50 protein-coding genes and 1 tRNA gene (2 of these 51 cut by a window edge) are annotated in these 57,671 nt (G+C 59.1%); 29 read left to right on the forward strand and 22 right to left on the reverse strand.

What is annotated here, in order from left to right; genetic code table 11:
• From WFP06_RS02505 to WFP06_RS02605, 21 genes are all read left to right on the forward strand, one after another.
• Positions 1–1,993 carry the 3' portion of a TonB-dependent receptor plug domain-containing protein gene (locus WFP06_RS02505; RefSeq protein ID WP_336985674.1) on the forward strand. Its footprint begins 29 nt before the window's first position, so only the last 1,993 of its 2,022 coding nucleotides appear in the window; its start codon lies off the left edge, out of view; the stop codon is at positions 1,991–1,993.
• Positions 1,994–2,024: 31 nt separating this feature from the next.
• Positions 2,025–2,855, forward strand: coding sequence for a DUF1499 domain-containing protein (locus WFP06_RS02510; protein ID WP_336985675.1), 831 nt, complete (start codon positions 2,025–2,027; stop codon positions 2,853–2,855).
• Between the two features lie 504 nt (positions 2,856–3,359).
• Positions 3,360–3,533: a Flp family type IVb pilin gene (locus WFP06_RS02515; protein WP_336985676.1), complete on the forward strand. Its 174-nt coding sequence runs from the start codon at positions 3,360–3,362 to the stop codon at positions 3,531–3,533.
• Positions 3,534–3,625: 92 nt separating this feature from the next.
• Positions 3,626–4,555: a Flp pilus assembly protein CpaB gene (cpaB, locus tag WFP06_RS02520; RefSeq protein ID WP_336985677.1), complete on the forward strand. Its 930-nt coding sequence runs from the start codon at positions 3,626–3,628 to the stop codon at positions 4,553–4,555.
• Positions 4,542–5,981, forward strand: coding sequence for a type II and III secretion system protein family protein (locus WFP06_RS02525; protein ID WP_336985678.1), 1,440 nt, complete (start codon positions 4,542–4,544; stop codon positions 5,979–5,981). The genes cpaB and WFP06_RS02525 overlap by 14 nt, the downstream gene beginning before the upstream one ends.
• Entirely contained in the window at positions 5,971–6,261 is a 291-nt protein-coding gene (locus tag WFP06_RS02530) for a hypothetical protein (RefSeq protein ID WP_336985679.1), read from the forward strand. The genes WFP06_RS02525 and WFP06_RS02530 overlap by 11 nt, the downstream gene beginning before the upstream one ends.
• Positions 6,262–6,281: 20 nt before the next feature.
• On the forward strand, positions 6,282–7,883 hold the full coding sequence (locus WFP06_RS02535; protein WP_336985680.1) for a pilus assembly protein TadG-related protein: 1,602 nt from the start codon (positions 6,282–6,284) through the stop codon (positions 7,881–7,883).
• Entirely contained in the window at positions 7,880–8,395 is a 516-nt protein-coding gene (locus WFP06_RS02540) for a TadE/TadG family type IV pilus assembly protein (protein WP_336985681.1), read from the forward strand. The genes WFP06_RS02535 and WFP06_RS02540 overlap by 4 nt, the downstream gene beginning before the upstream one ends.
• Positions 8,392–9,009: a TadE/TadG family type IV pilus assembly protein gene (locus WFP06_RS02545; protein WP_336985682.1), complete on the forward strand. Its 618-nt coding sequence runs from the start codon at positions 8,392–8,394 to the stop codon at positions 9,007–9,009. The genes WFP06_RS02540 and WFP06_RS02545 overlap by 4 nt, the downstream gene beginning before the upstream one ends.
• The gene (locus WFP06_RS02550) at positions 9,009–10,214 is read left to right on the forward strand and encodes a CpaE/TadZ family protein (protein WP_336985683.1); all 1,206 of its coding nucleotides are present in this window, start codon (positions 9,009–9,011) and stop codon (positions 10,212–10,214) included. Before WFP06_RS02545 ends, WFP06_RS02550 begins: the two co-directional genes overlap by 1 nt.
• An 86-nt stretch (positions 10,215–10,300) precedes the next feature.
• Complete coding sequence (locus WFP06_RS02555; protein ID WP_419716236.1) at positions 10,301–11,584, forward strand: TadA family conjugal transfer-associated ATPase; 1,284 nt, start codon at positions 10,301–10,303, stop codon at positions 11,582–11,584.
• Entirely contained in the window at positions 11,581–12,582 is a 1,002-nt protein-coding gene (locus WFP06_RS02560; RefSeq protein WP_336985684.1) for a type II secretion system F family protein, read from the forward strand. Before WFP06_RS02555 ends, WFP06_RS02560 begins: the two co-directional genes overlap by 4 nt.
• 1 nt (position 12,583) lies before the next feature.
• Entirely contained in the window at positions 12,584–13,552 is a 969-nt protein-coding gene (locus tag WFP06_RS02565; RefSeq protein WP_336985685.1) for a type II secretion system F family protein, read from the forward strand.
• Positions 13,553–13,556: 4 nt separating this feature from the next.
• Positions 13,557–14,285 (forward strand): tetratricopeptide repeat protein, encoded by a 729-nt coding sequence (locus WFP06_RS02570; protein ID WP_336985686.1) that lies wholly within the window; start codon positions 13,557–13,559, stop codon positions 14,283–14,285.
• Positions 14,285–14,743 carry an A24 family peptidase gene (locus WFP06_RS02575; protein ID WP_336985687.1) on the forward strand — a complete coding sequence of 153 codons (459 nt, stop codon included), beginning with the start codon at positions 14,285–14,287 and terminating at the stop codon, positions 14,741–14,743. Before WFP06_RS02570 ends, WFP06_RS02575 begins: the two co-directional genes overlap by 1 nt.
• A 475-nt stretch (positions 14,744–15,218) precedes the next feature.
• Positions 15,219–22,223: a beta strand repeat-containing protein gene (locus WFP06_RS02580; protein WP_336985688.1), complete on the forward strand. Its 7,005-nt coding sequence runs from the start codon at positions 15,219–15,221 to the stop codon at positions 22,221–22,223.
• Positions 22,224–22,261: 38 nt separating this feature from the next.
• Complete coding sequence (locus WFP06_RS02585) at positions 22,262–22,978, forward strand: OmpA family protein (RefSeq protein WP_336985689.1); 717 nt, start codon at positions 22,262–22,264, stop codon at positions 22,976–22,978.
• 16 nt (positions 22,979–22,994) lie between these two features.
• Complete coding sequence (locus WFP06_RS02590; RefSeq protein ID WP_336985690.1) at positions 22,995–24,395, forward strand: TolC family protein; 1,401 nt, start codon at positions 22,995–22,997, stop codon at positions 24,393–24,395.
• Between the two features lie 60 nt (positions 24,396–24,455).
• Positions 24,456–26,597, forward strand: a complete 2,142-nt coding sequence (locus WFP06_RS02595) for a type I secretion system permease/ATPase (RefSeq protein WP_336985691.1) — start codon at positions 24,456–24,458, stop codon at positions 26,595–26,597.
• Entirely contained in the window at positions 26,594–27,661 is a 1,068-nt protein-coding gene (locus WFP06_RS02600) for a cell wall hydrolase (protein ID WP_336985692.1), read from the forward strand. The genes WFP06_RS02595 and WFP06_RS02600 overlap by 4 nt, the downstream gene beginning before the upstream one ends.
• Positions 27,658–28,929: an HlyD family type I secretion periplasmic adaptor subunit gene (locus WFP06_RS02605; protein WP_336985693.1), complete on the forward strand. Its 1,272-nt coding sequence runs from the start codon at positions 27,658–27,660 to the stop codon at positions 28,927–28,929. The genes WFP06_RS02600 and WFP06_RS02605 overlap by 4 nt, the downstream gene beginning before the upstream one ends.
• On the opposite strand, the gene WFP06_RS02610 is transcribed toward WFP06_RS02605, so the two are convergent.
• From WFP06_RS02610 to WFP06_RS02675, 14 genes are all read right to left on the reverse strand, one after another.
• Complete coding sequence (locus tag WFP06_RS02610) at positions 28,875–29,798, reverse strand: transglutaminase-like cysteine peptidase (protein WP_336985694.1); 924 nt, start codon at positions 29,796–29,798, stop codon at positions 28,875–28,877. The genes WFP06_RS02605 and WFP06_RS02610 overlap by 55 nt on opposite strands.
• A 372-nt stretch (positions 29,799–30,170) precedes the next feature.
• A complete protein-coding gene (locus tag WFP06_RS02615) occupies positions 30,171–31,613 on the reverse strand; it encodes a hypothetical protein (RefSeq protein ID WP_336985695.1) in 1,443 nt (480 codons plus the stop codon).
• Between the two features lie 76 nt (positions 31,614–31,689).
• Positions 31,690–32,145: a hypothetical protein gene (locus tag WFP06_RS02620; protein ID WP_336985696.1), complete on the reverse strand. Its 456-nt coding sequence runs from the start codon at positions 32,143–32,145 to the stop codon at positions 31,690–31,692.
• A 44-nt stretch (positions 32,146–32,189) separates the two neighbouring features.
• Positions 32,190–32,912, reverse strand: coding sequence for a C39 family peptidase (locus WFP06_RS02625; protein ID WP_336985697.1), 723 nt, complete (start codon positions 32,910–32,912; stop codon positions 32,190–32,192).
• On the reverse strand, positions 32,909–33,970 hold the full coding sequence (locus WFP06_RS02630; RefSeq protein ID WP_336985698.1) for a hypothetical protein: 1,062 nt from the start codon (positions 33,968–33,970) through the stop codon (positions 32,909–32,911). The genes WFP06_RS02625 and WFP06_RS02630 overlap by 4 nt, the downstream gene beginning before the upstream one ends.
• A 71-nt stretch (positions 33,971–34,041) precedes the next feature.
• Positions 34,042–34,926: a hypothetical protein gene (locus WFP06_RS02635; RefSeq protein ID WP_336985699.1), complete on the reverse strand. Its 885-nt coding sequence runs from the start codon at positions 34,924–34,926 to the stop codon at positions 34,042–34,044.
• A gap of 34 nt (positions 34,927–34,960) precedes the next feature.
• Positions 34,961–35,836, reverse strand: a complete 876-nt coding sequence (locus WFP06_RS02640) for a hypothetical protein (RefSeq protein WP_336985700.1) — start codon at positions 35,834–35,836, stop codon at positions 34,961–34,963.
• A gap of 154 nt (positions 35,837–35,990) precedes the next feature.
• Positions 35,991–36,704 (reverse strand): Crp/Fnr family transcriptional regulator, encoded by a 714-nt coding sequence (locus WFP06_RS02645; RefSeq protein ID WP_336985701.1) that lies wholly within the window; start codon positions 36,702–36,704, stop codon positions 35,991–35,993.
• 612 nt (positions 36,705–37,316) lie between these two features.
• A complete protein-coding gene (locus WFP06_RS02650; RefSeq protein ID WP_336985702.1) occupies positions 37,317–37,940 on the reverse strand; it encodes a 3,4-dihydroxy-2-butanone-4-phosphate synthase in 624 nt (207 codons plus the stop codon).
• Positions 37,937–38,512: an NADPH-dependent FMN reductase gene (locus WFP06_RS02655; RefSeq protein WP_336985703.1), complete on the reverse strand. Its 576-nt coding sequence runs from the start codon at positions 38,510–38,512 to the stop codon at positions 37,937–37,939. The genes WFP06_RS02650 and WFP06_RS02655 overlap by 4 nt, the downstream gene beginning before the upstream one ends.
• Positions 38,513–38,806: 294 nt before the next feature.
• Positions 38,807–39,892, reverse strand: coding sequence for an LLM class flavin-dependent oxidoreductase (locus WFP06_RS02660; RefSeq protein WP_336985704.1), 1,086 nt, complete (start codon positions 39,890–39,892; stop codon positions 38,807–38,809).
• Positions 39,889–40,803 (reverse strand): aldo/keto reductase, encoded by a 915-nt coding sequence (locus WFP06_RS02665; RefSeq protein WP_336985705.1) that lies wholly within the window; start codon positions 40,801–40,803, stop codon positions 39,889–39,891. Before WFP06_RS02665 ends, WFP06_RS02660 begins: the two co-directional genes overlap by 4 nt.
• Positions 40,800–41,810, reverse strand: coding sequence for a LacI family DNA-binding transcriptional regulator (locus tag WFP06_RS02670; protein ID WP_336985706.1), 1,011 nt, complete (start codon positions 41,808–41,810; stop codon positions 40,800–40,802). Before WFP06_RS02670 ends, WFP06_RS02665 begins: the two co-directional genes overlap by 4 nt.
• Positions 41,810–43,816 (reverse strand): alpha-glucosidase, encoded by a 2,007-nt coding sequence (locus WFP06_RS02675; protein ID WP_336985707.1) that lies wholly within the window; start codon positions 43,814–43,816, stop codon positions 41,810–41,812. Before WFP06_RS02675 ends, WFP06_RS02670 begins: the two co-directional genes overlap by 1 nt.
• A 173-nt stretch (positions 43,817–43,989) precedes the next feature.
• Between WFP06_RS02675 and WFP06_RS02680 the strand changes: the two genes are divergently transcribed.
• Both WFP06_RS02680 and WFP06_RS02685 read left to right on the forward strand, forming a co-directional pair.
• Positions 43,990–46,317: a TonB-dependent receptor gene (locus WFP06_RS02680; RefSeq protein WP_336985708.1), complete on the forward strand. Its 2,328-nt coding sequence runs from the start codon at positions 43,990–43,992 to the stop codon at positions 46,315–46,317.
• A 104-nt stretch (positions 46,318–46,421) separates the two neighbouring features.
• Positions 46,422–47,672: an MFS transporter gene (locus tag WFP06_RS02685; RefSeq protein ID WP_336985709.1), complete on the forward strand. Its 1,251-nt coding sequence runs from the start codon at positions 46,422–46,424 to the stop codon at positions 47,670–47,672.
• 217 nt (positions 47,673–47,889) lie between these two features.
• Here WFP06_RS02685 and WFP06_RS02690 read toward each other — a convergent pair.
• A tRNA-Ser gene (locus tag WFP06_RS02690) sits at positions 47,890–47,980 on the reverse strand.
• 259 nt (positions 47,981–48,239) lie between these two features.
• Here WFP06_RS02690 and WFP06_RS02695 point away from each other — a divergent pair.
• A complete protein-coding gene (locus WFP06_RS02695) occupies positions 48,240–49,067 on the forward strand; it encodes a DUF1134 domain-containing protein (protein WP_336985710.1) in 828 nt (275 codons plus the stop codon).
• Positions 49,068–49,158: 91 nt separating this feature from the next.
• A complete protein-coding gene (locus tag WFP06_RS02700) occupies positions 49,159–50,340 on the forward strand; it encodes an amino acid aminotransferase (protein ID WP_336985711.1) in 1,182 nt (393 codons plus the stop codon).
• Here WFP06_RS02700 and WFP06_RS02705 read toward each other — a convergent pair.
• The 7 genes from WFP06_RS02705 to WFP06_RS02735 are packed head-to-tail and all read right to left on the reverse strand — an operon-like array spanning position 50,337 to position 54,774.
• Positions 50,337–50,960 carry a riboflavin synthase gene (locus WFP06_RS02705; RefSeq protein WP_336985712.1) on the reverse strand — a complete coding sequence of 208 codons (624 nt, stop codon included), beginning with the start codon at positions 50,958–50,960 and terminating at the stop codon, positions 50,337–50,339. The genes WFP06_RS02700 and WFP06_RS02705 overlap by 4 nt on opposite strands.
• A complete protein-coding gene (gene ribD, locus WFP06_RS02710; protein ID WP_336985713.1) occupies positions 50,960–51,931 on the reverse strand; it encodes a bifunctional diaminohydroxyphosphoribosylaminopyrimidine deaminase/5-amino-6-(5-phosphoribosylamino)uracil reductase RibD in 972 nt (323 codons plus the stop codon). The genes WFP06_RS02705 and ribD overlap by 1 nt, the downstream gene beginning before the upstream one ends.
• The gene (locus WFP06_RS02715) at positions 51,915–52,349 is read right to left on the reverse strand and encodes a hypothetical protein (protein ID WP_336985714.1); all 435 of its coding nucleotides are present in this window, start codon (positions 52,347–52,349) and stop codon (positions 51,915–51,917) included. The genes ribD and WFP06_RS02715 overlap by 17 nt, the downstream gene beginning before the upstream one ends.
• Positions 52,350–52,407: 58 nt before the next feature.
• Positions 52,408–52,965: a DUF4402 domain-containing protein gene (locus tag WFP06_RS02720; protein ID WP_336985715.1), complete on the reverse strand. Its 558-nt coding sequence runs from the start codon at positions 52,963–52,965 to the stop codon at positions 52,408–52,410.
• A gap of 53 nt (positions 52,966–53,018) precedes the next feature.
• Positions 53,019–53,741 carry a M48 family metallopeptidase gene (locus tag WFP06_RS02725; RefSeq protein WP_336985716.1) on the reverse strand — a complete coding sequence of 241 codons (723 nt, stop codon included), beginning with the start codon at positions 53,739–53,741 and terminating at the stop codon, positions 53,019–53,021.
• Positions 53,738–54,196, reverse strand: a complete 459-nt coding sequence (locus tag WFP06_RS02730; RefSeq protein WP_336985717.1) for a YcgN family cysteine cluster protein — start codon at positions 54,194–54,196, stop codon at positions 53,738–53,740. Before WFP06_RS02730 ends, WFP06_RS02725 begins: the two co-directional genes overlap by 4 nt.
• Positions 54,184–54,774, reverse strand: a complete 591-nt coding sequence (locus WFP06_RS02735) for an SCO family protein (RefSeq protein WP_336985718.1) — start codon at positions 54,772–54,774, stop codon at positions 54,184–54,186. The genes WFP06_RS02730 and WFP06_RS02735 overlap by 13 nt, the downstream gene beginning before the upstream one ends.
• 80 nt (positions 54,775–54,854) lie before the next feature.
• On the opposite strand from WFP06_RS02735, the gene WFP06_RS02740 reads away from it, so the two are divergent.
• The 4 genes in view from WFP06_RS02740 to feoB are tightly spaced (at most 56 nt apart) and all read left to right on the forward strand, a layout consistent with a single transcriptional unit that may run on beyond the window.
• Complete coding sequence (locus WFP06_RS02740) at positions 54,855–55,478, forward strand: ankyrin repeat domain-containing protein (protein WP_336985719.1); 624 nt, start codon at positions 54,855–54,857, stop codon at positions 55,476–55,478.
• Positions 55,462–56,139: a COQ9 family protein gene (locus tag WFP06_RS02745; protein WP_336985720.1), complete on the forward strand. Its 678-nt coding sequence runs from the start codon at positions 55,462–55,464 to the stop codon at positions 56,137–56,139. The genes WFP06_RS02740 and WFP06_RS02745 overlap by 17 nt, the downstream gene beginning before the upstream one ends.
• 56 nt (positions 56,140–56,195) lie before the next feature.
• On the forward strand, positions 56,196–56,435 hold the full coding sequence (locus WFP06_RS02750; RefSeq protein ID WP_336985721.1) for a FeoA family protein: 240 nt from the start codon (positions 56,196–56,198) through the stop codon (positions 56,433–56,435).
• Positions 56,432–57,671: the 5' portion of a ferrous iron transporter B gene (gene feoB / locus WFP06_RS02755; RefSeq protein WP_336985722.1), read on the forward strand. The gene runs 611 nt beyond the window's last position; 1,240 of the gene's 1,851 nt are visible here — the first part of the coding sequence; the start codon lies at positions 56,432–56,434; its stop codon lies off the right edge, out of view. Before WFP06_RS02750 ends, feoB begins: the two co-directional genes overlap by 4 nt.

Raw genomic sequence — 57,671 nt, forward strand, 5'->3', positions numbered from 1 at the left:
CCTCACATCTTTTCTGCTCTGCGCGCCGGTTGCCGCACAGGATACCGGGGCGGAGCGTGACGATCCGGTCATAATCGTGACGGGGGAAGGGCTGGCGCCAACTCCCGCCGCGCCGGCCTATGCGTCAACCCAAATCGACCGCGAGCAAATCCTCTCGTCAGCGTCGGGCCGGGTGGAAGATGTGCTGTCCTCTGTTGCCGGGTTCCAGCAATTCCGCCGTTCGGACAGCAGATCGTCCAATCCGTCGGCACAGGGAGCAACATTGCGCGCATTGGGCGGCAATGCGTCAAGCCGGGCCCTGATACTGCTCGACGGAGTGCCGATGTCCGATCCGTTTTTCGGCTATATCCCGTTTTCCGCCATAGCGCCCGAGCGGCTGGGCAATATCCGCGTGACGCGGGGCGGCGGTTCGGGGCCGTTTGGCGCAGGCGCGCTGGCTGGCACGATCGAACTGGAGAGCGCCAATGCGCTGACACAGCCGCGGCTATCGACCGGGCTGCTGATCAACAACCGCGCCGAAACCGAAGCGAGCGCCGCAATAACCCAGCGGCTTGGCAGCGGCGTGATTTCGGCAAGCGGCCGGTGGGACCGCGGCAAAGGTTTCTTCACCACGCCGCAAGACCAACGGGTGCCGGCATCCGCGCGCGCCGGATTTGAAAGCCGTTCGGGCCAATTGCGCGCAGTGGTGCCGGTATCGGCGAATACCGAATTGCAATTCCGCACGCTGATCTTCGATGACAACCGCACATTGCGGTTTGACGGGGCGGACAGCAGCAGCAGCGGGCAGGACGCCAGCTTGCGCATCGTGAGCCGCGGCGACTGGCAAATGGATGCGCTGGCTTACGTGCAGGCGCGCAATTTTTCGAACGAAGTCATCAGTTCAACACGGTTTGTCCGCGTGCTCGATCAGCGCAATACCCCCTCCACCGGGATTGGCGGCAAGCTGGAACTGCGCCCGCCCGCCGGGCCAGACCATACTTTGAAACTCGGCGTGGATTTTCGCCGGTCGAGCGGAGAATTGCAGGAAGAAGCCTACAGCGCGTTCAGCGGGAATCTGACTGCGCGGCGGCGGGCCGGCGGCGCCAACAGCGACCTGGGCATTTTTGCCGAAGATGACTGGTCGCTTGGCCGGTTGATACTGACCGGCGGATTGCGCGCGGACCGCACTGCTATCAGCGACGGGTTTTACCTCGAACGCAGGCCGGATGGCAGCATTGCGCGCAACGATATCTATCAGGACAGGCAGGACTGGACCGTCACCTACCGCGCGGGGGCGCTATACCGCGCAAGTGACAAGTTGGCTTTCCGCGCAGCGACTTATAGCGGGCTTCGCCTGCCCACGCTGAACGAGCTTTACCGGCCCTTTGTCGTGTTTCCGGTCGTGACGCAGGCCAACGCCGCGCTGAAGGTCGAAAAGCTGACCGGAATGGAGGCGGGGTTTGACCTGACCCCGCGCGAGGGTGTGTCATTTTCGCTGACGGCATTCGAAAACCGGCTGGAGGATGCGATCGCCAATGTCACGCTTGCGGCAAACCTGCGGCAACGCGAAAACCTTGATGCGATCACCGCGCGCGGGATCGAAGCGGGTGCGAATTTCGCAGCCGGGCGTTTCCGGCTGAACGGTTCGCTGGCTTATACCGATGCGGCGGTCGAAGGCACCGGATTTGCCGCTGCGCTTGATGGCAAACGTCCGCCGCAGACGCCAGAGTGGGCAGGATCGGCCACGTTCAGCTGGCTGCCCGCCGATGGCTGGCAAATGTCGGGCACGGTGCGTCATACCGGTGCGCAATTCGAAAGCGATCTGGAAACGGACAAGCTGCCCGCTGTAACAACCGTCGATGCGTTTCTGCAGGCCCCGCTCGGGCACCGTCTTGCGCTGGTGTTGCGGGCAGAGAACCTGACTGACCGGCAGATCGTTACCCGCAACTCCGGCGGCGAAATCGATCTTGGCGCACCGCGCACCTTCTGGGCGGGAATCCGTATCGGCTATTGAACAGCATCGCTGCGCGGTGCATCACGCGTGTATGAAAAAAGCACCCTGGTACGCCCGTCTCGCGTTGATTCTCGCCTTGTTACTGCCGGTTTATTTCATGGCGGCGGCGCTGGGCACCAAATTCGGCCTGTGGGACTGGAAGACCGGTCTGATCACGCTCACGGTTACTGCCGGGCCGATTATCATCGGCGGCGTGGCGCTTGTCGCGCTGATTTCGCTGATCGTCTGTCTGGTGAAAAAACCCAGAACCGGCTGGCTGCTTGCGTTGATCGCACTGCTTATACCCGCGGGAATGATGGCCATGGCCGCTTCGGTGCGCGCGGGTGCGGGCGATATTCCGCCGATCCATGATATTGCCACCGATGTCGCCAACCCGCCGCAGTTTCCCGCAGCGACGGTTGCAGCGCGCGAGGCGTCCGGCGCAAATCCGCTGCGCGCGTTTGATGTGCCGCTGGGGCAATACGATGTCTGGAAGGACGCGGACAGTATCAAGGACAAGACCAACGCCGAAGTGATTGCAGAAAACTATCCGCAGCTTGGGCCGGTTACCTTGCAGGCCGATCGGGACGCGGCGACCAAGCAGGTTGCCGATGCGATGAGAGGCATGGGGTTTGCCGATGTTGCGGCGGATGTTGCGGCGGATGGGTCCAGCGCCGCGGTATCGGGCGTGGCGGAGACTTTCTGGTTTGGTTTCAAAGACGATGTGACCGCGCGCGTAACCCCCGGGCCGGAGGGGACGAGAGTCGATTTCCGCTCCACTTCGCGTGTGGGGCTGAGTGACCTGGGGGCCAATGCCGAACGTATTGCGGCGCTTTCCGCGAAATTGAAGAAAGGCAGGCCGCAGCGCGGGACCGGGCGCTGACCTTGCGTTACGGGATGCGCGCAGCAGGCAGCGCGCAGCGGCGCATGATAAAATAATGGCTGTTTGAACCTTTTGCGTCCGGCATGCGACATTCTGTTACGGCGTAATTTTATAGTGTGTTTTTAGTCCGTAATTTTCGAAACGAACGACTCGGCATCGGGAATTGTTTCGCCAGTTCTTGGATTGTCACGATTTTCAGGCCTCCATTGGGCAACAGGCGCTGGCCGTTAAGGAATAATCCTAACAAACTTTCATGCCAAGTCGCGGTTTTATTGTCTTAATTTTTTATTAACTGATACTTCTTGACTGAAACGCCTTAAGATTAAATAATCCACGGCATTCCACAGGGGGACAGTGTTTCCTGTATTTGGCAAATACCTAACATCTTTCGATAGTTGGGTTTGACAGTTCAGGCGGCACCTTGTGGGACGGGCAAACGGAAATAGATGCCGTTGCTCATTTTTATCGCGGTGTATTGTAACCGCATTTTTGGGGTAATTTGAAATGACCAACTTTCTTAAAACTTTTGCAGCAGACGAATCCGGTGCTTCGGCAGCTGAATACGCTCTGATCCTCGTAGTTGTCGGCGTTGCCATTATTGCAGCAGCCACAACACTTTCGGGCTCGATCTCGAACGCTATGAGTGATACTGCTGATATTATTGATACCCGCCCATAATTCGGGTAAATCGAATACTGTAACGCGGCCCGTTTTCATTGAGGGCGGGCTGCGATACTTTCCTGATTAACCGCAAGCTGGGGGGCTAAAGCGTGGAGCGCCGTAATCTAATCATCATCGGTGCAGCAATCATTCTGGGATTGTTTGCAGTCTATGTGGCCAACGCCTGGTTCAGCGGTGTCGAACAGCGGCAGGAACGCATTGCCGAGCAACAGCAGATGGCGCGCATTGCGGTGGCGAGGCAGGACCTCCCGTTTGGCGCGCCGCTGACGGCAGACAATGTCCGGCTGGTCAACTGGCCGGCACAATCGGTTCCGGCGGGTGCTTACCGCGATGTCGCGCGCTTGCTGGCGGGCAATAATGTGGCAATCCGCCCGATTGCCAATGGCGAACCCATCCTGAGGTCGCGCATTTCCGAACGCGCCGTTCTATCTGAAAATATTCCCGACGATCTGCGCGCCATTACGGTGCCGATCAATGAAGTTTCCGGCGTGGCCGGTTTCGTGACGCCCGGCGATGTGGTCGATGTTTTGCTGACACGGCAAATTCCCGGCGATGGGGCAACGGGCGATGACAAGATGACTTCGGTCGTGCTCGAAAATGTCCAGGTGCTGGCGGTCGATCGCCGCAGCAACGAAGGCAACACCGAAGTCGTCGTCAGCAAAACCGCAACCTTGCAGGTTGATCAGCGCGGCGCGCAGAAACTGGCGCTGGCGGTCGATGTGGGCAGGTTGAGCCTTGCGCTGCGTAATGTCGAAAACCAGACTGTTGGCACTTATGCAACCGTGACAACGCGCGATCTTGGCGGATCGGGTATTTTCATGGCGGGTCAGCGCGAACCTGCGCCCGTTCAGGCGTCCGCCCCGGTCTATGTCTATCCGCCGCAAGGGGCAGGCCCGCCATCATCGGCGCCGCGCGCTTCGACAGCGACTGTCAGGCAGCGGCCCAGCGGCCCGACCATGACTGTCACCCGCGGAACAGAAACCACCAATACGGAGGTGCAGCGTTATGGCCGGTACTGATATCATGCGCGCTGCACTGCGTGCGGGAATGCGTGCGGGAATGGGTGCGGCACTGGCGGCAACATTGCTTGCTGCAACGCCAGCCGCCGCGCAATATACCGACAGCGGTATCCACGGCGGCACGCTGACTGTGCCGATGAACAAAAGCCAGGTCGTATCCACCGACCGGGTGATCAAACGCGCGATGGTGGGCAATCCCGACATTGCGGATATCGTGCCGATTACCGACCGGTCGATTTACGTGCTTGGCAAGGCGATGGGTACAACCAGCCTGACATTGTATGATGGCGGCGGCCGCGTGATCGTGATCATGGATATTGCGGTTGGCCCCGATGTGCTGGCATTTCGCGACCAGGCCGACAGGCTGATACCCGGCAACCAGATCGAAGCGCATATTTCGGGCGAATCGATGGTGCTGACCGGATTGGCCAGCGATGCGGGCGCAATCGACCGCGCTGTGCAGCTTGCCCGCACTTATGCCGGTGACAATGTTGTGAACATGGTCGGCCTAAGCGCCAGCCAGCAGGTAATGCTGGAAGTGAAATTTGCCGAAGTGCGCCGCGAAATTGGCGAAGATATTGGTGTGCGCGGCTTTGTGAATTCCGACGGTGGATCGTTTGGCGGCGTGTCGGGACCGGGTTCCACGCTTACCCCCGGGATTGACGGGACCGCGCTGCTGCGCGCGGGCAGTGTGGCAAACAGTTTCGGCATAATCGGCGGAACCTTCCGCGCGCTGGGGCTGAATTTCGAATCCTATCTCAATGCACTTGAAAGCAAAGGCTTTGCCAAGACGCTGGCAGAACCGACACTGGTGGCGCTGTCGGGCGAAACCGCATCGTTCCTTGCCGGCGGCGAATTTCCGATCCCGGTTGTCCAGTCAGGTTCCACGGGTGGCGACGATAATGGCGGCCGCGTAAGCGTCGAGTTCAAACCGTTTGGTGTTAGCCTTGGCTTTACGCCCACGGTGCTGGGTGACAAGACGATCAATCTGAAGGTCGAACCCGAAGTCAGTTCGATCGATCCGGCCGCTTCGGTGCAGATCAACGGCCTCAGCATTCCCGGCCTGCAGACGCGGCGGGCCAGCACCACGCTGGAACTGCGCGACGGTGAAAGTTTCGCGATTGCGGGTTTGATCCAGCAGGATTTCCAGACCACGATCAACCAGGTTCCGCTGCTGGGTTCGATTCCGATCCTTGGTTCGCTGTTCCGGTCAACCGAATTCCAGCAAGGCGAAACCGAATTGCTGATCATCGTGACACCGCGCCTCGTGGCGCCCATCCGGCCCGACCAGGTCAGATTGCCGACCGACCGTGTGCGGGACCCCACGATACTTGGCGCAGTTCTGACCGGCGAGAGTTATGACCCTGTTCCGGCTGGCGAAACAGCAACGGCTCCGGCTGAAGGAGGTGGCGATTATGAATATTGAGACGCTTAAGCGCGGCGCTTGTCTGGCATTGGTTGCCGCCGGTCTTTCTGCCTGTGCGACCCAGTCGATTTATGATGCGCCGGGCGATGTCAAATTTGGCGAATATAACCGCCAGACAATGATGGCGCAGGTCATCGACCCCAATCCGGTGTATGACGAACCTGCCGTTTCCAGCGGCGACCATGCGTCGAATGCGATCGAGCGTTACCGGACGGACAATGTCAAGCAACCCGAAGGCATTTCGACAACCGATTCAGTAACCGGCAGCAGCCCTAATTAACCGAGTGATGGAGACGTACGATGCAGCGGCCGTTCAAGGCAGGGTTCTGGGGTAACGAGAAAGGCGCGACAGCCGCGCTATACGCTCTTGCACTCCCGGTTCTGGTCGCGGTCGCCGGTATCGGTTTTGACTATGCGCAGATTGCTGCGATGGACACCGAATTGCAAAACGCCGCCGACCAGGCTGCGCTGGCGGGCGCCACCCAGCTGGACCAGACCGCCGGTTCGATGGCGCGCGCAACCGGTGCAGCGCGCGGCGGACTGGTCACAAACTCGACCTATTTCGCAAATGACGGCGGCGACGCTGCGGTTGATATACCCGAAGGATCGGTGTTCTTTTACGCAACGCGGGCCAATGCCGAAGCCGGGACCAACGCGCTCGACGCGAGCAATCCCGCAAATGATGCGAATGCACGGTTTATTCGTGTAGCCGTTGAAACGCGCACCGCCAATTACACGCTCACGCCGGTGGTTGGCGCATTCAGCGGAGATATCGATGCAGAAGCGGTGGCCGGTATCGGTGCCGCGCTATGCCGCACACCGCCATTGATGATCTGCAATCCCAACGAGCCGCTGAATAATAATGACAGCGATTTTCCGTTTGATCCGGATGCCTTTCAGGGCAAGGGGCTGCTGCTGAAAGGTGGCGGCGGTAATTCATGGGCGCCGGGTAATTTCGGGTTTCTTGATACCATCCCCGGAAATGGCGGCGGCACGCCTGATTTGAGGAAATCGCTGGGCTGGAATACTCCGCCAGGCGAATGCATATCCCAATCCGCCAACGAAGGTGTCGATACGGAAACGGGCAACAAGACCGATCTGGCCGATTCGATCAATACACGCTTCGATATTTATGAAGGCAACACCGCCTGTCCCAGCGGCGGCCTGTGCGCCGCATCGGTGAACAGCGTGAAGGACTTCGTGCATCCCGATAGCCTGACAGGCGGCCAAGCCTGCCGTGTGCATAATAACGGTTGGAAACAGGTCGCCCTCAGCGGGCGCTATCTTCCGCCCACAAATGCGCCTTTACCGACGACTGTGACGCCAACGTCGATGGGGCATCCCCGCGATATTTGCCACGCGACGCCGTCCAATCAATGTGCCGGAGCAGGGGCTTTTGGTGACGGGGTGTGGGACCGCAACGCCTATTTCCGCACAAATTATAACTGGACCGCGGCGCAGTGGCCGACAGCATCTTATACCAATCTTGGTTCCTCGCCGTCGCGTTACGAGGTTTACACATGGGAAATCGCGAACCGGGGCATGACGATAAACGGCGCGAAAGTGCTGGGCGGCCCCAGCGCAGTGTCGGCCTATGGCTCGCCCGTATGCAGTGCCGGCAAAGGATATGGCAGCGGCCAGGTTCCGGCCACCAATGTTTCCGACCGTCGCCGTCTGTCTGTTGCCGTGATCAATTGTGAAGCCGAAAATGTGGCAGGCAAATCCTTGGACAAGCGGGTAACCGCATTCATGGATATCTTCCTTGTCCAGCCGTCGCTGGACCGGGACCGGACAGCCAAAGACGAAATCTATGTCGAGGTTATCGGCCAGACAGCTGCAGGGTCAGCGGGTGAAACCGCGGGCACGGTTGTGCGGCGCGATGTGCCGTATCTGATCCGATGACACGCTCGCCCTCCTTTTTGCGCACATTTTGTGCTTGCCGCCGCGGCAATGCCGCAGCCGAAATGGCGCTGCTCGTCCCGTTTCTGGTGCTGCTGCTGTTTGGCGGGCTGGAAATGAGCTATTATTTCTATTCCCAGCATCAGGTTGTCAAAGGCGTGCGGGACGGCGCACGATTTGCCAGCCGGCAAAGTTTTGCGGAACTGAACTGTTCGGGCGGGACGGCAAGCACGATCCCGGCCACGGTTGAAACCAGCATCAAGGAAATGACCCGCACCGGCCTGCCGTCCGGCGGCACGGCCCGCGTGCCGGGATGGGTGAATACTGATGTGACGGTCACTCTGTCATGCGCGGCAACCGCTATTACCACAGGCATCTATGCCAATGAAGATAATGCACCGTTTGTGACGATCGATGCGACCGTTGACTACCCTTCGCTATTTGCCGGAGTGGGCGTGATCGATTCGACCTATTCGCTCAAAGCCAGCCAGGAAGCTGCGGTGATGGGGATATGAGCACGTTGCTGAAAACCGCGCGGGCCCTGTTATCGGATAGCCGCGGCTCGGCTGCCGAATTTGCGCTGATCCTGCCGCTTGCGGTGCTGTTTCTGGTCGGCCTGATCGATGCAGGCCGCTATGCCTATACCTTCAACCAGGGCGAAAAAGCCACGCAGATCGGCGCGCGCTGGACTGTCGTAACCAATCCGATCACGCCCGAACTCGCTACGCAAAGCTATACCAGCGTAGGCGGGGTCACGTTGACACAGGGCGACCGGATACCGGCTGCCGCACTTGGCCTGATCACTTGCACCAATTTGGCTTGCGTCTGCACGACCCCGCCTTGCACGGATAACGCTCCGACATTGTCAACTCCGGCGTTTAACGCGCTCGTCAACCGCATGACCGAAATCATGCCGTCGATCACACCGGCCAATCTGGTGGTCGAATATCGCGGATCGGGTCTGGGTTATGCGGGCAATCCCGATGGGATGGATATTGCGCCGCTGGTGACGGTCAGGCTGGTGGATATGGATTTCACCGCAATTATCCTGCTGGCCAATACGGTTGGTCTGCCGGACTTTTCTTACACGCTGACTATGGAAGACGGCATCGGGGACGGATCGAACTGATGGGTAGAGAAAACACACCGATGGATCTTCAAACGGATAATATCCTGCGCCTTCCTGCGCCGCTCACCGTGATTGCCGACGCCTTGCAGATCGAAGCCTTGCAATCGGCGCAGGGCATTAGCTGGATTTCGGATGCCGATCTGGTGGCGCTCCCGCTAGATCAGCCGGTGCCCGACGATGCCTTGCCCGCCGCGGGTATCGTCGTTTTGCAAGTCGATCCGGATATGCCCGCGTCGATGGCGCGGCTCGCCCGGATCCGCGCAACGCACCCGCGATTGGCGCAGATTGTCGCACTTGATAATACCGACCTGCGGCTGGTCCGCACCCTGATCCGCGAAGGCGTGGCCGATGTCGTATCGCTGCCGCTTGATCCGGACGAGATTCTGCAGGCTGCGATTGCGGTGCTTGAGGTAAGGGCCGGATATGACGAGCCCGAAGGCGATCTGGCACCGCTGATTGCGGTCACCCGATCACTGGGCGGAAGCGGCGCGACAACGCTGCTGACGCATCTGGCCCGCGAATTCGTGGATGTGGAAACGCCGCACGCCAATGTTTGCATAATCGATCTGGATATCCAGTTTGGCCGCGTTTCGGATGTGCTTGGCCTGCAACCGCGCCGTAATCTGACCGACCTGCTTGATGCAGGTGTGCGGATCGACAGTTCACTGATCCGCACCGTTGCGGTGGAGCATGAAACCGGGATCGCGGTTGTTGCAGCGCCGCAGGAAATCGTCCCGATCGAAGCGATCGATACCGAGCAACTGATGCGCGTGATCGAGACTGCGCGCCGCGACTTCGAATATGTATTTCTCGACCTGCCTTCGAACCTGACCAACTGGAACCTGTCGGTTCTCGCCGAGGCGGACCGGATATTGATGGTTGTCGAACAGACCATCCCGAGCCTGCGCCAGGCGCGCCGGCGGCTGGATTTGTTCAGGAATGTCGGGATCGAGAGCCGGTCGGTTTCGGTAATCGTGAACCGCGCCGAAAAGAAACTGTTCGGCGGCATCAGTCTGGCGGACGTTAAATCCACGCTCGACCGGGATGTCCTCGCCGCCCTGAGCGCAGACGCGCAATACATCACGACTGCGCAGGATCAGGGTCTGCTGGTCGATCAGATCCGCCCGAAAAGCAAATTCGCGGCGGATATCGATGAACTGGCCGAAAAGCTGGCGGGCCTGTTGCAACAGAGGTCCAGCCTGTGAAATTTGCGATCAAGAAATCGACTGCGCCGAATGAAATCCAGGCCGCCGATCTGCAGGCTGCCGAACAGGTCGCCGATGATCGCGATCTGGACAAATATCTCCTTTTGAAAACCGCGATCCATCGCAAACTGCTCGACCGGATCAATCTGGGAATTCTCGAGAAACTGTCGCGCGATCAGATTCAGGAGGAGGTCGGCGATATCGTGCTCGATCTGCTGGTCGAGGAAGACGCGGCACTCAATGCCAAAGAGCGCACGGAACTGGTTGCCGAGGTTCTCGATGAATTGCTGGGGCTTGGCCCGTTGGAGCCCTTGCTGGCTGACGAGACGATTACGGATATTCTCGTCAATGGTCACAAGACAGTGTTCGTCGAACGCAACGGCTTGCTGGAAAAGGAAACAACCCGGTTCCAGAACGAGCGGCATCTGCTGCGGATTATCCAGAAAATCGTGAGCGCGGTCGGCCGCCGGGTGGACGAATCCTCGCCATTCGTCGATGCACGGTTGGCTGACGGGTCGCGGGTCAACGCGATTGTCGCACCGCTCGCAATCGATGGTTCGCTGCTGTCGATCCGCAAGTTTGCCAAGAAGCGGATCGGCATGGAAAAGCTGGTCGAATTTGGCAGTATTCCGCAAGACGTGGCGGATGTGATGCGCGCAATTGTCGCATCGCGCCGCAATGTCCTGATTTCGGGTGGTACGGGCTCGGGCAAAACGACACTGCTGAACGCGCTGTCGTCTTATATCAGCGACCGCGAACGCATCGTCACGATCGAGGATTCGGCTGAACTTCAATTACAGCAGGAACATGTGGCAAGGCTGGAAACGCGGCCTCCCAACATCGAGGGTAAGGGAGAGGTCACGCAGCGCGATCTGGTGAAGAATGCGCTGCGTATGCGGCCCGACCGGATTATCGTGGGCGAAGTTCGTGCCGGCGAGGCGTTCGATATGCTTCAGGCGATGAACACCGGTCATGACGGATCGATGACGACGGTGCACGCCAACACGCCGCGCGATGCGCTGTCACGGCTCGAACAGATGATCGGGATGAGCGGGATCGACATCTCCTCCGAATCGTCCCGCGCGCAGATTGCTTCGGCGATCAATGTGGTGATCCAGATTGGTCGTCAGGCCGACGGGCGCAGGCGTTTGCTCAGCCTGTCGGAAGTGATCGGCATGGAAGGACATACGATCACGATGCAGGAAATCTTCCGGTTCAAGATGACCGGCCGCGGTGAAGACGGCGAAGTTCTGGGCTATTTCGAAGCCACCGGGATCCGCCCCAAGTTCCTGCAGGATGCATCTGATCACGGCATTTCGGTGCCTTCCGAATTGTTCCGTCCATCGCTCAAGATCGGCCACAGGCAATGACGGGCGATGCAGTCCGTGTTCTGGTGCTGCTGGCCATTTTCGGGGCCGTTTTTCTGCTCGTGCAGATTATCCTGCGCTATTCGGTCGCCAACAGGGTGCATGTCGGCGCTGTAAACGCGCGGCTCAAGTTGATCGCCAAGGGCGCAGACCGCGACGAAATTATCAGCAATCTGCGCAAGAACGATCCGCTCGCAGGGGTGGGGGGAGGCGGTGTATTCGCCGGTCTTTACACGGCTTTCCGGCGCAATCTGATGATGTCGGCGCTGCCTTACACGCCGTTTCAGGCAGCGCTGGGTATGGCTGTGCTGTTTATCACGTTATTTCTGGTCATTGCGATTTCCGCCTGGACATCGAATTATCCGCTTACCGGCGGTGTCATCCAGCTGATCATGGCAGTTTCGGCATCTGTGGCGATTGCCGTACCGCTGCTTGCAGCATCGTTTCTGGCGCAGCGCCGGCGCAAGAAAATGCAGGAACAGTTTCCCGTCGCGCTCGACATTTTTGTTCGCGCATTACGTTCCGGCCATCCGATTGCATCGGCGATCGATTTGCTGACCGGCGAGATGGAAGATCCGATCGGGTCCGAATTTGGCCTGATTGCCGATGAAGTTTCCTACGGCGCGGAATTGACCGATGCGCTCAACGACATGGCGGAGCGGTGGGAGCTCGACGATATCCGGATGTTTGTCGTGTCGCTGTCTGTGCAAAGCGAAACAGGCGGTAATCTGGCGGAAATTCTGGACAATCTGTCCAAGGTCATTCGTGAGCGTGCCGGACTGTATCTCAAAGTGCGCGCGTTGAGTTCGGAAGGCCGGATGACGGGTTGGCTGCTGACCGGGCTGCCGATCTTCACATTCGTATCGCTGTTTGCAATGAACCCCGCGTTCTATCTGGGGGTGGCGATGGATCCCATATTCTATATCGGCTTCCCGCTGCTTCTGGTGTGGTATCTGGTCGGGGTCATTGCGATCAAACGCATGGTCAATTTGCAGGTCTGATATGCTGGAATTTCTCGCCACCAACGAATTTGCCCGGCTGGCCGCACTCGCGCTGGTGTTTGCCCTGGTGCTGGGCGTTGTCGTGCTTGTTTCACGGACATTTGTTCGCCGTGCGGAGATCAAGGCCGGTTTGCAGACGATTGCCCGGCCCGAGCATGCTGCCGGGCGGTCACGCTTGCAGGAACAGAAAGAGGGCGCCTGGTCGCAGCTCGCCGATACAATCGAAAAAGCCGGCCTGAACCTGACGGACAGCAGGGCGGACGAGCTTCGCGACAAGCTGGTTGCTGCGGGTTACACATCTCCAAACGCACCCAAACTTTTTACGCTGGCCCGGCTGGGTATGCTGATCATCCTGCCGCTGGTTTATCTGGCGATCGCGACTGCAGGTGCAGAGCCTGTTTCCGGGTTCAAACTGTATGGCTATAGTTTGCTGCTGGCTGTTGCGGGACTTTATCTTCCCAACCTGTTTGTTTCGGCCAAGGCCGATCGGCGCCGCGAAGCGATTACAAACGGTTTTCCCGATTGTCTCGATCTGATGCTTGTCTGTGTCGAAGCAGGCCTGGGCCTGGAAGCGGCGATGGACCGCGTGGGCCGCGAAATGGTCAACACGCACCCGCTGGTTGCGCGCCTGCTATCGACCGCGACGCTTCAGCTGAGGGCCGGCGCCCAGCGCGAAGAAGCGCTGCGCAAGATGGGTGAGCTCAGCGGCGTCAGCGAAATCAAAAGTTTTGCGACACTGCTTATCCAGTCGGACAAATTGGGCACGAGCATTTCGGATACATTGCGCGTCTATGCCTCCGAAATGCGTGAGAAGCGCCGGATGCGCGCAGAGGAGAAGGCGCACCGCCTTCCCGTACTTATTTCGATTCCACTGGTCGTATGCATGTTGCCGACCATGGTTGGTGTTTTGATGCTGCCGGGCGTCATCCGCACAATTCGACAGTTGCTGCCGGCAATGGGGGGAGGATAGGACGATGAAAATGTTCCTTAAATATTCGACGCTGGTTATTGCTGCGGGCTCGCTGGGGGCGTGCCAGTCCTTTCCCGTCGGCAAATGGGTGTTCGGAAATGGCAAGGACCAGTCCCGTTCGCAGCAGCAAAAAATGCTTGCCGCATCGGGCGACGTCATGCTCGCTGACGGAAAAGAGCAATTGCGTACGGGAAATATCTCGGCTGCCGTCGCGGCATTCCGGATTGCCTCGTTGGACGAAACAGTGCGCGCCGATGCGAATAACGGCCTGGCGGTTGCCTATGCCAAATTGGGCAGGCCCGACCTTGCGGAGCGTTATTTCCGCACGGCGCTGATGATGGAACCCGACAATATGAAGTTCAGAGCCAACCTGCTGCGCTTGCAACAACAGGTTATGCTCGCACGCCGATCTGCTGCCGAAACGGCTGCCGAACCAATGGTTGCGGAGCTAGCGCCGGTAGCAACACCTGCCGCCGCGAAACCCGAAGCGCAAACAGCATCCACGTCCGGACGGGTCCGGCAGGTCGCTCGCGGGGTGGTCCATATCTCCAGCCTGCCAGCGACTGCCGCCGCGCCCGATATGGTCGTCGCATATCGCGCGCCGTCAAAGGTGGAAGCCGCAGCCAGGGCAAAGGCCGAAGCAGACCGGATCGAACAATCCGATCCGGACAAGCAGGCCGTATCGCCTGCACCGAAAGCCAAACCATATCCGGTGCGTGTTTCGTTTAACTGATGCCGATTGAACTTGTTTACTGGGTGCCGGTAGCGATCGGTGCAGGCGGTGCTGTGTGGGATATTCTGCACCGCCGCCTGCCCAATCTGCTGTGCGTGGCAATGGCTGTCGCCGCGGCAACTGCACTCGGCCTGACAATGGGGATCGCCGCTCTCCCTTGGGCGCTTGCCCATTCGGTCATCGCATTGCTGGTCGGTATGGTCCTGTTCCGGCTGGGCATGATCGGGGGAGGGGACGCCAAATTCTATGCGGCCGCCGCGCTGGGTCTGCCGCTTGATCAGGGCCTTTCCATGCTTGGCTGGACGTCGGTTGCGGGTCTGGTTTTGCTGGCCGCGATGTTCAGTGCGCGCAAGGTGCAAAAAATCCCGACACCAAAGGACGGGGCCGGGAAATGGACCGTACCTTATGGTGTCGCAATATTCTTTGGATATTTGCTGACAGTCATCAATTCTAACTGAATATTACCAAATTCGCAGCGAAACAGGTAGTACCGAGATTAATCTGCAATAAATATGAAAAAAATACTTCACGGGGTCCGCCATCTATAGGCAGCAAACAAATCGAACCGATCTGTACGATAAGTACCCGGAATGTAACTTATAAAATCTGAAATTGTCGGCCGCGGCCGCGTAATTTGCCATCCTTTTCTATTAAGCATGGCGCATTTGTTGTTTCAGCTTGGTACAGCTTTGTAATTTGTTACTAAGTCGTGACGCTTTAATATGACCAGTAATGGTTACCGAGCTTGCAAAAATCGTTAAAATTCTGTCAACTTGTCTTACGACTCGCGGTGAGTCTCTCGACGATTCGTCACCGTGGCTTGTATCTGGGGCGCTCAAGAATGCCCGGTTGTGGTTAATGACTGTGAACTTTCACACTTAACCGTACGACCCGGGAAAGACTGAAACGCTCGTTTATTGAGGCAAGAAAACGATGACCGATTATCAGGGCCCGCGTGACAACGATCCACGCGATTTAGATCCGGAAGCCAATCTGGCGCAGGATTCTGAGGCATTTGGCAACGCTCCCGGACAGGGCAATGTCATTCAGCCGGGGCCGGACAATGTCGTGGTGTTACCTGAGGGTGTCTCGCTTGACGGCCTGCGCGTGGTCGGGCGCGATCTGATTATCGAACTCGCTGACGGGACCCGCATGGTGATTCCGGACGGCGCGATTTTCGTTCCGCAACTGGTGATTGACGGCGTAACCGTTCCGGCAGCCAACCTTGCTGCGCTGCTTGTCGGTAACGAGCCTGAACCTGCTGCCGGGGGCAACCAGAGCTCCGGCGGTAACTTCTTCATCGATGCCGGCGATATCCAGGCGGCCTACGCCCTGGGCGATTTGTTGCCTTACACCGAACTCGCTTTCCCCCGGCCTGAAGAACGGGAAATCATTCCCGGGCTTGAGGATGAGGAAGATCTGCCGCCGCAGGTGATTATCATTACGCCCGACAATCCGGCCGGTGCGACGACCGCGTCGGATACTGTCGCTGAAGCAGGCCTTCCCGCACGCGGTAGCGAGCCCGCAGGTTCGGATTCCGCAAGTAATTCCGAAACCACCACCGGAACCATCCGGTTTGCGGCCCCAGACGGGCTGGGTTCGATTTCGATCAACGGCACGCCGATTACAACCGTGGGCCAGACGATCACGACCGATTTCGGCGTGCTTTCGATTACCAGTATTGCGCCCGGTACAATCGGCTACAGCTATACGCTGACCGACAATAAGCTCGATAATGCATCAATCGATTCCTTCGCCGTTCAGGTCGTCGATATTGATGGCGATGTCGCCAATGCCACTCTGGATATTGCCGTTATCGACGATGCGCCTTCGGCCGTGAACGATGTCGATACGATCGCAGCTGCCACTTATGGTCCTGCCGTTGGTAATGTCATGACCGGCGCGGGTACGGTTGCGGGTGCCGCAGGCGCCGACACCCCGGGCGCGGATGGCGCAAGGCTGACCTCGATCCAGTACAATGGCAATACGGTTTCGGGCACGGGCCCGCTGGTGATCAACGGTGCGTACGGCACGCTGACAATCCAGCCTGATGGCGGTTACAGCTATGTGCGGGCTCCCGGTACGCCGGGGGGCGTAACCGATGCATTCACCTACACGCTTACCGACGGTGACGGCGACAGGGCGACCGCCACGTTGACGATCAATATCGGCGATGCGCCTGCCACAATCATTTCCGTACCGACTACGGGCGCGGGTACGGTTGTTGACGAAGCCGGCTTGCCCGAACGCGGCACCGAAGCGCCGGGTACCGAGGCACCACTGCCGGTCGAATCGACTTCGGGTACGATCAATGTCGCGGCGCCTGATGGTATCGCGACGGTTGAAATCAATGGCATAGTCATCACCGGACCAGGCCAGGTTATCACGGTTCCCGAAGGCAAGTTGGTGATCGTCTCGTACAACCCTGTGACGGGCGAAATCGGATATACCTTTACGTTGGGCGATAACACCACGGGCAATGACACGAGCGTAGATTTCGAAATCAAAGTCACGGATATTGACGGCGATTCAGACACTGACACGCTGACTATCACCATCCTTGATGACGTTCCCGACGCGATCGACGACAGCGCAACGCAAGATCCGACAAACGAAAATGCCCCGATAACGATCGACGTTTTCGACAATGACATCGAAGGCGCCGACAGCGTCCAGCTCGACACGATCGTGCTTGTCGATGGCTCACTTTCGGGCCGCGGCACGCTGACGAATAACGGCGACGGCACATTCACTTACGTGCCCGCTCCGGGCGAAGAAGGTCAGGTAACCTTCAAATACCAGATCACGGACGGTGATGGCGATTCCGACATAGCAACGGTCACAATCACGCTGCAGGAAGATTCAAAGCCTGACGTGGTCAATGTCACCGCTCTGTCAGATGATGATGCGCTGGCTGGCGGTAACGCGGCGTCGAGCGTCGGCGATATCAATGCCAATGCCGGCGATAATCCGCTGACTGCCAGCGAGGCCGTTTACAGCGGTCAGATTACGGTCGATTTCGGCGGCGATACGGGCACGGTCAATTTCGCCAATCTTGACGGAACCACCGGCATGGTGGGCACCGAGATGGTATCCTATGCCTGGAATTCCGGGACGAATACGCTCACCGCAACCGGTCCGCGCGGGGCGCTGTTCACCGTCTCGCTCACCCCCAGCGGCGCTTTTGTGCTGACGCAAGTGGACAATGTTCTCCACGCAGCGGGTAATGACGAAGCCAGTGCGCCTTCAGTCAAACTCAATTACCGCGCTGCTGACAGCGACGGTGATATTGACGATACAGGATCGCTGACGATTACATTCAACGATGATGCGCCAACCGCCACCAATGACGGTATCTTCGACGTGGCGGAACAATTCCCGCTCGAAATCGACGCATTGGCGAATGACGGATTTGGTGCTGACGGCGTATCGCTGGCCTCGGGTGTTACCATCGTCACCGGACCTACCAAGGGTGTGGTCACTTATGATGCGGCGACCGGCAAGTTCACCTATACACCGGGCGCTGGCGAGCAAGGTGCAGACAGCTTCCAGTATCAGATCACCGATGCGGACGGCGATGTTGCCATTGCAACAGTAGCGCTGAACCTGCTTGAAGATTCGATCCCGACCGTTGTTGCAAGCGACCTGATCGTCGATGAAGACGGCCTGCCTGATCGCAATGGCGATGATAAAGGCAGCAACTCGGGCAGCAATTCCGAAACGGATACCGGTACGCTGACTATCACTACCGGTGCAGACACACTCGCCAAGGTAGAGATCCAGGACAAGAACGGTGTGTATATCGATGTTACGGCTGCGACGGTTGCCGCTCCGGTCGTTGTCCAGGGCGACGCCGGGTCATTGACGGTAACATCCGACGGTGCGGGTAATTACAGCTACAGCTACACGCTAGCCGTGAATGACCCTACCCATCCGGATTTCGATCCCGCCGATGGTGACGGGATTTCCGGTGCCGATGATGAGCTGCCCGGCGATAGTTTCAATGTCCGTGTAACCGATAGCGACGGCAGTGTTGGCGCGCTCGACAGTATAGATGTCACGGTGCGCGATGATGCACCTTCAGCCACCGCCGATGATACTGCGACGCTGGACATGATTGTGCTGGATGAAAGCCCTGTCAGCGAAGACGGGATTGTGTCCGCGACAGCTAATTTCGCTGACAATTTCGAAACCGATATCGCCTATGGAGCGGATGGTGCTGGCAGCACGAGCTACGGTCTGGTTCTGACGGGTACGAATGTGAACTCGGGTCTGTTTGCGCTGGGCGCAAATGGTCTGCCGGGCGCGCAGATCGTGCTGAACCAGGCGGCTGACGGTGTGGTAACGGGCAGCGTTGGCGCGGTAGCCTACTTCACGATCAGCGTTGCCGCAGGCACGGGCGTTGTCACGTTCACGCAGTCCAAGAATGTGTATCACAGCAATAGCAGCAATCCCGATGACACGTCGGCGTTGTCGGCGGCTGCGGGTGCGCTGGTGATCCGTCAGACGGTCACCGACGGCGACGGCGACAGCGCGAGCGCGGGCGTTGATCTGTCGAACGGTGTGTTCAAGATCGAGGACGATGGTCCCTCGGCGAGCGTGAACGGTTCAGCGACGCTGGACATGATCGTGCTGGATGAAAGCCCCGTGAGCAAGGACGGTATCGTCTCTGCGACTGCGAACTTTGCGGATAATTTTGCCGCGGTGACGAATTACGGCACCGATGGTGCTGGCAGCACGAGCTACGGTCTGGTTCTGACGGGTACGAATGTGAACTCGGGTCTGTTTGCGCTGGGCGCAAATGGTCTGCCGGGCGCGCAGATCGTGCTGAACCAGGCGGCTGACGGTGTGGTAACGGGCAGCGTTGGCGCGGTAGCCTACTTCACGATCAGCGTTGCCGCAGGCACGGGCGTTGTCACGTTCACGCAGTCCAAGAATGTGTATCACAGCAATAGCAGCAATCCCGATGACACGTCGGCGTTGTCGGCGGCTGCGGGTGCGCTGGTGATCCGTCAGACGGTCACCGACGGCGACGGCGACAGCGCGAGCGCGGGCGTTGATCTGTCGAACGGTGTGTTCAAGATCGAGGACGATGGTCCCTCGGCGAGCGCCAGCGCTGTTGGCGCGGGCGTGGTGCATGATGAAACCCCCGGCCTCGACGGTGATGCCAAGGATGTTGCCGGACCACTGGCAGTCACAGCAACTAATGCGGGTGATGATCCTGACGTAGCGGGCACCGGTCCCATTGGTTATGCCAAGGGCACAGTCGCTCTGTCGAGCGCAGGATCCGATACCGGCACCGATGGCGGCACGATTGCGATCAGTTTGACGCTTTCGGCCAATGGCGTCGATTCCGGACTTGATACGACAGATGGCACATCAATCTTCCTGTTCAAGGAAGGCGCTGTAGTGGTTGGCCGGATCGGCGCCAATGCAACGGTGGCCGCGACCGGCGTTGCCGCCTTTGCGGTGGGCATCGAAAGCGACGGTACGCTAGGCTTGGTCCAGTATCTTTCAATTCGCCATACCAACGTAAACAATCCGGACGAGAGTGCATTCATTTCCGCTGGCGTTCTATTCACGACAACGACCGTGAAGGATGCGGACGGCGATGTGGCGACCGCTTCGGCGTCGATCGGAGATCTGATCGGCTTCCAGGATGATGCGCCAGTCGTATTCGATCCTGAAAATGGCGAGGTTGCCAATACTGATAGCCCGCCAACTTCGTTTGATCTTAATTATGGCACGGCTGTAGGAGCGGACGGCCTTGGAGACGTGGTGTTCTCGATCGTCAACGGTTCGCCGGCGCTAGATTCAAACAACAATGTGTTGTCGTATCAGGGATCGGCGCTGACTATTTCAGGCAATGGTACAAACGTGCTCACAGCCACGAACGGCAACGGTGTGGTTGGGTTCACGATAACCATTAATCCCGACACGGACCAGTATGTGGTCGATCTGGCCGGAACGATTTCGAATGGCGGCGAATTTTCGATCGCCAATTTGACCGGTGCGAATGCGGGTAATGCCCAATTCCGCGCTGTCGGAGCAGATAGCGCGAATAACAATTCCGACAATATCGATATCATTCTATCGGGCCGCGGTTCCGACGGTTTGCGCGGAACGGTTAACACGCGGGTTGATTCAATCGGCATCAACAACCAGGCCACAAACCCTGGCGAAGCCGTTCGCATCGATTTCGTCAATAACGCAACCAGTGGCGGGGCGGGAGTGACTGGTTTCGACTTTGACGGACATCAGGATGTCATCCGTTTCGAACAGGCCATCCCGCAAACCGGGCAGGGAGGGGCTGCGATAGTCTCGATCAACGTCACGGCCATTGTCGCTGATGACGATCAAGTCTTCGGTTTCAGCGGCACCACACCGGAAGCCGGAGAGAGCTTTGTAGATATCGAGAAAGTGGTTGTGACGCGGGCTGGCGGCACAGAGCTTACGTTCACCTCCAATTCCACTTCTGGCGGTGTCACCGTGACGTTCAATGCCAACGGCAGCGTGCGCATCGACGGTCTTGGTGTGGGAGATAAATACGAAATCAACACCGATGACACATTCAGCGCGGTGCTGGTGGAATCGCCACCGGGCAACAACGTTTTCGACCTTGGTCTTTTCAACATCACCACCGTGAACAGTGCCCAACCTATCAACGTCGCTTACGACATTGTCGGAACCGACGGTGATGGAGACAAAGTCACTGTCATTGATGGTATCGATGTCACCTTCACCCCGGCCACTGCGCCAATTGTTCTCGACCTTGATGGAGACGGGGCCGAGTTTCTTGATCTCTCAGCTGGCGTAGCTTTCGATTACGGTGGCGGCCTGGTTGCGACGGCGTGGGTTGGCAGCGATGACGGCCTGCTTGCCCGCGATACCGGCTCAGGTCTCGATATTGTCTTTGCCGATGATGCTGCGGGCGCCAGCACCGATCTTGAAGGGCTGGCCCTGGCGCATGACAGCAACCGCGATGGGCAGTTCGATGCTGCGGATGCCGGATATGGTAACTTCGGCGTGTGGCAGGATGCCAACAGTAACGGTGTATTCGATGCCGGCGAGTTCACTTCGCTGGCGGACGCCGGAATCACTTCTATCGATCTGACTTCTGACGGGATTGTTTACAGTGCCGCTAACGATGACGTGGTTGTCCATGGTACGGGCCTCTTTACCCGCGCCGATGGAACGACGGGTCAATTGGCGGATGTCAGCTTCTCCACCGGAAGGATGGATCAACGGACTGCCGAAATGGCTGTGACCGCCGCTGCAGCAGCCGCGTTCCTGGTCGGCGCAGACCCGCAAATTGCCTTGGCGGCGGCGGCCCTGTCACTGGCAGAAGCTGCTCCGGGCAAAGCTGAAATGTTAGAGATCGATTATCTTGTCATAGCCGAAGGCCCGCAAGTGGCCCGCACCTTCAATTCCGAAAGTCTGTTCGAAGCAGGTTCGGATGGTCCGCAACAACCGGAAGCGCGGATAACGGGTGATACCGAAGCACGCGTATCGCTTGACGAAGTCGAAGCCCGCGCTGATGACGGGGCACAGGCCCCGGTATTCGATGCCGGTGACCGTATCGCCGAACTTGGCGAGGCCGCCGGCAATTCGGCCTTCAGCATGCAGGATAGCTCGCTGATGGAATCACTTCTGGCAATTACGGCGCCGGAAGCTACGGATGCGGGCAGGATTACTACCGAAGCGCTTCCCGAAGCGCGGATGGCGGTTGAAGATGTTCTCACCAATGGTGCGGTCGATGAAATCCTCGACCAGTTTGCCGGTGTTGATGCAGCGCTAGGCGGGGATGCAGTTCCCCACATTGCCAAGGTTTCGGCAGCGCTATTCGGACAGATTGACGGGAGTGCCTTCGCGGTAACGCCTGACATGACTGCCGACAATATGGACGATGTTTCAGCACTTGCTGCAGCACAAGCATGAATTTAAATATTACTAATCAGGGGGTTAGGCCAATGCGAATGACAGGGATGGTTTCGGCAATGGCGACCGCAATAGCGATCGCGAGTATGCCGGCAGCCGCAGCGGCGCAGGATATTATGGACACCGAAAGCCTGATGGCTTTGGGAACGTCCGATCTGCGCGATCAAATCCAGATGCGGTACGATGCTGCTTTGGCAGCGTCGCGGGATGGCGGCGTGATAAACGCGGACGATCCGCGCTACATCTGGGCCATTTCGGCGAAAGCGCATTGCGGTATTGCATTGGGCTATCTCAAATCATCGAACAAGGATCGCAACAGCATCAGCAAATGCAACGATGCCTATCAGCGCATGATGATTACCCGGGTGGTCACCGCTCCGCCGCGGCCGCCGGTAACTTCGGTTCCGCAGGAAGTGTGCGACCGCGGTACTATCGGTACCGTATTCTTCGATTTCGATTCCGCGATGCCGGGCGCCGGATCAGGCGAAACGATCGATTACATCACCACCAATGTGGTGGCTTGCGGTTGGGCCGGTTTCGAAGTGGTCGGTCATACCGACCGGTCCGGTTCCGACGCCTATAACATCGGTTTGTCACAGCGCCGTGCCGCTGCAGTGGTCGATATGCTTGCCAATGGCGGCATCGCTCGCGGGGCTATCGCAACCGATGCGGAAGGCGAAAGCCAGCCGCGCGTGCCGACCGCCGACGGTGTGCGCGAACCGCAGAACCGCCGCGTAGAAATCAAAGTACAGTAAGGGGTAGGAGGCTAACATGAACAGGACTTTTAAAACTCTCGCCGTCTCCGCCCTCCTGATGGGCGCTGCACCTGCCGCGCTCGCTCAGGATGCCGCAGGCCCGGTCTCGATGAAGGATGCCATTGCAATCGCAGTGGAAACCAACCCCGAGATTATCCAGGCACAGATGAACAAGGAAGCAATCCAGTTCGAACGCCAGCAGGCGCAAGGACTGTATTACCCGCGGATCGATCTGGAAGCATCCGCCGGTGCGCGCCGGTTGGAAAACACGACGCGCCGCAATCTGGGTATTGCAAACAACACGCTCTATCCGATCGAGGGCATTGCGAATCTCGATTGGACGGTGCTCGACTTCGGGCGCCGGCGGGGTGAGGTCGAACGGCAGATCGCCCGTGTCGACGGGGCTTCGCTGCGGGTTGTCGAACGGTCCGAATTTATCGCCTTGCAGATTGCGCGGCAATATCTCGACGTCCTTCTGCAACAGCGGATTTCGGCAGCTTCGGCAGACAATACCGCGTTCCACCGGTCTCTTGTAAGCGATCTGACACAGGGCGTGGATCAGGGTTCGATCAGCATCGCCGACCAGCAGCAGGCGGAAGAACGTCTGCAATCGGCCGTGGTCCGTCAGGAAGAATCGCTGCAAGCCCTGCAAAATGCCAAGAATGCCATGCGCCGCTTGACCGGTCTCGATGTAGATCAGGTCGTGTTGCCGCCCGATCTGGGATCGGCACTGCCGGCCAGCCAGGCTGAAGCCATCGGGCTTGCCCGGACCAACAATCCGCTGGTGCGAGAAGCACAGGCAGATGTCGATGCCGCGCATGGTCTGGTAAAATCGGCAGAAGGCGATCTTTATCCTACAGTCGGGGTCGATGTTCGCGGCCGGGTTGGTGAGGATATTGACGGATTTTCCGGTGAAACGAATGACATTCAGGGGCGGGTATATGTCCGCTGGAATGTCTTCGATGGCGGGATCAACCGTGCCAAACTGCAAGAAATGACGCATCGGGCCAGTCAGGCAAGGTTCCGTCTCCAGCAGGTTGTGCGTGAAGCGGAAGAAGATGTGTCCAATGCGTGGACTGCAATGACCGCGCAGGAACGTATTACGTCTGCGCTGAACCAGCAATCGCAGGTCAGCGATGATCTGCTGCTGTCATACCGTAGCCAGTTCAACATCGGACGGCGCAGTTTGCTGGATGTGCTGGATGCGCAGAACACCCGCTACAGCACTCAGGTGCGACTCGAAACGGCGCGCTTCTCGCAGCAATTTGCAGAATACCAGAGCCTGGCTGCGACAAATCGCTTCCTGTCCGCTTTGGGGATCGAACCTGGCCACGGGTCGGGAGCAAATGAACGCGAAGAGTACGATTATGGGCCACCTCCGCCTGCAGAATTGCAGTACCGGCGATATTCGAAGTAAAGCGGCCTCCAGAAACAACGGGCCTGTTTGCACAGGTTCGTTCAGGAGGCGGTCTGTTCCATGGTGAATGACACACATATGAAAGCATCGGGTCAACAAGATCCGATGCTTTCCGCTATTGCCGAGCTGAGCCGGCGGTTCGGCTTTGGGTTCGCGCCGGGGCTGCTCGACACGTTGCCGCGTGATGCGTCAGGATCGCTGCCTTTTCATCAGGCTGGCGCGGCGCTGGAACTTGTCGGTCTGAATTTTGAAACAGGCAATCATTCCAGCCTGCCCAGGCGTGACGATTATTACCCCGCACTGGTTCAACTTGGTGATGGCCGCCCGGCAGTAATCCATGAAGCCCGCGAACAGGATGTTCTCGTCTGGCGCCCTGATGGCGGGGAAGCCGTCTGGGAAAAAGCCAAGGACGTTTCGGCAGAATTTAACGGCGGTTTCCTCTCGATCTATGGCAACCCGGATATTCTGCGCGAAGACAGCAGCCCGTGGCATGCCAAGGGCCGTCATCACTGGTTCTGGAGCGAACTGCGCAAGGAGCGCAAGGCCTTCCGCCCGGTCTTGATGGCTTCATTGCTTATCAACCTGCTTGGCCTTGCGCTGCCATTATTCTCGATGAATGTTTACGACCGTGTAATTCCCAACAAGGCTGTTTCGACCTTGTGGGTGCTGGCCGTTGGCGTCCTGTTGGCATTTGCCCTCGAATTTGCGCTCAAGACAGCGCGAACCAATGTCATCGACCAGATCGGCCGGCGGCTCGATTTGCGCCTGTCCCAGAAAATCTTCGGCCGGTTGCTGGCTACGCCTTTGAGCGCGAGGCAGGGCAACACCGGTGCCATCGCAGCCAGAGTTTCGGAATATTCGATTGTCCGCGATTTCTTTGCTTCCACCACTGTCGTCCTGATGGTCGATATGGCGTTTCTGGTGATTTTTGTTGCTGTAATCGCTTACATCGCAGGGTGGCTGGCCATCGTGCCCGTCATCGCGATGGTGATAATGGCGATTGCCGGCTTCGTCCTGCAACGCAAGGTGGTCGAGGCGTCACGCGATGCGCAGGCCGATCACGGTTTGCAGCAGACCATGCTGGTGGAATCGGTCGCTGGTATGGAAACGCTCAAAAGCGTGGCTGGCGAAGGCGGCATGATCGGCCGCTGGTACGGGCTTGCCGAAATCGGCAGCTATTCACAGCAGCGCCTGCGCCGGATTAGCTCTATCGCGGTCGGAATGGCAGCCACGTTCCAGCAGGTTTCCAGTATTTCGCTGGTCATCGGCGGCTATTATCTGTTCGATGCCGGCAAGATTACCATGGGGGCGATAATCGCGATTGTGATGTTGTCATCGCGCTCGCTCGCGCCCGCCGGCCAGATCGCATTCCTGCTCACACGCGGGCGGCAGGCGCGCGAAACCCTTGATAGTATCGAGGGCCTTTTCGGTGCGGAGGATGAACGCCGTATCGGCAGCGTTACCGCGCCTGCCATCATCCGCGAAGGCCGCGTAAAACTTGAAAATCTCGATTTCACCTATCCCGAAAGCCCTGAAATCGCGCTCAGCGGATTGAACCTGACGATTGAACCGGGTGAGCGGATTGCGCTGATCGGCCGTGTCGCATCAGGCAAATCCACGCTAGGCAGAGTGATCTGCGGCCTTTATCAACCCACCGGCGGAATGATGACCATCGACGGGATCGACAGCCGTCAATTCCGCCCGCAGGATATCCGCCGTGCATTCCGGTTTGTCGGGCAGGATGCAAACCTGTTTACAGGTTCGGTGAAAGACAATCTTTCCATCGGCGATCGTTCGATTGATGATGAGCAGATGACCCGTGCGCTTCGCGTCAGCGGTGCGGAGGAATTTCTATCCCGCGATGCGGGCGGCTTTGATCGTCTGGTGGGTGAACAGGGGCGCAGATTGTCCGGCGGGCAACGATCGTTTCTGTCGCTGGCGCGCGCATTCGTCAGCCCCAGCAAAATGCTGTTTCTTGATGAACCGACAGGCGCGATGGACAGCCAGACCGAACGAATGTTTGTCGATCGTTTGCTCGGCTCGTTGCAGGCGGAACAAACCTTGCTGGTATCGACCCATCGCCCGGCATTGTTTGCGCTGTGCGAACGGATCATCATTCTCGACAAGGGTCGGGTTATCGCTGATGGTCCAAAGGCGTCAATTCTGGAACAGGCAGCAGCGAAGGGCGGTATGCCGCAATGACCGCACACACACCTATCGATCTGGCTGACAGCCGCCCCGCCGCGCTTAGTGCAACCGACACGCCGGGCAAATTGCACCCGATCTGGATAGTGCTGCCACTGATGCTGATCGCGGCACTGGCGACCGGGCTTTATTACTGGTCCGACCAGGTTGGTGAAGAAACGGCAGCTCTTGAGCAGGCCGCTATGGCTGAAACGTCGCGGGTGGCAGCGCTGGACGAACTGACCGAGGGCGAACAGGCCGAAATCGTGATCGAAGGGGCCAGCGCGCAAGAACGCAACGATCAGATCCCTCTGTCAGGCCTGCCGATCGAAAATGCCGCAGCGTTCAGTGCGATCACTGCTGCCAGCCCGCAATATGGTTCGGCGCACAAATGTCTGACGCAGGCAATCTATTACGAAGCTGCCAACGAAAGCGTGGCCGGGAAACGCGCGGTTGCGCAGGTCGTGCTCAACCGGCTGCGCCATCCGGCCTATCCCGCTTCGGTTTGCGGTGTCGTGTACGAAGGCGTCAATCGCCCGGTCTGCCAGTTCAGTTTCACGTGCGATGGCTCGCTTCTACGCAAGCCCATGGCGCGGCAGTGGAACGAATCGCGCCAGGTTGCAGCCGCAGCATTGGCCGGCAGCACGGAAAAATCGGTCGGCACATCGACCCATTACCACGCCGACTATGTTGTGCCCCGCTGGGCATTTACGCTGGCGAAGGTCGAAAAGATCGGCCGGCATATCTTTTATCGCTTCCCCGGGCGCGGCGGCAAGACGGCAGCGTTCACCTCGCGGTGGACCGGCCGCGAAGCCGTTCCGTCGCTCAGCGTCGCTGCACTGACCGCAATGCTTGATGACGAAGGCGAATTGGATATTCCTGTGGAGCCGGAATATGTCGAAGGGCTGACCGTGACGCCGCTTGTGTCGGACCGTCATGCGGCGACCGATGTCGGCGGACGGCTGGACACGACGCGCGAATGGCGTCTCAAAATACCTGATCCGGTAGAAGCCAGCAGTGGTTATCGCCAATCGCTGGAACAGCAGCGCGCTGCGGCTGCGACGCCTCGGGAGGGCGAATGAACATGAGCATCCGCGATACGATTTCGGGCTGGGATGCCAATCGCAAGCTGATCGTGATTTGCACCATCGGCATCGCGTTGATGCTGGTATGGGGCGCGGTCGCCCGCGTTGACGAGGTGACCCGCGGGATGGGCAAGGTTATTCCGTCGAGCAAGACGCAATTGGTCCAGCCATCGGAACCTGCGATCGTGTCCGAAATACTTGTTCGCGGCGGCCAGACGGTCAGACAGGGGCAAATCCTTGTGCGCCTGGACGATGCCGCCAGTTCGTCGGCTTTGGGCCAGCTCCAGACCGAGAATGACCGTCTTGCTGTCAGGGCCAACCGTCTCGACGGTGAGGCAACCGGCAGGTCGATGGGCTGCGGTGCGGGCACACTTTGTGCTGACGAACGCCGGCTCCAGCAAGTCCGTCGAGCAACCGCCAGCAGCCGCGAGAGCGCGTTGGCGGCCGCTATCGAGCAACGCCGCCGTGACCTGCGCGAAGCGCAATCAACGATCGGCGCGCTGGAAAGCAGCGTGAGCCTGGCCAATGATCAGGTCCAGATGCTGCAGCCGCTGGCGGCGAAGGGAATAGTTCCGCAAACCGACCTGATCACAGCCCAGCGCGAACTTGTCGATGTGCGCGGGAGGCTCTCGGCAGCTCGCCAAAGTGCCGGACGCGCGCAAGCATCGATCAGGGAGGCACAGGCCGATTTGAGCGCTGCAAAACTGGATTTTCGCCAACAAGCGCTCAACGAACGCAGCGAAGTCAACACGCGGATTGCAGTTAACGCGGAAACGATCCGCGGTGCGGAAGCGCGCCAGCAGCGCAACGAAATTCGCTCACCAGCCGATGGCATCGTCAACGATGTGCAGATCACGACGATTGGCGGATATGTGAATGCCGGCGAAAAAATCATGCAGATCGTGCCGATTGGCGAGAAGTTGCTGGTCGAAGCGCGCGTCAGCCCGCGCGATATCGCTTTCATCAAAATCGGCGATCCGGCCAATGTGAAGGTCACGGCGTATGATTTTTCGACCTATGGCGGGCTGCAGGGCAAGGTTCAGCAAGTGTCGGCCGACAGCATCTATGACGAGGTCGAACGCCAGGCGTATTACACGGTTCTGGTTGAAACCGACGTGTCCTACATCAGGAAAGGTGGTCAGAAGTTTCCGATTGTGCCTGGCATGATTTGCGATGTGGAGATCATAACCGGACGCAAAAGTGTGCTGTCTTACTTGCTCAAGCCGGTTAGCCGCGCACTGGATGTGGCGTTAACCGAAAGATAGACCGGGCGCTCGCTACGGTTGCTGTACCCGTGCAACCAGTTTTGCGTCGCACCAAAGCTCAGGATCGGGCGGTAATCGTAGGACTGGTTAGCCTCCAGCACCCTGTCGGTCGCGTTGTCGAGCATCACGAAGCGTCCGTTTTGTTTCACGATCAACACCGCGTGATCGGTGTTACGCACCGTATCACGGGCAATCGTCAGGATCATATCGTCACGCCGGATGCCTGCCGCGGCCAGCATCTGCATTTTCAGAATTGCTATATCTTCACAGTCGCCCTTACCCTTGCCCAGCGTCTGACGGGCACCAGCCCAATAATCGCGGCGGTTGTAAAGCGCGATATCCTCGACATAGCTGATGTTCCGGTTCACCCAACCGTTCACTTGCGAGATGAGCGCGTCACCGCGTTGCGGGGCGGATCCCAATGACCGGCGCAGCTGGGTTGATGACAGCGATTGTGCCGAGACACGCGACCATTGCTTGTCAAACATGGTGCGACCGATTTCGAGCCGTCCGGAGGCGAGAAAATCTTCCGGATTTGTCGATGGCAGCGATATTGACGGGGCAATCAGCGGTTCACGCGCGCCGGCGCAATTTGCCACTCTGTGCGCTGTGACGATGCTGGAGGAATTTGCAGCTGCCACATCAGTGCCGGCCGGTTGAACATTCGCCGGCGCTGCAGCCGGGGACAGTCCGGCTTGTTGCAGCTTCAGCTTTTCCAGCGCACTGAGCTGACCGCCCAGAATCGCTGACGATTTCGATGTTGCGACCGGGGCAGGGGCCAGCGCTGTCTGCGCAATACCGATCCGGGATGGCATACAGTTTTGTGAACCGGTCACTACGACAGCCAGAGGCAACGCAGCGGTTGCCATAAATGACTGGGCCTGAGCGGCCGCCGGAAGTCCGGCAGCACCCAAGGCAATTGCGCTAATGGCCACGCGGCCTCGCAGATGGAGCTTTTCCCTGTGCATACCCTTAACATGCCGGGGATGTCCTCATGAACGGTGATGAGCATTGGTTAATTTTGCGTCAGGCATAAATCTGGCGAGTGCTAACTGCTTGATAGAACACAGCTATAATCACCAATAAAATGGTTTATACAGTCACCGCCGTGGTCGAATCTGGCGACACCGGCGAATCCGGGCCAATATTGCGGAACCTGTGCCATCGGGGCCGCCCGGTTTTCGGGCTGCATTTTGCCGGCAACTTCTGTGTCCGAGCGGCTTGCGGAACGAGCCGCGGCTTCAGAACGCGATCGGCAGGCGTACCGAAAAGGTAAAGTCGGGAGATTCGTCAGTCAGCCCGTTGGCCGCGCTCAGGACCAGCGAAATCTTGTCGCTCAGACCGATCGACGCGCCAAGCGACAAACGTGCATCATGCGTTCCCGAACCGGGCAGTTTGACACCCTCGACCTTGGTGGCGAAACGTTGCTTGTCGAGGAACGAGAAGTTCATCGATACCCGCTCGTTGATCGACATATTCAACCCGGCAAAGAATTCGAAGCCATGGCCGGGTTCGATATATCCGAAATCATCGAACCTCCTGCCGGCTGTGTAACTGTATGCGCCGCCGGCAAACAGAACCACCGGATCAATCGGCCAGACAAAGGTCACACCCGGTGAGGCGGTGTAGAACCCCGACCCGGTGGGTGCTTCGGCCAGAATCCGTTCGGGGCTGTTTTCCACCGGCGCGATCCGTTCGATTTCAAACGCGCTTTTGCCGGTTGGAAATTCGCCCTGCAACCGCAGGATGGTCGCGGGCCGCCCCCCTTTGGCAGAGATAGGCTGCCACGCCACTGTCAGGCCGATATCGCCAAGACCGTTACCGGTAATCCGCCGCTCTGCCGCGTCACCCGTCCCGATGCCGGTCACTTCGGTATCGTTGCGGTATGTATAGGGGACCCGCAGATCGACCTGCGTTCGCCTGCCCGTGCCCAGACGCGCGGTAATTGCCCCCGTCAGAATGTCGCGGTTGACATCATCCACACGGATGGTGCCGATCACGATCGCGTTGAAAATGGAAAAGCCCGAAATATTTACCCGGTCATTCGAGATCGACGTATATTCCAGACTGGGTTCGATCTGCAGCTTGCCTTCGGGCAGCAGGACTCCGCCCTGGTCAAGCAACAACTGGTCCACTGCCTTGTCGGATTGCGGGCGTTCTGCTTCGGGAATGGCATTATCGGCTACCGGTTGTGCTGGCGCGTCGGCTGGCGGCGCGGGAATATCCTGTGCCCCATCCTGTGTCACGGCGAGCATGGCATGTTGGACGCCCGGCGCAGGCCGGTTCGTCCGGTCGATCAATTCCCATTCACCGCGCTCGGCCAGAGCGAGGCGCAGGCGTGCCGTCTCGGCATATTGGGCGCGGGCATCTGCCCTCTGGCGCTCGATCAGATATGCCTGCTGGTCAACCTTCTTTTCAAGCTCCGCGATCCGCTGGTCCTGCGCCTCGATCCGCTCGTCCAGCTGGACCAGAAGATATTCCAGGCGGGCATCCGCGCGATCTTTCGGCTGGGGCGCGGCGAGCGGTTCGACCTGTTCGGGAACCGCTTCCTGCGCGTCTGCAGCGGCGATGGCCGCTGTCGATGACGCCATCAGGCCGATCACGATCACGCTTGTTCCGCATCGCCAGAATCCCCGGGTCTTTGCCAGCCCGTCTGCTGTACTGCTAGGTGCTGCATTCGTCATTGCGATCCTCCACATTTCACTTTGACGGCCCGCCAAAGCGGACAAGAAATTCGGCGAGTTATTGCCTTAGGCTTCGTCAGAAACCCAAAGCGCTGCCATTGGTCAGGCTGCTCGTATCGGCCACCCCTCCTTCAAGAAAATAGACGTTCAGAATCAGATTGTTGTTTACGACATTGTTGTTGCCAACGACCGAAGCAAACTGAAGAAAGCCGCCAGTATTGGGCAATTGAGCAAGCCCAAGGCTGAGGCTGACCTGATCAGCGGTAAGCGATGTGATCTCCGTTCCCGCCGGCAACTGTCCGCCCAGCGTATCGAGATCGCCAAATGCGAACAGGCTGAAGAACACGCCGCCATAACCGCCACGTTTGGTTGACAGTTCTTCGTCAGACAGTGCGCGGACGCCGGACGTTTCGCCGCCCAGACTGTCCAGTAACAGATGGGCCGGTCCGCCTTCAGCTTGGGCAAGTGCGGGGGCACTCGCGAGGCATATTGGCAATGCCAGCATGGCCAATTGCAGATATTTGCGTTGCATGATGCGTACTCCTCTTTGCTTTGCCTGAATTTACTGGTGCGGGGTCAGTATTCTCCGGGCAGGGTGATTTCAGCGGTGCCAAGCGCGACCGCGATGGACCGCAAATCCTGCGGCTGCGCCAGGATTGTCGGGTCTTGCATGAATTCCGGATCGGGCACCGCGCCTTCTTTCGCCACCGCAAGGATTATCCCGTTCCATTGCCCCGCGAATGCTTCGATCGTCGGGCGACCATTTCCAAATGCCGGATCGGCAATCAGAACGCGGCCGCGATCCACGCGTTTGATGACAACGAAGTGGTTGTACCCACGGACATTGATCAGCGCGATAACCGGGACTTTCAGGTTCGCCAGTTTTTCGGAAGACTCAAGTTCGAACCCCCCGGCTGCAAAGCCGCGGCTTTCGACGTATCGTTTGAGTTCAAGGAGCGAAAATCCCTCCGCCGCGATTTTGCTGCGTGCCCCCTCGGGTACCGCGGCGAATATCTCGTCGATAATCGCGCCTTCCTCGGCGGGCAGTCCGTAGGCATGTTTCAGAAGTGTCGCCACCGCCGCCGCTCCGCAGCTCAGGTCGCGCGATTGGCGGGTCATGTTCTGGAAACGCAAATCGGCGAGCGATCGGACCTTGACCTCTATCTGGCCTGCGCCCGGAATCGGGATAGTCTGCGCTGCAGCCGGAGCGGCCGCGGCTGTGGCAGCAAGCATTGCGGCCGCCGCGACCGATGCGGCTGTCAGGGGCCGTTTCGCGCTGATTGACTGGGCGCGGTTCATGGCTGGGCTGCCGGCAAATGCGTGACTGCGACAGCAATCGAATTGCTTGTCCGGTTACCGATCCCCGAAACCTGGGAAATCTGGCCAACCCCGACGAACCCGTCGAAAGATCCCGCCAGCGAAGGCCGATCTGCAGATGCGTCCTGCTCGCCCGCAGCCAATGTGTCTGGCGCGGGACTGACATTGCCGAGGCTGGTGTCGGAAATTGCGGTCGCGAATGCATCCTGACCGAATGCGGCAGCCACCAGATTGACCTGGACGTTGTTTGCGCCGCTGGCCTGATTGACCTGCGCCAATCCGGTCATGGCGTTGAAGCTGTCGGTGATCGCCAGACTGGCCGGTTGGAAAAGCGCCGCGTCTGCAGGTATGATTTCGGCCGCGCTGCCAGAGTTACCCGATGCGATGGCTTCCGCGCCGGCAATACCGTTGCCTGCAGCAGCGATGGCGACGAGATTGATCTGGCCGCCCGCGTTGCCCGCAATCTGGTTTACCTGCACCATTCCGACGGTGCCGTTGGCCATATCGTGAATGGTTGCCGAAGGCGCGATATCGAGCGTGCGGGACGGAGAGTTGCCGGCTGAAATCTGCGCGCCCGCTGATGCCAGCGCAAGGCTTTGTTGATCTTGAGAGAATGCGATCGCGGCACTGTTCACTTGCGAGGAGCCGGGCGCCGCAGACTGGTTGATTGCTGTCAATCCGGCCGATTGGTTCGCGGCGTTGGTAATCGCGGCGGGGCCATAAGACCGGCTCTGGAAATCGCTGCGGTCTGCATTTTGTGACGACACTGTATCCACAATCGCCGCGCCCTTATCGGCGACGGCGCCGATCGCAAAGCTGTTGCCCTGCTGCGTCCCGTCGGCGTCCGACTGATTGAGATGGAAAATGCCGGTATGGGCGTTGCCGGAATCCGTGATTCCGCGCTCATCGCCGCTATCGGGTTCACCTTCGCCAGCGGGAATATCCTGGGCAAGTGCGGCGGGCTGGGTGCCCATGCAGATGATAGCGAAGGCCAGCACCGGCGCCACGCATGCCGTAAATTTTTGAGGGAGTTTTTTCATGTTCCTAAACGATCAAGGAAAAAGGGAAAGGCGGCGAAGAATTTCACAGCCTTTCCCCCAACCTGCCTGACCTATTGGCCTAGGCCTACCGTGCTCGTCATCGCAGCAACCGAGACGACGGTCGCCTGATTGTTGAATGCACCAGCAGCCTGGTTCACATTCACGATGCCGGTATTGCCATTCATCGAATCCGTAACCGTGGAGGTTTTTAGCGAATTGATGTCCAGCAAGGTATTCCCGCTGTTTTGTTGGCCAAGTCCTGCATCGGACAGCGCCACCAGAGCATTGTCACCAACTGCAAGCGACAGCACATTGTGCTGGTTATTGCCGTTGCCGACGTTCTGGTTGCCGTGAATGACACCCGAGTTGCCATTGTACGATCCACTGATGGAAGCGGTCAGATCGAAATCAAAGTCGCCTTCGAGATCGACTACGATTTCACCGTTAACAATATCGACCAGACCAGCCAGGTTTTGAAAACCCTCGCGGTGTGTGGCACTGGAATCGGTGATCCGTTGATCGGCATAGGCTTCCGACATCACAGCTTGTGTTTCATCACCATTGGTGAACACCGCAGCCACCGAGGCAACGTTACCCTGGTTGGTGGCCTGTCCGGCATCCTGGTTGAACTGCACGATACCCGTGTTCCCGTTTACCGAGTCAGTGGTTTCGGCAGTTTTGTCGATACCTTCGTCAGTGATATTTTCGCTGATCGGACCGATTTCGACATTATCGATCGTGGCATTGACGATGGCGTCCGATTTGGCTGCGCCGTCAAGCTGTTCATCGAAGCTCACATCGACATCGACATTCTTGTCCTTGTCGGTTTCAACGGTGATGGTGATGTCTTTATCGACATCGACTGTGCCCACGACTTGGACATCAGCCAGTGCGGGCGTGGCCAGGCCTGCGGCCAGGATCAACGCCAGCGGCGAACATTTCATGAAACGTGTCATTTCATATTTCTCCTTCTGATTGGTTCAACCGGGCTCAAAACGTTGGCAGATCAGAGCCAACGGCCGAGATCGAGACGATATTGGCCTGGTTCGACATATTGCCGACAGACTGGTTCACACCGACGATGCCGGTATTCCCGTTGAGCGAGCCACTGACAGTGGCCACTTTCAGGATTCCGAAGCCGTCGTTCTCGCTGCTGGATTCGCGGACAATGTTGTTGGCATTGACTTGCCCCAGATCAGCTTCCGAGATCGCCACACCGTTATCGTCCAGCGCAAATGCCAGCGACAGGATGTTGGCCTGGTTACCCATGTTGCCGGTTGCCTGATTGCCGTAGACAAGGCCGGTATTCCCGTTGAACGAATTGTTGATGTCTGCATTGCGGAACAACACATTCACGGTTTCGACCAGGTTACCGCCTTCACCGTCAGAGAACGAACCGTCTTCACCGGCAAGTGCATCGGGCGAACCGTTGCGCTGGTCGGCAGCGGCAAGCGATTCCGCAAACCCGCTGTTACCGGGATCTCCGTTTTCGCCGCCTTGGTCGGCATCAATCGCGATACTGACCAAAGTACCCTGGTTGTTCATGTTGCCAGAAGACTGGTTGAGCGAAACCATGCCGGCATTGCCATTCCCGGATCCGTCAATCAGATCTTCTTTTTCGGCGCAATTCGTGCAGGCTTCGTTGTCATAATTGCTCTGGTTCACAATCGCGGTCGACTCGGCAAATTTCTCTGCTTCGAGGTCGACCAGAACATCCAGGTCGACATCAGTGTCGATCAGGACGTCTTCGTTCACGCTGATGGTTTTTTCGACATCGACTGTGCCGGTGACGGTCACGTCTGCCAAAGCAGGGCCGGAAGCGCACAGAGCTACCCCCGCCGCGCCAATTAGTAATCCATATTTCATGATTTTCTCCAATCGCTACAATGCCCCAAAAACTGGGCCTATATTATTGTGCGTTGGAAGTGTTTGTGTATCAATAGATCGAATATGAGCGAATAAGTTAAATTGTTAAATTATTTGAATCATCCGGTTAAGTCGGTTGATTCAAAATTTTTAACTATAGTCGGGATTGCGATTCAAGAAGTTCTGGCTCGACCACCTTTATCTTGCCTCTATTCGAAGCAATCGCACCGCTGGCCTTCAGCTTCTTTATAATCTGATTAATGTAAACCGGCGTCATGCCGACCGACGATGCCAGATCGATCTGCGTCACGCCGATCCAGTCACCCGCCCGAGTCGCGCCGCCCGATCTGGTCATCAATTTGTGCAGCTGGGCGAGCATGAACGACACACGCTCTTCTCCCTGCCGGCACATGATGTTGCTCAGATGCGATTGGGTGCGCTCCAGAACCAGTCCCAGCTCCTGTTGCAGACCGAAGTGGTATTCGGGATTTGCGCGCAGAATCCGGTCCAGCGATTGCTGCGATATCACATGCGCGCTGACATCCGTGAGACACTCTGCCGAATAGGCCAGCTTTCTGGATTCGCCCAGGGTCGGTAGCAGAAGCGAGGGTGGGAACAGAAAGTCATAAATCTGGCGATGGTCGTTTATGCATCTGTGCGTGATCGCGACAATCCCGTCTTCGATAAGATAGACCTGCCCACCGGCTTTGCCCTGATGCAGAATAAATTCGGATCGGGAGAAAGTCAGCGGGACACCCTCGTCACGGATGCACTCCCGAAGTTTTACCGCCGGATCGAACTTTCCGTCAACGACCTGGCTTTGCTCAAACCGTGACTTCGTATCTGCTTTGACATTCTCGGCAAACATGATCGTCCCCAAAAATAATGTGTCCCCTTACCTCGGCTGTCGCGGGGTCCCGAATTGAACTCGACACACGAAGCGCCCATAAGCGCCTCTATTTCATGCTTAATTACGTGTGGCTATGATATATAACAACGGCGCGTCATTTCGTAGAAAAAAATTCTTTCTATCGGATTTATGACCGAATATTGTCCGGCCATAAAACTGTGTTGTTTCAAATCCCGTTATACATTAAAATATTATAACTTCATATTACATTCTGAAATCCGGGTTGTGAAAGCGGATTGCAAATTTATGCATTTTAGCTTGCAACCGATTCGAAATATTAACTATACTTGTTAACCCGGTACCGATTTTATATATTGGATGGGCTTAATTCATTTAAAATTGAAAGCGGGGCGCTTAAATCCTGGCGCTGTATTGTGACACATCTGCGAGTTCCTATTGCACAACCGTAATAATCGGCATGAAGCTGTCGCAAATACAGCGGGATTGGTTCAAATGCAGTTATCCGATCCGCCGCAACACCCGGCGCAGCAATGCAGATCGCTTCGGGCGGGCCCGGCTATTATGGCAGGCCGCCATTCTTATTGCTTCAGTTTTGAAACAGCCCGGGTATCAATCGGGTGCGCCGGGGATGACGCCCGCTCCCACGCCGTCCAGCTGGCTGATATCGACAACCTGAAGCTTATGCCGCGATACAAGGTCCTCGATATCCTCGAGGCGAGCCATCTCGCCATCGTCACGCATGATCGAACAGATCACCGCTGCTTCTCCGGCTCCCGCCAGACGGCACAGCTCGATTGATGCTTCGGCGGCTGCCGGGCGGGCCCTGACGCCGCCATCTGCGATGATCAGCGGGAAGACGTGTCCGGGGGAAACAAGATCGCTGTCGTCTGAGCCGGGATCGACCGCCACCCTGACGGTGTGCGCCCTGTCTGCTGCCGAAATGCCGGTGGTGACCCCGGTTGCAGCCTCGATCGAACGACCGTGCGGGCGGCCCGATTGCTGTCGCCGGCGCGTGTTTATCAGTTCGATACCCATATGCGCCGCGCGATCCGGGGTGAGAGTGAGGCAGATCAGCCCGCGTCCATGCGTTGCCAGAAAGTTGATCGCTTCAGGAGTGATGTGACAGGCCGCGATGCAAAAATCGATGTCGCCGCCGCGCAGCCGGTCGCCCGTGATGATGATGATGCGCCCTTCGGATAGCGCATCAAGCGCAGGTTGCAGCCCGGCCATCATGCACTCGTATCGAGCGAGGCGAGCGCGCGGGCGCCGCGGAAGGTCTGGCGGCCGACCATTTCGAGTTGGAGCCGGGCGCGGTCATCAAGACATTCGCCGTCGGGCGAGAACAAGCCGTGATAAGTGCGGATGGTGGCACCCATGGGCGTCGGCCAGCCGCGAAGCGCATGCACGATGTTGCGTATCGTCAGCAGCGTGCTCATCGTAGCCTGATCGCCGTAGGCCGTGGCAATCAGCCCCGCCGCGCGGCCATCGAGATAGGGGCGTTCGTCCTTCGCAAGGTCTTCCAGATAATCCAGCGCATTTTTGACCAACCCCGAAATCGTGCCGTGATAGCCAGGTGCAGCAACGATCACGCCATGCGACCGGCGCACCGCCTCGACCAGTTCGGTGCCGCTACCGGCCTCGTATCCTGTACCCCGATAATGTGGCAGGGTACTCAGGTACTCGCCGCCGAATAGCGAAACTTCGGCGCCTTCCGCTTCGGCCTGTGCAGCGGCGAGGCGAAGCGCCTGTTCGGTAGTACTGCCCGGATTTACCGTCCCGCCGATCCCCACGATCCTGATTGTCATGCGAAATCCTTTTGTGTGCCAAACGCTGTCAGGCGCCGGCTTTTTTCGGTCGAAAAGCGCAGACCGCGATTGGTCCAGCGCCACATTACATTATCGGCGTTCCTGCCCAATCCCCGCGCGGAACGCCCGCGATGTTGGGCCGATAGTCGCCCCGGGCGCAGGATCGGCCAGCCGCAGGCGTCATGGGCATGCTGAAGCCGGCCGGCCCGGCAGCCGGGGCCGATTCCGGTGACAGGATCCGCTGCACCAAATACAACGGGATTATCGACGGGGGCAGCAGGCAGATCGGTCATGTCAGAATTGCAGCGGGCCGTGTTCCATCCGGGGCAGGACATGGCGGGCAAACAGATCCGCCTCCGCCGTGTGCGGATAACCTGACAGGATGAAGGCTTCGATACCCTCGGCCTGATAGGCGCGCAGCTTGGCCAGCACCTGATCCGGATTGCCGACGATCGCTGCGCCGCAGCCGGACCGTGCCCGGCCGATCCCGGTCCACAGATTATCCTCGACGAAACCGTCACCGCCTGCCGCACCGCGCAATTCCTGCTGGCGCTGGACACCGTAATTCTTCGCATCGAGCGACTTTTCGCGAATCGCGCGGCCGGCCTCATCATCGAGCTTGGAAAGCAGCCGGTCGGCATAGGCACGCGCTTCCTCTTCGGTGTCGCGCACGATCACGTGGGCGCGGTAACCGAATTTGAGATTACGTCCGTGGTTCGCCGCGCGCCTGGTCAGATCGGCGATGTTTTCGCGAACCTTGTCCATTGTGTCGGGCCACATCAGATAGACATCCGCCGCTTCGGCCGCACATTCGCGTGCTTCATCGCTAAGGCCGCCGAAATAGAACGGCGGACATTTGCCGTTCAGGGTCGTGATCCGGGGCGGATCGAGTTTGAGCTGGTAGAATTCACCGTCGAAATCGAGCGGTTCGCCGTTCAGCAGCGTGCGGACGATCTTCATTATCTCCGTGCCGCGGCGATAGCGCGGGCCGCTCTCCATTGCCTGGCCCGGCATATCCGATGAAATGACGTTGACGTTGAGCCTCCCGCCGGTACCCGCAGCGTCCGGGCCCAGAATGCGGTCGAGCGTGGCGATGCGGCGCGCCAGCTGCGGCGGCCAGTCTTCCCCCATGCGGGTCGCCCAAAGCAGCTTCATACGGTTGAGATAGGGCGCCACGGCGGCGGCGAAAATGGTCGTATCGACGCCCAGCTGATAGCCCGAGGGGAGCAGGATGTTGTCGAACCCGCCCTCTTCGGCGCGCAGCACCAGGTTGCGGCAATGCTCCCAGCTTGACGCAAGTTGCGGATCGGGCACGCCGAGAAACTCGTAATCGTCATCGCAAAGCGCGGAAAACCACGCGATTTCGCATTGTTGTGTCATGGCAGTCGTTCTCCTCTCGCGGCGACCAACACCGCGTACCAGTTCTGGCGGGTCCAGCGCATCGCCAGAGCCTGCGTTGCTTCGGCTATCCGCTCGGCATTTTGCGAACCCGTGATCGGGATTATTCCGGCGGGATGCGCCATCAGCCAGCCATAGGCGGCAACTGAACGGCTGACACCGTGTTCGTCAGCGACGCGGTCAAGCTCGGCGGCGACGGCTTTGTCGCGCTCGCTCTCGGGCGACAAGAGGCGGCCACCCCCCAGAGGCGACCACGCCAGCGGGGTGATACCCAGCCGCATGGCCTGGTCCAGTTCACCGTTCTCGAAACAGTCGATCCGCAGGGGGCTGATCTCGGGCTGGGTCGCCGCCAGCGGCAGGTCGAGGAAATGCGCCAGTGCTTCGGTCTGCGCCTGCGTGAAGTTCGACACGCCTATGCTTCGTATCTTGCCCGCTTCGACCGCATCTTCCAAGGTGCGAGCGACTTCTTGCGGGTGCGCAAGGATATCGGGCCGGTGGATATGATAGAGGTCGATCATCCCGGTCCTGAGCCGCCGCAGCGATGCGTCGATCGCACCGGAGAGATAATCCGCCGACTGGTCATAAGGAAGCGGCGGCATGATCCCGCCCTTGCTCGCCAGCACCATCTTTTCGCGCAGGCCGGGTTCTGCCGCCATGACTTCACCCAGAAGCGTCTCTGCATCGCCGAACCCGCCGTCCCCATCAAAGCCGTAAATGTCCGCAGTGTCCAGCAGGGTAATTCCGGCGCCAAGTGCGGCGTGCACCAGCGTCGCGGCTTCGGCAGCGGTGCGCCCGTTTTCGGCCAGCCGCCACATGCCCCAGGCAAGCGGGCTGACGTCGATGTCGCTCGAGCCGAGACGCCGAGATGCGGGTGGCAGTGGCAAGGTTTTCATTCGTATCCCTTCGGTGGCGCGACAGAAGCGCGCTCAATAAGCAGGTGGGGCAGGCGCTGGTGCTTGATATCGCCGTGTGAAACAAGGATTTCAGTGGCAGTGCGGGCCAGTTCGGCCATTGGCTGTTTGATCGTGGTGAGCGGCGGATAGACCGTACGCGCCAGCGGTGTATCGTCAAAGCCGGCCACCGACAGGTCGCGCGGAACATTGATGCCGCGCTCGTGCGCTATTGCCAGAACACCGGCGGCCATATCGTCATTGGAAGCAAAAATGGCGGTGGGGGGTTTTGGCAAGTCGAGCAGCTCGCCGCCAGCGCGGATCCCGCTCTCGACGTCAAATTCGCCATTATGCACCAGTCCCGGTTCGAATGCGATTCCCGCCCGGTCAAGCGCCCGGCGATAGCCGAACAGGCGTTCGTCGCTGGCCATGTGGCTGGCGTGCCCCTTGATAAAACCGATGTGGCGGTGACCCTTGTTGATCAACAGGCTGGTCATGTCATCGGCAGCCTGAGCGTCGTCCATGAAGACCGAGCTGGTCAGCGCGTGGCTGGTGCCGGGCGAGATACGGACGAAAGGAATGTCCAGCTTATCCAACATGGCCAGCACCGGCTCGCAATCCGTTACGGGGCTGGACAAGATTATTCCATCAACATGGGTTTCCATGACCAAGCCGCGTACCTGTCCGGCAACATCGGGATCTTCGACATCGACCGGCTGGGCGATCAGACGAATGCCCTGCGCCTTGCACGCCTCCCAGCAGCCGGTCTGGATCTGGAACATGTAGTAGGGGCTGTGATTATCGTAAATCAACGCAACCTGGTTCGATTTGGCGCCAGACAGGATTCGCGCCGCCATATTGGGGCGAAAGTCCAGATCCTTCATTGCGCGTTCGATCTTCTCGCGGGTTTCGGTGCGGACATAAGGGTGGCCGTTCAGCAGGCGACTGACGGTTTTTACCGCCACACCCGCGCGCTCGGCCACGTCTCTGATGTTCGATCGGCCGCTCATTATCCGGTCACCCCGGCAAGCCCGGCGAACAGCGATGCATGATCGCCGTCCAGGCGATAGAACACCGGCGGCGCACCGATAGGGGCGTCAATCATGTGCGTTCCGGGCGCGAAGTCTTCACCGCTCCAGCAATGCCGCCAGGATGTGTCACCCGGCAGCACGACCTGACGGGTTGCCGCGCCTTCTTCGATAACAGGTGCGACCATCAGTTCGGGACCGTAGAAATACTGGTCCTGCACTGCAAACACTGCCGCGTCTCCGGGAAATTCGAGGAACAGCGGGCGTTGCAGCGGCAGGCCGGTTTGCGCAGCCTCGGCGACCAGACCGCGGACGTAGGGCGCCAGGTGGGCGTGTACCCGGCTCCAGCGGGCGAAGCAGGCCAGCAGCCGGGGCGTGCTGTCGTACTGCAGGTTGTCGCCGGGACGGTTGCCCTCGTGACTACGCATGACCGGTGCAAAGGCGGCCAGTTCGCACCACCGCATCATCAGTTCCTCCGTTCGGACATTGCCATGCAGCGAGGTGTAGCCGCCGCAGTCCGAATGGCTGTAGGCATTACCGATCAATCCTGCGGAAAGAGCTGCGGTGATGACGGTGCCGATCCCGTCATGACGGGTGAAGTCGACACACTGGTCGCCCGCCCACAGCAGCGGACAATATGCCTGCACGCCGGAAAACCCAGCACGCATGAAAAACACCGCTTCGCCTGTTTTACCCCGGCTGGCGACAGCCCGCGCGTTTACTTCGGCCCATTGCACCGGATAACGGTTGTGGGCGTCCACCGGATCGGAACCGTCGGCAAGCCGCAGGTCGGTGGGCAAGTACTCCCCGAAATCGGCCATCCAGCCCGCGATGCCATTGTCGAGCATCTCGCGCGCGATGATCCGTTCGGCAAACCACTCGCGCGTTTGTTCGCGAGTGAAGTCGAGGATTCCGCAATCGAACTCACCGAAATCGACAAGGTAGGGATCGTCGCTGTACAGCTGGCGGCAGAAATGCCCGCCGGCTTCCGCTTCCGCATACAGTTCGCCATCGATTGCGAGATACGGATTCACATAGGCGAGAAAGCGGATACCCCGGTTGGCCAGCGCTGTGATGCGCGCTTCAAGTTGCGGGAAACGCTCCGCGCTTCGTAGTCCCAGATGCCAGTCCCAGAACAATCGCCGCCCAAAGCTGGTTTGCCGGATGCCGGCCCAGTCTTCGCACCACAAGCCGGAGATCGCGGCCCCCGCCTCGATATAGCGGTCGAGCCGGTCGAAACTGCTCGCGCCCGATTTGAGCCCGACAATCGCGCCGCCGGTAATCCAGTCAGGCAGCCGCGGCTGCCGGCCAAACCGGCTGGATAGCTGCGCGACCAGTTCCCTGGGCGCATCCGCTTTGAAAAACTCGAACCTCGCGCTGCTGCGCCACACTTCGACCGTGTGCTGCGCAGGGTCGGTAAAGTCGAGCACACTGTAGCAGCTCTCGCAAAGATGCGCCGCGAGCCACCGCGAGGTGAGGAATGTCGGCTGCGGATAATTGGTGTTCCAATAGTCGCCGCCGGCCATGCCCTCGTCGTCCATCAGCCGGGTAAGTTCGGTCGATTTGTCGCGCCCGACGCCCGGTTCGCTGGTCCACATCGGGAACCTGCGACCATTGAGCGCAAGGTAACTCATCTGCTCCCCGCCGCCCCACACAGTTTCGCCCGGCTCGGCGTACAGCCGCACGGTGATACGATCATTCAGCGGTTCGATTGCGGTTACCGTAAGCGAGTTGCCGGTCCAGACGAGGCGCGCTGCCACGGCGTTTTCTTCCAGCAATTCAACTCCGCCCTCAATCTCCCGCCAGCCGGTCGGCGTTGAGACGATGCGAGGGCTGTCCGAGATTGAAAAATTGCCGCGAACCATCGCTATATGAGGGTTCCCGCGCGCTATGACCACCGCAGGACACAATTGGGTATGGCGCAGCACCAGGCAATCGCCGAAATACAGCTCGAATCCGTCCGGAATGTCAGAAAGGGCCAGTTGCATGGCTCGAATTCTCTCCCTGCCATAGATTCTTGCCCCATCTGGCATCAGCAATCAAGTGCGATATGACAACGCTTGACATAAGCGAATCGCGGGCGCATTTTCGGCCGTATGCGTAGGCACGCCCGCGGTTTAACAAGCGGAGCGGCGGCGCTCGGATGACTAGGGAGAAAATTATGAGAGATTTGCGGAACCGCGCCGTGCGCGCCTTGGCCATGTCCACCAGTGCATTTGGTCTTCTCGCTTCCACAGCCGCTACTGCCCAAGACGCAGACGAAGCAAGGGATGGCGGGATCGAGGTCATCGTGGTGACAGCGCAGAAAGTCGCCGAGGACGTGCAAGACGTGCCTATTTCGATCACTGCGGTGACCGCGGACCGGCTCGAACAGACCGGCACCACCAGCCTTGAGGGGCTGACCCAGCTGGTCCCGTCGGTCACCTTCCGTAAAGGAACCACCAGTGCCAACAGCGCAATCGTGATGCGCGGCGTGGGCACGATCACTTTCTCGATTGCAGCGGAGCCCAGCGTATCGACCGTGGTCGATGGCGTTGTCCTGAGCCGTTCTGGGCAGGCCTTCATGGATCTTGTCGATGCAGAACGGCTCGAAGTTTTGCGCGGACCACAAGGCACGCTGTTTGGCAAGAACGCCAGCGCCGGCCTGGTCAATATCGTCTCGAAAGGCGGGACCGACGAATTTGAAGGCACCGTCCGTGCCGATTTGTTCGAAGGTGACGAATACCGTCTTCGCGGTTCTTTCTCCGGGCCGCTCGGGGCCAACCTTTCGGGCCGTGTCACCGGCTTTTACGGTAGTTATGACGGAAACATCCGCAACATAGCCACCGGCGAGGACGTCAATGGTTACGAGCATTACGGCGCACGCGGCCTGCTGGACTACGATGGTGGCGGGGCAAGACTGCGTTTCATAGCCGACTATTTCAAAGCCGATGACGATTGCTGTGCGGATGTAACCACGGTCAGCCGCGGCGCGACGCTCGATGCGGAGCTTGGCCTGCCGGGCGGCGTAGCGCAGGGACTCGACCAGCGGTTCGTCAACCACAACCTCGTCACCCGTACAAAAGACAACCAGTGGAGCCTGACGGCGTCGGGCGATTTCGATGTTTTTGAAGGCCACACTCTCAGCCTGATCGCGGGTTATCGCAACTGGGAAAACCGTGAAATCCGCGAAGGTGATTTTCTGCCCCGCGCCATCGTCGGCACCGCGCAGCTGCATGACGAAGGGACGGTCGAAACCCAGCAATATTCGCTTGAAGCGCGTCTGGCTTCAGATCAGGCAAAACCGTTCTTCTACCAAGTCGGCGCATTTTACTGGAAATCGGACAACCAGCAGATGTTCACCCGCCGTGACATCACCTGCGCCAGTTCGACTTCCGCAATAGACCCGGTCAGCGGCGCGCGCCCATGCAACGTGGCCGATACCGTCAACACGCTGTTCCCGACTGCAACGTCGGACAGCGATGTCGATTCCAATAACTTCGCGCTGTTCGGGCAGGCCACATATCGCTTCAGCGAAATGTTCTCGCTCACGGGCGGGCTGAGATACACCTGGGACGATCTCGACTTCGTCCACATTCGCGCACCGGGGGTCAATGCCACCACCGGGCTTCCGGCCACCGGGCCAGGCGTTTCGGGTAACCCTGCAGGCGGCACCATCGCCGCTGGCGGAAACGGCACCAACACCTCTGCCGGATCGAGCAGCAACGGCAATCTTTCGGGCAAGGCCGTGTTGCAGTTCACGCCGACCGATGATGTGATGCTCTACGGCAGCTTCACCCGGGGCTACAAGGGCCCGGCGTTCAACGTGTTCTTCAACCACACAGCCCCCACAAATGCAATTCCGATCGACGAGGAAATTTCCGACGCTTTCGAGATCGGTCTCAAGTCGCAATTCGCGGACAACCGGGTCCAGATAAACCTGGCGGCGTTTTCGGCGGAATATGACGGGTTCCAGGCAAACAACTTCGTCTTGCTGAATGGCGCAACCGTGACCAACCTGACGAATGCCGGGAAGGTCAAGACCGAAGGCTTCGAAGCCGACTTGCTCGTGGTTCCGGTGGACGGGCTGACACTGCGTTCAAGCGCCGCTTATGCTGATGCCCGTGTCGTCGCGTTCAACCGCGTGGGTGCGAACCAGCCACCGGTTGCTGACGGTACGCAGTTACCGCTCGCCCCCAAATTCGTTTACACCCTGGGGGCAGGTTACGAAACTGATCTTGGGCCTGTCATGCTTTACGTGGATACGGACTTCCGTCACGTCAGCCGGCAGTTTTCGGACCTGAACGAAGTCGGTTTGATCGAGCCTTACGCCATGTGGAATGCCTCGATTGGCGTTTCCGATCCGGCAGACAAGTATCGTCTGACATTCGTCGTCCGCAATCTTACTGACGAACGCTACGCACTGCTCAACATCGGCAACGGTCAGCGTCTGCAAATCCCGCGCGATGCGGATCGCTACGCCGGGGTGTCGCTGCGGGCTGGCTTCTGATGGCTGCGAAGTCCATTCGCAGATGTTAGCCACGATCAGGGCCGCCGGTGAAACACGGCGGCCCTTTCCGTTTTAATCCAACCCGTTCATTGCCGGAGCCGATCATGGCTGGTTCGCCGCAACACATTTCGACCAGGCTGCGCTGGGCCCTGTTCACGACCCTGTGCATCGCGGGTGTCTTCAACGCGATGGACCGACCGATTATTGCCATCCTGAAGCCGGATATGATGGCGGACTTCGGCTGGACCGATACCGACTTTGGCGATCTTGCCGCCGTCACACAATTTTCCGCCGCCTTTGCATTCCTGTTCACCGGCTGGCTGGTCGATCGGCTGGGGGTGCACCGCTCGATGCAACTGGGAGCATCGGCGTGGAGCTTCGCAGCAGTTGCACATGGCTGGGCTGTCACAACAGCGCAAGTGGTCGCTGCCCGTGTGGGCCTTGGGGTAACCGAGGCCGTGCAAACCCCGCTGACGATCAAAACGGTGGCCACGCTGTTCGAGCCTAACCGGCGTTCGCTCGCATTCGGCTTTGCCACGCTGCTGGCGGGTGCCGGGACAATTGCAATGCCGTTTGTGATCCCGGCGCTGGCGCTGACGTTCGGCTGGCGGGGTGCGCTTGTTCTTGGCGGCATTGGCGGCTTCATATCGCTTGCGGCCTGGATGTGGCTGGCGCGCGGTCTGTCGCAATTGCGGCAGGCAACAACTGGGCCCGGCGGTGTCACGGCGGCCGGCGATGGCGACGCCTATGGCAATTTTCTTACCAATCGGCAGACCTGGGCGATTGTGATCGCCAAGGCGCTGTCGGATATGACCTGGTGGTTCATCAATTTCTGGTTGGCAGATTACTACCGCAAGGAATTCGGCCTTTCGACACTGGAACTGGCAGTGCCGCTGGCAATTGCCTTTGCCGGTTCCGGTCTTGGCGCGCTGCTCGCCGGATGGGTCTCTACGCGTCTGCTTGAACAGGGCTGGCCGGTGAATCGCGTACGCAAGGGCGTGATGCTGGTTTCAGCCCTGATTGTTGTGCCGCTTCCGCTTGTTCTTGGCATCAATTCCTTCTGGCCGGTGGCAATAATGATGGGTGTGGTGATGGCCGGGCATCAGGGATTCTCGCTCTCTATTTTCGCGACAATTACGGATGTAGTGCCCAACGCAAAAGTCGGCCGGGTTACTGCCTTTGGAGCATTTATGGGGAATATGGGCGGCGTTGCGATCAGTCTGATCGCCGGGCGCGTGCTGGATGCGGGCTTCGGCTTCCTGCCCTTGTTTATCTTCGCGTCGATGTCTTACCTGGTGGCGCTGGCCTGGTTACAACTGATGATGCCGCAAATCCGCCGAATTGAAGCCGCCTAGAGGTCGGCATATTGCCGCATGCGGCTGAATGGACGGGTGTAATTTCCTCCAGGTGACGGTTAGGGCAAACCGGCGCCTCAAAACCCGAACCGGTTTGACAGACAAGCCAGATCGCAGCAGCGGATTGCGCGGCTTCCGCGGGACTGACACGCCACCGGCGCGGCGTCACGCGCAATCGCGGGACACTCAAAAAACACAACAATATCAATAAAAATGGTGGAGGAGACGGAGGGATTCGAACCCTCGATAGGATTTACTCCTATGGTTCCTTAGCAGGGAACTGGTTTCAGCCACTCACCCACGTCTCCGGACACCGAGCTTGTGACGGCTGGCGCGATATAGCGAGCACTGTAGCCATCGGCAACCGCCTTATATGCGAAGTGGCCAATTGTTTCGCCCGTCTGATTGCTGGCTTCAATTCACACGCCCGCTGAAGGACAGGGGTCCGGCGTGCATTGGACTCGGTTCGCCGCAAAAGCGACTCGACTGGTCGCCGGTTCATTGCCGCTTCACGCGTGAAGGATTCTTCTGGAAACGCAAAAGTCCGTTTGGACGGGAGGGATAGAAATGAAACTGTTTGCAAGAGGTCGCCGTGCCGCGATCGGAGTGGCCGCAACGCTCGCATTCTGCCTGGGCGCCGCGCCGCTTGGCGCTCAATCGATCGAAACTATCGATCCCGATGCTGCGATTGACGGCGATCTGGCGGAACAGCCCGGCGATCAGCCGGTGTATGGCGAGGTGCCCCGTCCGGCAGATCGCGTGTCAGCAGGGCAGGATGGCAACCCGGCGACGGTGGGCCAGTGGGGTGATGTGCTTGCCCCTGAATGGTCGGAACCCGTGGTTACATCGGACGACGCTTCGGAGGCGGCCTCGCAAGCTGCGGCCAATCCTGAAGTGGCTGCGGCGCAAAGCGGCACTTACAAGCAGGATGACCTGATCGGCGCGGCCGAGGGTGTGTTTGGCAAGGGTGCCGAAGGTCTGGCGCGGTTGATCGAAGACCTGCTTGCCAAGCAGGGCGAACCCAACGCCTATATTGTCGGCCGCGAAGGCGGGGGCGCGTTTGTGGTGGGGGTGCGTTACGGCTCCGGCACCATGTATCACAAGATCGAGGGGGAACGGCCGGTATACTGGACGGGCCCGTCGATCGGGTTCGATGCCGGCGCCAATGCGGCCAACACCTTTGTGCTGGTGTATAATCTTTATGACAGCGAAGATCTCTACAAGCGCTATCCCGCTGGCGAGGGCCAAGCCTATGCCATCGGGGGCCTTACGGCGAGCTATATGCGCCGCGGCGATGTAGTGCTCATCCCGATCCGCGTCGGCGCGGGTTTGCGGCTTGGCATCAATGCCGGTTATATGAAGTTTTCCAAGAAACAGCGCTGGCTACCTTTCTGAACCTGCCGGGCGCGGATGCATTCACACGCATAGCCCCGGACAGTGCAGATTGCGGGTTGATAGACCACCCGCACGGCTGCATGAGGTTCGAATGCTTGACCGTCTCTCTCCCCAGTCGCCGGATGCGCTGCTTGCGCTGATCAAAATGTATGCTGCCGATGACCGGCCGGACAAGGTTGACCTTGGTGTGGGCGTATATCGCACCGGGCAGGGCGGAACACCCGTGTTTGGCGCGATCAAGGGTGCGGAGGAACTTTTGCTCAAGGAGCAGGATAGTAAATCCTATCTCGGCCCCGAAGGCGATATGGGTTTCGTCCACGCACTGATGCCGTATATTTTCGGCGCTGACCCGTCGCGCGGCGGCCGTATCGAAGGGATGCAGACACCCGGCGGAACAGGCGCTGTCAGGCTGGCGCTATCGCTGGTGCAAAAGGCTGGCTGCACAAGGGTTCATATGGGTGTTCCCAGCTGGCCCAACCACGCACAGATTCTGGCTGACCTGGGTCTTGATCTTGCGCCGTTCAATCATGTGACGGCTGACGGTCTGGCCGATATGGATGCATTACGCCAGGCGATTGACGCCGCTGCAAAAACCCGCGGCGACACGGTCCTGCTGCACGGTTGCTGCCACAATCCGACCGGCGTCGATTACACAAATGACCAATGGGACGAAATCGCTGCATTGCTGGCCGAGACGGGTGTCTTGCCGATTATCGACCTCGCTTATCACGGGCTGGGTCACGGGCTTGAGGAAGACGCCTACGGGCTGCGCGCAGTGCAGGCCGCGGTTCCCGAGGCGCTGATCGCATATAGCTGCGACAAGAATTTCGGGCTTTACCGTGACCGCGTCGGGGCATTGTATGTCATGGCGCAGGATGCTGCGGCCATCGAACTGGTGCTGTCGAATGCCAACTCTCTGGCCCGTTCAAACTGGTCGATGCCGCCTGATCACGGTGCGGCTGCGGTTCGGCTGGCGCTGGGCGATAGTGGCCTGAAAGAAAGCTGGCTGGACGAATTGGCGACCATGCGGGCAAGATTGCGGCAGGTGCGTGAACGTCTGGCGTCTGCGGGAACCGCGGGATCCGTTGATTTGACCCCGCTTGGCAAACAAAACGGCATGTTCGCGACGCTGGCGGTAAGCAAGGAACAGGTCCGGCAGATGCGCGATGATCACGCGGTTTACATGGCGGGGTCGGGCCGGATAAACGTGGCAGGGCTAACGATGGACAACATCGACAAGTTCATCAGCGCATTGGCTGACGTTACGGGTTAGGGTGCGGGCTTCAACTGCTGCATCCGGTGCAGGTAACGGGCGACCGTATCAATTTCCAGATTGACCTGATTGCCTTGCGACAGACTGCCAAGTGTGGTCACTTCCCAGGTGTGCGGGATGATGTTGAGCGTAAAGTCGCACGACCCGTCGGCTCTGTCCGTGACGTCATTGACCGTCAGCGATACGCCGTTGACCGTGACTGATCCCTTGGGCGCAAGATAGGCCGCCAGTTCGCGCGGTGCACGGATGGTCAGCTTGTGCGAGCCGCCGGCATCCTCAAGCGAGACAAGTGTTCCAACAGCGTCAACATGGCCGGTTACTATGTGACCGCCCAGTTCATCACCCAGTTTGAGCGCCGTTTCGAGATTGAGCAGCTGCCCCGCTTCCCACATTCCGGCTACCGAACATGAGATAGTCTCGTCCGAGACATCCACGGCGAACCAGCCATTACCTGCTTCGCCGCCGCGTTCGACAATCGTCAGGCAAATCCCCGAACACGCAATGGATGCGCCGATATCCATGTCCGCCGGGTCAAACGGGCAGCTGATCCTGACGCGCAGATCGCCGCGTTTGCCAGCTGTGTCGATCGTGCCAATGGCAGTGATAATTCCTGTAAACATCAGCAGCGCTCATAGGCTTCGAACAGGTCGATGCCAAGCTGCCGCCTGTCGGTCATCCGCCATCGGCCATGCGCATCGGCAAGGTTAGCCACGCCGATGCCGGCGACGGCATCCAGACCCGCACCTGCGATGATGGGCGCGCGGTAGATATGCAGCGTATCGACAAGGTCGCTTTGAAGGAAAGCCGCAGCAGCACTGCTGCCACCCTCGACATACAGGTACTGGACACCCACCATCTCTGTAATTGCCGCGGGGGAACTCAGGCGGCCCCAGCTTTCGGGCGCCGCGCTGCGCGACAGCACCCATCGCTGCGGACTGGTGCCTTGATGGCCCGGCAAACGCACATCGAGCCGCGGATTATCGTTTCTAAGAGTTGCGCCGCCAACCACAATCGCATCGTGCCGCGAACGCTGCACGTGCACGTGATTTCTGGCCGTTTCGCCTGTTATCCACTTGCTCGAACCATTCGCCAGGGCGATTTTGCCATCGAGCGACATGGCCAGTTTCAGCGTAACTGACGGTCTGCCGGTGGTCTTGTATTTCAAATAGCCCGCCAGGCTGGCCAGCGCAGGTGCCGATGCGGCGACTTCAGCCGCGATGCCGGCATTTCGCAATAATTTAATGCCCTGGCCGGATGTGCGAGGGTCGGGATCGAGCATCCCGCAAATCACGCGCGACACACCGGACTGCGCGATGATGTCCGAACAGGTTGGTCCGCGCTGCGACCGATGCGCGCAAGGTTCGAGCGTAGTGTACAAAGTTGCCCCGCGGGCGGCGCTGCCTGCCTGCTGCAATGCCGCCGCCTCTGCATGGGGCCGGCCGCCAGCCATGGTCCAGCCGCGTCCGATCACGCAGCCGCGCTTTACTATGATTGCGCCAACTGCCGGGTTTGGTGCGCTGCCCGGCCGCCCGCGCTCGCCCAATCGCGCAGCAGCGGCAAGCCAGCTCTGGTCTTCATTCGGTCTGGACAATTGCGCTGCCTTCTTGCGGCGCACCGGGTGCGAGGCGTTCCGCGCGTTGGTTTTCGATACGGTCTTCAATCGCGTCAACATCCATTCCGCTGGCTCTGCCCAGCGCCCGATACATTTCTTTCCTGGCTTTGAGCGATTCTTCCATCATCGCAGCACGTTCGTCTTTCAACCGCTGGTTTTCGATGTTTGAAGCCAGAATTTCGGCGTCGGTCCGGTCGTCAGCCCAGCTGGTGATATAGGTCACTTCGGGCAATACGGGTGGGCCCTTAGCCCCTTCATATGTGAAGACGGAAAATATGGTAAAGGTCAGCGCTACCGACACCGCCAGAATGCGCCAGCGATAGGGATTGGGCCGGGAGAACTCCGAAATGAAGTCTTCGACGCCCGGCTTTGGATTGAAACGTTTGAGGAAACCCATAACGGGCAAGATAGTGCGGTCCGCGGATAATTGCCAGCGTTAGCGAAGCCTTCGCGGGTCAGTTATATTGTACACGGATCGGGATCCTGCCGCGCAGATTCCCGCCTATGGGGCTGTCGGTTTTCAACTTGCCAGTAAACTGGAACTCCAGTTCCCCGTTACCATCGAGATATCCGACCAGCGGCATATCTGTTTGCAGTTCGGATAACTGGGCTTCTGCCCCTGCGCCATCGGTCATGATGATGCTGGCGGGAAGTTCGATGCGGATGGCCGTGTTGGGCACACCGGTTATGCGGGCTTTCCCTTGAAACGCCATTCCTCCAAGATCACCGATCCCGCCGGTGGTGCGTTTTTCGCCGGTTTTCAGATCGAGCACGACCTGACCAACACCGTCGCCGATCAAAACCAGCCGGCCGAAATCGAGATTGCTTTCGATGTCCAGATTAACCGGGCGGCAATCCTTTTTCTGATTAGGCTTGTCGCGCCCGTTACCGACGCCGCGGCACGCCGGCGGGAGGTCGCAGTTCGTGCATATCCCTTGCGCTGCGACCGGGACAGACGGTGCAAGCGTGAGCGGCAGGGCGGCCGCTAACAGGGAAAAAAAGTGGCGGAACATGGCTCGATTATCACGCTTTAAGGTTAACGAACCCTAAAGCCAGGCCGCGCTGCCTAGCCAAACGCCGCGTAGAGCGATCGCCCATGTGCTTTCAGCCAGCGGTCGGCAGCACTCAGGTCATCTGCGTAAATTGCCGCGAGCATTTGGTAGAAGGCGGGGCTGTGATCGAAATGAACCAGATGGGCCACCTCGTGCGCCACGACGGAGCGGCGGACGCAATCCGGCGCCTGTATCAGCCGCCAGTTGATCCGGATGGTTCCGTCGCTGGCACAGCTGCCCCACCGTCGCTGCGCGCGCGACAGGCGTACGCTTGGGACCTCGGCCCCGGCATTCTGGCAATATTCGGCCAGGTCTCCGCGAATATGGCGCAGCGCCTGTTTTTCCAGCCACCGGCCGATGCGCGGTGCAAGGTTGTCTATCGGCCCGCCAACAGTCAGCCGGTCATTTGCGAGGACCGGCCGCCGTGCCGCTTCAGCTTGCCAGACAACCGATACTTTCGCGCCGCGATATTCGAACGTGCTGCCGGGGCCGATCTTCAATGCCGGCGGCACTTTGACAAGCTGCTGGTCCAGCCAATCGCGCCGGCTTTCGGCGAATGCAATGGCTTCTGCCGTTCGGCCCCACTGCGGCAAGGTTACGCGCACTTCCGAACCATCGGGCGCCAGCCGCAACGTCATGCGTGATGCACGCGCATGGCGCCTGACCGCAATTGGCAGCAGATGTCCACCGACTTCGATCCGCGGGTCCTGGCGCGACCGAGTGAGCCATTCGATCATGCTTTGCCCGCCTCGAAATCCGACCATTCGACGATGTGGTGATCGAGCGGTCCGGCGTCGTTTTCGCTGATAACGCGGCCCGCAACCGAAACCCCTGCCGCCACTGCAGCCAGCGGGTCACCGGTCAACAGCGGGTGCCAGTCAGGTATGGGCAATCCGTCCGCCCGGCGGCGATAAGCGCAGCTGGACGGCAGCCAGGTCGCCTGATCGACATTGCGTATCGTCAGCCGCAAGCAATCGGGCACATAAGCCCTCCGTTGGCGATAATTCGAACATTCGGCGGTGCGGGTGTCGAGCAGTTTGCAGGCCACGTTCGTTTCGGCAATTTCGCCGGTGTCGCCGTCTTCGATCTTGTGCAGGCAGCAGCGCCCGCAGCCGTCGCACAGCGCCTCCCATTCGGCACGGCTGAGATCTGCCAGGGGTAGCTCCCAGAATGTATCTCTCAACTGGTCCACTTGGCAATCTCGTCGGCGATATCCTGCGGCGTCAGATCGACCGGCAAGGTGGCCAGCGGTGAGCCGTCACGGTCCATCAAATAGGCGATATTGGAATGATCCATCAGATAGCCGCCGCCCTCTGAGGTTTCACCGCGGGAATAAAACACCTTGAATGCGTCTGCTGCAGCCTTGATCTGCTCCGGCGTGCCGGTCAGGCCCAGCAAGTCAGGGGAAAATGCCGCCGTGAATTCACCCACCACTTGCTGTGTATCGCGTTCGGGATCGATCGTGATAAACATCGGCTGGACCTGTTCGGCCAGCCCCGGCTCGGCTTTCGCAAACAGCGCGTAACCCTGCGCCAGCCGCTGGACATCCGTCGGGCAGATGTCGGGGCAATAGGCATATCCGAAATAGACTATCCGGTATTTTCCGGCAAAATCCGACCATTGGACGGTGCCGCCGGCGCTGTTGGTCAGCGTGAATGGTCCGCCAATCGATGCACCGGCAAGCGGAGGCTCCTGCGCAGGAGCGGGAGCGGATGCAGAACAGGAAGCCAGCGCCAACGCGGCCAGAACAGGAAATATCGTGTTTGTCATAGCGCGCCGGTTAATGCTCTGCTAACTGGCAAGCCGCAAGTGGTCAGGTCATTCTGATGATAATTTCGGGGATCAAATCCGTGTTTCGTGCCGGTCGTAAGCTCATAGTCTCAGGTGCTTTAATCGTTGTAACGCTGACTGCAGCGTTGCCTGCCGCTGCCCAGAGTTTTTCCGATAGCTACAAATTTCTGAAGGCAGTGCGGGAAAAAGACGGCAGCATCGTTTCGGAAATGGCGGCCCAGCCCGGAAGCATGATTGTGAATACACGCGACGCCACCACCCTCGATACTGCATTGCATATCGTGGCCGAACGCGGCGATACCGTGTGGGTGCGCTATTTTCTGCAGAAAGGCGCGCGTGTCGATGTCCGAAACAAGCGGGGGGAGACGCCGTTAATCCTCGCGGTGAACGGCAATCATGTCGAAAGTGTGAGGGAACTGATCGCCGCGGGCGCAAATATCGACGAAGGCAATGTGACGGGCGAAACGCCCTTGATTGCGGCAATCCTGCGCCGTGATACGGTGATGATCCGTGCCCTGCTGGAAGGCGGAGCCAATCCGGACAGAAGCGATAATTCGGGCCGTTCGGCGCGTGATTATGCGATGCTCGATGGTGCGCGCGGGATCGCAAGTACTGAAATCGAACGGTTTGAAGCCTCAAGCACCGGCGAAGCGGAGCAGCCGACTTATGGCCCTGAATTCTGATTTGATCGAGCCCGGCGATATGACGCTGGATGAATTGCGGCTGTTTTTGGCGCCCGACATTGCCGATGCCGCGGTATTCGACGGTTGGACGGGCGAAGCGGTGGACGCGGCTGCCGCCGCTGCCGGCGTCGATGCGTCGGTTGCGCGGCTGGCGTTCAAAGGCGGTGCAATGGACATGATTGCTGCGTGGATCGGAAGTGTCGATCAGGCGATGGTCGAAGCGCTGCCCGCCGAACGGCTTGCGGAAATGAAGGTACGCGAGCGCATTCGGGCCCTCGTCCAGTTTCGGCTAGATGCGATTGACGGGCGGGACGAGGCGCTGCGCCGCGCAATGTCGATCATGGCCATGCCGCAAAATGGTGCGCGTTCGCTTCAACTGGGCTGGAACAGTGCCGACCTGATGTGGCGGCTCGCGGGCGATACCGCGACCGATTACAATCATTATTCGAAACGCGTGATACTGGCGGGCATTTACAGCGCGACACTGGCGCACTTTGTGCAGGACGAAAGCGACAATAAATCGGCCACCAGCGCATTTTTGGAGCGCCGGATCGACGGAGTCATGCAGTTCGAGAAGGTGAAAGCAAAGCTGCTGAAACCTGGCGTAGAACGGTTCAGCATTACGCGTTTTCTAGGCCGGATGCGCTACCCCGCGCGATAGCCAGTTCCTATTGCGAATTAGTTGCAATTAGCCGTTGGTTCTGGCAGCGGAGCAGCATGACACTCGATACAATCAGCTCCGGTCAGCGCGCGCGAATCGTTGCGGTGGATTGGGACGTGCTCGCGCCTGACGAAGGTCGGCGGCTCAAGGCTCTGGGGATTGACGAAGGTGCGGAAATCGCCATCGCGCATCGCGGTGTTTTTGCCGGAAAGGATCCGATCGCGCTGATAATCGGGCGCATGACTGTGGCGATCCGCCGCGTCCATGCGCGGGCGATGACGGTGGAGGCGCTATGACCGGAATCCGCACCGCAGCGCTTGTCGGAAATCCCAACGCGGGTAAAAGCGCGCTGTTCAATGCATTGACCGGCGCGCGCCAGAAAATTGCCAATTATCCCGGCGTGACGGTCGAACGGAAAGTCGGGCGCGTTACGCTGCCGGGCGGCGAAATTGCCGAACTGATCGACCTGCCGGGCAGTTACAGTTTCGACACGACCAGCCCCGATGAAGAGGTCACCCGCAAGGTTGTTCACGGCGAATTCCCCGGCGAAGTAACCCCCGAAGTCATCATAATCGTTCTCGATGCGGCCAATCTGGAACAGCATCTGGTTTTCGCACAGGAGGTCATCGAGCTCGGCCGCCCGACAATCGCCGCGCTCAACATGGTCGATCTGGCGGAACGGGACGGATTGGTAATCGATCCGGCCGCGCTGGAGCAAGCGCTTGGCATTCCGGTGGTTCCGACTGTCGCGGTGCGCAAGCGCGGCCTGACGCAGTTGCTGGCGGCGCTGGACCGGGCAGAAGCCAGCGCCGAAGTCGAAGTCCCGCACCCCAGACCGCATTTGACGCTGCCGGAACGCCGGCTTTCCGCGCGCAATATCGCCAAGGCGGCAATTCTATCGGAAAGCGGCAAACACCGGCTGCACGCCGGACTCGACAGATTTCTGCTCAATCCGTGGCTCGGGCCGATCTTCCTGTTCGGCCTGCTGTTCGTCATTTTTCAAGCCGTTTTTGCTTGGGCGACACCTTTCGCCGATGCTTTGGAGGCCATTATCGGCGGGCTATCGGGCTGGGTTATGGCGGTGATGCCCGGCAGCATTGTGCGCGACTTTGTTACAGAGGGTGTGCTGGCCGGCGTGGGCTCGGTCGTCGTGTTCCTCCCCCAGATCGTCATCCTGTTTGCTTTTATACTGACGATGGAAGCGACCGGATATATGGCGCGCGCGGCCTTTTTGATGGACCGGCTGATGGCAAGCGTGGGTCTGTCGGGTCGCAGTTTCATTCCGCTCCTGTCCAGCTTCGCCTGCGCGATCCCGGGCATCATGGCGACGCGCAGCATTGCCGATCCGAAAGACCGGCTCACCACCATTCTCATCGCGCCGCTGATGACCTGTTCGGCGCGGCTTCCGGTATATGCAGTGATTATTGCAGCGTTCATTCCCGCCCGCAGTGTCGGCCCCGGAATCGGGCTTCAGGGGCTGGTCCTGTTTGCGCTTTATATCGCGGGCATCGCCGGGGCGATGGTGGTCGCGC

The organism is Altererythrobacter aquiaggeris (genome assembly GCF_037154015.1).
GTDB lineage: Bacteria > Pseudomonadota > Alphaproteobacteria > Sphingomonadales > Sphingomonadaceae > Aestuarierythrobacter > Aestuarierythrobacter aquiaggeris.

What these genes read in the sequence shown, in the direction of transcription:
- WFP06_RS02510 (WP_336985675.1), top strand. Translation starts at nt 2,025, where the DNA reads ATGAAAAAAGCACCCTGGTACGCCCGTCTCGCGTTGATTCTCGCCTTG.
- WFP06_RS02515 (WP_336985676.1), top strand. Translation starts at nt 3,360, where the DNA reads ATGACCAACTTTCTTAAAACTTTTGCAGCAGACGAATCCGGTGCTTCG.
- WFP06_RS02525 (WP_336985678.1), top strand. Translation starts at nt 4,542, where the DNA reads ATGGCCGGTACTGATATCATGCGCGCTGCACTGCGTGCGGGAATGCGT.
- WFP06_RS02530 (WP_336985679.1), top strand. Translation starts at nt 5,971, where the DNA reads ATGAATATTGAGACGCTTAAGCGCGGCGCTTGTCTGGCATTGGTTGCC.
- WFP06_RS02535 (WP_336985680.1), top strand. Translation starts at nt 6,282, where the DNA reads ATGCAGCGGCCGTTCAAGGCAGGGTTCTGGGGTAACGAGAAAGGCGCG.
- WFP06_RS02540 (WP_336985681.1), top strand. Translation starts at nt 7,880, where the DNA reads ATGACACGCTCGCCCTCCTTTTTGCGCACATTTTGTGCTTGCCGCCGC.
- WFP06_RS02545 (WP_336985682.1), top strand. Translation starts at nt 8,392, where the DNA reads ATGAGCACGTTGCTGAAAACCGCGCGGGCCCTGTTATCGGATAGCCGC.
- WFP06_RS02550 (WP_336985683.1), top strand. Translation starts at nt 9,009, where the DNA reads ATGGGTAGAGAAAACACACCGATGGATCTTCAAACGGATAATATCCTG.
- WFP06_RS02560 (WP_336985684.1), top strand. Translation starts at nt 11,581, where the DNA reads ATGACGGGCGATGCAGTCCGTGTTCTGGTGCTGCTGGCCATTTTCGGG.
- WFP06_RS02565 (WP_336985685.1), top strand. Translation starts at nt 12,584, where the DNA reads ATGCTGGAATTTCTCGCCACCAACGAATTTGCCCGGCTGGCCGCACTC.
- WFP06_RS02570 (WP_336985686.1), top strand. Translation starts at nt 13,557, where the DNA reads ATGAAAATGTTCCTTAAATATTCGACGCTGGTTATTGCTGCGGGCTCG.
- WFP06_RS02575 (WP_336985687.1), top strand. Translation starts at nt 14,285, where the DNA reads ATGCCGATTGAACTTGTTTACTGGGTGCCGGTAGCGATCGGTGCAGGC.
- WFP06_RS02580 (WP_336985688.1), top strand. Translation starts at nt 15,219, where the DNA reads ATGACCGATTATCAGGGCCCGCGTGACAACGATCCACGCGATTTAGAT.
- WFP06_RS02585 (WP_336985689.1), top strand. Translation starts at nt 22,262, where the DNA reads ATGACAGGGATGGTTTCGGCAATGGCGACCGCAATAGCGATCGCGAGT.
- WFP06_RS02590 (WP_336985690.1), top strand. Translation starts at nt 22,995, where the DNA reads ATGAACAGGACTTTTAAAACTCTCGCCGTCTCCGCCCTCCTGATGGGC.
- WFP06_RS02595 (WP_336985691.1), top strand. Translation starts at nt 24,456, where the DNA reads ATGGTGAATGACACACATATGAAAGCATCGGGTCAACAAGATCCGATG.
- WFP06_RS02600 (WP_336985692.1), top strand. Translation starts at nt 26,594, where the DNA reads ATGACCGCACACACACCTATCGATCTGGCTGACAGCCGCCCCGCCGCG.
- WFP06_RS02605 (WP_336985693.1), top strand. Translation starts at nt 27,658, where the DNA reads ATGAACATGAGCATCCGCGATACGATTTCGGGCTGGGATGCCAATCGC.
- WFP06_RS02610 (WP_336985694.1), bottom strand. Translation starts at nt 29,798, where the DNA reads ATGGCAACCGCTGCGTTGCCTCTGGCTGTCGTAGTGACCGGTTCACAA.
- WFP06_RS02615 (WP_336985695.1), bottom strand. Translation starts at nt 31,613, where the DNA reads ATGACGAATGCAGCACCTAGCAGTACAGCAGACGGGCTGGCAAAGACC.
- WFP06_RS02620 (WP_336985696.1), bottom strand. Translation starts at nt 32,145, where the DNA reads ATGCAACGCAAATATCTGCAATTGGCCATGCTGGCATTGCCAATATGC.
- WFP06_RS02625 (WP_336985697.1), bottom strand. Translation starts at nt 32,912, where the DNA reads ATGAACCGCGCCCAGTCAATCAGCGCGAAACGGCCCCTGACAGCCGCA.
- WFP06_RS02630 (WP_336985698.1), bottom strand. Translation starts at nt 33,970, where the DNA reads ATGAAAAAACTCCCTCAAAAATTTACGGCATGCGTGGCGCCGGTGCTG.
- WFP06_RS02635 (WP_336985699.1), bottom strand. Translation starts at nt 34,926, where the DNA reads ATGACACGTTTCATGAAATGTTCGCCGCTGGCGTTGATCCTGGCCGCA.
- WFP06_RS02640 (WP_336985700.1), bottom strand. Translation starts at nt 35,836, where the DNA reads ATGAAATATGGATTACTAATTGGCGCGGCGGGGGTAGCTCTGTGCGCT.
- WFP06_RS02645 (WP_336985701.1), bottom strand. Translation starts at nt 36,704, where the DNA reads ATGTTTGCCGAGAATGTCAAAGCAGATACGAAGTCACGGTTTGAGCAA.
- WFP06_RS02650 (WP_336985702.1), bottom strand. Translation starts at nt 37,940, where the DNA reads ATGATGGCCGGGCTGCAACCTGCGCTTGATGCGCTATCCGAAGGGCGC.
- WFP06_RS02655 (WP_336985703.1), bottom strand. Translation starts at nt 38,512, where the DNA reads ATGACAATCAGGATCGTGGGGATCGGCGGGACGGTAAATCCGGGCAGT.
- WFP06_RS02660 (WP_336985704.1), bottom strand. Translation starts at nt 39,892, where the DNA reads ATGACACAACAATGCGAAATCGCGTGGTTTTCCGCGCTTTGCGATGAC.
- WFP06_RS02665 (WP_336985705.1), bottom strand. Translation starts at nt 40,803, where the DNA reads ATGAAAACCTTGCCACTGCCACCCGCATCTCGGCGTCTCGGCTCGAGC.
- WFP06_RS02670 (WP_336985706.1), bottom strand. Translation starts at nt 41,810, where the DNA reads ATGAGCGGCCGATCGAACATCAGAGACGTGGCCGAGCGCGCGGGTGTG.
- WFP06_RS02675 (WP_336985707.1), bottom strand. Translation starts at nt 43,816, where the DNA reads ATGCAACTGGCCCTTTCTGACATTCCGGACGGATTCGAGCTGTATTTC.
- WFP06_RS02680 (WP_336985708.1), top strand. Translation starts at nt 43,990, where the DNA reads ATGAGAGATTTGCGGAACCGCGCCGTGCGCGCCTTGGCCATGTCCACC.
- WFP06_RS02685 (WP_336985709.1), top strand. Translation starts at nt 46,422, where the DNA reads ATGGCTGGTTCGCCGCAACACATTTCGACCAGGCTGCGCTGGGCCCTG.
- WFP06_RS02695 (WP_336985710.1), top strand. Translation starts at nt 48,240, where the DNA reads ATGAAACTGTTTGCAAGAGGTCGCCGTGCCGCGATCGGAGTGGCCGCA.
- WFP06_RS02700 (WP_336985711.1), top strand. Translation starts at nt 49,159, where the DNA reads ATGCTTGACCGTCTCTCTCCCCAGTCGCCGGATGCGCTGCTTGCGCTG.
- WFP06_RS02705 (WP_336985712.1), bottom strand. Translation starts at nt 50,960, where the DNA reads ATGTTTACAGGAATTATCACTGCCATTGGCACGATCGACACAGCTGGC.
- WFP06_RS02715 (WP_336985714.1), bottom strand. Translation starts at nt 52,349, where the DNA reads ATGGGTTTCCTCAAACGTTTCAATCCAAAGCCGGGCGTCGAAGACTTC.
- WFP06_RS02720 (WP_336985715.1), bottom strand. Translation starts at nt 52,965, where the DNA reads ATGTTCCGCCACTTTTTTTCCCTGTTAGCGGCCGCCCTGCCGCTCACG.
- WFP06_RS02725 (WP_336985716.1), bottom strand. Translation starts at nt 53,741, where the DNA reads ATGATCGAATGGCTCACTCGGTCGCGCCAGGACCCGCGGATCGAAGTC.
- WFP06_RS02735 (WP_336985718.1), bottom strand. Translation starts at nt 54,774, where the DNA reads ATGACAAACACGATATTTCCTGTTCTGGCCGCGTTGGCGCTGGCTTCC.
- WFP06_RS02745 (WP_336985720.1), top strand. Translation starts at nt 55,462, where the DNA reads ATGGCCCTGAATTCTGATTTGATCGAGCCCGGCGATATGACGCTGGAT.
- WFP06_RS02750 (WP_336985721.1), top strand. Translation starts at nt 56,196, where the DNA reads ATGACACTCGATACAATCAGCTCCGGTCAGCGCGCGCGAATCGTTGCG.